The 57,671-nt window shown below is 62.2% G+C and carries 49 protein-coding genes and 1 pseudogene (1 of these 50 running past the window's edge); 22 read left to right on the top strand and 28 right to left on the bottom strand.

Annotated features, from left to right (window positions below):
• The 4 genes from xylA to BT125_RS21440 all read left to right on the top strand — a co-directional run.
• Nucleotides 1-962, top strand: partial view of a xylose isomerase gene (gene xylA, locus BT125_RS21455; protein ID WP_072410078.1) — the 3' portion only. It extends 355 nt beyond the left edge of the window; 962 of the gene's 1,317 nt are visible here — the last part of the coding sequence; its start codon lies beyond the left edge, outside the window; its stop codon occupies nt 960-962.
• Between the two features lie 205 nt (nt 963-1,167).
• Nucleotides 1,168-2,169: a D-xylose ABC transporter substrate-binding protein gene (gene xylF, locus BT125_RS21450; RefSeq protein ID WP_072410076.1), complete on the top strand. Its 1,002-nt coding sequence runs from the start codon at nt 1,168-1,170 to the stop codon at nt 2,167-2,169.
• 193 nt (nt 2,170-2,362) lie between these two features.
• Complete coding sequence (gene xylG, locus BT125_RS21445; RefSeq protein ID WP_072410074.1) at nt 2,363-3,910, top strand: D-xylose ABC transporter ATP-binding protein; 1,548 nt, start codon at nt 2,363-2,365, stop codon at nt 3,908-3,910.
• Complete coding sequence (locus BT125_RS21440) at nt 3,911-5,047, top strand: sugar ABC transporter permease (protein WP_072410072.1); 1,137 nt, start codon at nt 3,911-3,913, stop codon at nt 5,045-5,047. It begins immediately after the preceding gene.
• 29 nt (nt 5,048-5,076) lie between these two features.
• On the opposite strand, the gene BT125_RS21435 is transcribed toward BT125_RS21440, so the two are convergent.
• Nucleotides 5,077-5,382, bottom strand: coding sequence for a hypothetical protein (locus BT125_RS21435; RefSeq protein ID WP_072410070.1), 306 nt, complete (start codon nt 5,380-5,382; stop codon nt 5,077-5,079).
• Nucleotides 5,383-5,509: 127 nt separating this feature from the next.
• Between BT125_RS21435 and BT125_RS21430 the strand changes: the two genes are divergently transcribed.
• The 3 genes from BT125_RS21430 to BT125_RS21420 all read left to right on the top strand — a co-directional run bounded on the left by BT125_RS21430 (nt 5,510) and on the right by BT125_RS21420 (nt 8,151).
• Entirely contained in the window at nt 5,510-5,989 is a 480-nt protein-coding gene (locus BT125_RS21430; RefSeq protein ID WP_072410068.1) for a GNAT family N-acetyltransferase, read from the top strand.
• Between the two features lie 68 nt (nt 5,990-6,057).
• Nucleotides 6,058-7,197, top strand: a complete 1,140-nt coding sequence (locus BT125_RS21425; RefSeq protein WP_072410066.1) for an epoxide hydrolase family protein — start codon at nt 6,058-6,060, stop codon at nt 7,195-7,197.
• Between the two features lie 678 nt (nt 7,198-7,875).
• Complete coding sequence (locus BT125_RS21420) at nt 7,876-8,151, top strand: fructose-bisphosphate aldolase (RefSeq protein WP_072410064.1); 276 nt, start codon at nt 7,876-7,878, stop codon at nt 8,149-8,151.
• Between the two features lie 303 nt (nt 8,152-8,454).
• On the opposite strand, the gene uxuA is transcribed toward BT125_RS21420, so the two are convergent.
• The 6 genes from uxuA to BT125_RS21390 all read right to left on the bottom strand — a co-directional run bounded on the left by uxuA (nt 8,455) and on the right by BT125_RS21390 (nt 15,792).
• The gene (gene uxuA, locus BT125_RS21415; protein WP_072410062.1) at nt 8,455-9,630 is read right to left on the bottom strand and encodes a mannonate dehydratase; all 1,176 of its coding nucleotides are present in this window, start codon (nt 9,628-9,630) and stop codon (nt 8,455-8,457) included.
• A gap of 16 nt (nt 9,631-9,646) precedes the next feature.
• Nucleotides 9,647-11,101 (bottom strand): mannitol dehydrogenase family protein, encoded by a 1,455-nt coding sequence (locus BT125_RS21410; RefSeq protein WP_072410060.1) that lies wholly within the window; start codon nt 11,099-11,101, stop codon nt 9,647-9,649.
• A gap of 17 nt (nt 11,102-11,118) precedes the next feature.
• Complete coding sequence (locus BT125_RS21405) at nt 11,119-12,411, bottom strand: MFS transporter (protein WP_072410059.1); 1,293 nt, start codon at nt 12,409-12,411, stop codon at nt 11,119-11,121.
• Between the two features lie 78 nt (nt 12,412-12,489).
• Nucleotides 12,490-13,521 (bottom strand): Zn-dependent oxidoreductase, encoded by a 1,032-nt coding sequence (locus BT125_RS21400; protein ID WP_072410057.1) that lies wholly within the window; start codon nt 13,519-13,521, stop codon nt 12,490-12,492.
• 53 nt (nt 13,522-13,574) lie between these two features.
• Nucleotides 13,575-14,786: a D-mannonate dehydratase ManD gene (gene manD / locus BT125_RS21395; protein WP_072410055.1), complete on the bottom strand. Its 1,212-nt coding sequence runs from the start codon at nt 14,784-14,786 to the stop codon at nt 13,575-13,577.
• Between the two features lie 4 nt (nt 14,787-14,790).
• Nucleotides 14,791-15,792: a sugar kinase gene (locus BT125_RS21390; protein ID WP_072410170.1), complete on the bottom strand. Its 1,002-nt coding sequence runs from the start codon at nt 15,790-15,792 to the stop codon at nt 14,791-14,793.
• Between the two features lie 153 nt (nt 15,793-15,945).
• Here BT125_RS21390 and kdgR point away from each other — a divergent pair, with 153 nt between their 5' ends.
• Nucleotides 15,946-16,728, top strand: a complete 783-nt coding sequence (gene kdgR / locus BT125_RS21385) for a DNA-binding transcriptional regulator KdgR (protein ID WP_072410053.1) — start codon at nt 15,946-15,948, stop codon at nt 16,726-16,728.
• A 396-nt stretch (nt 16,729-17,124) separates the two neighbouring features.
• On the opposite strand, the gene BT125_RS21380 is transcribed toward kdgR, so the two are convergent.
• A complete protein-coding gene (locus BT125_RS21380) occupies nt 17,125-18,681 on the bottom strand; it encodes a carbohydrate porin (protein ID WP_072410051.1) in 1,557 nt (518 codons plus the stop codon).
• A 169-nt stretch (nt 18,682-18,850) separates the two neighbouring features.
• Here BT125_RS21380 and BT125_RS21375 point away from each other — a divergent pair, with 169 nt between their 5' ends.
• From BT125_RS21375 to BT125_RS21350, 6 genes are all read left to right on the top strand, one after another.
• Nucleotides 18,851-20,125 carry an ABC transporter substrate-binding protein gene (locus BT125_RS21375; protein WP_072410048.1) on the top strand — a complete coding sequence of 425 codons (1,275 nt, stop codon included), beginning with the start codon at nt 18,851-18,853 and terminating at the stop codon, nt 20,123-20,125.
• 21 nt (nt 20,126-20,146) lie between these two features.
• Entirely contained in the window at nt 20,147-21,109 is a 963-nt protein-coding gene (locus BT125_RS21370; RefSeq protein WP_072410045.1) for a carbohydrate ABC transporter permease, read from the top strand.
• Entirely contained in the window at nt 21,106-21,948 is an 843-nt protein-coding gene (locus BT125_RS21365; protein WP_060742699.1) for a carbohydrate ABC transporter permease, read from the top strand. The genes BT125_RS21370 and BT125_RS21365 overlap by 4 nt, the downstream gene beginning before the upstream one ends.
• Before the next feature lie 32 nt (nt 21,949-21,980).
• The gene (locus BT125_RS21360) at nt 21,981-23,120 is read left to right on the top strand and encodes an ABC transporter ATP-binding protein (protein ID WP_072410043.1); all 1,140 of its coding nucleotides are present in this window, start codon (nt 21,981-21,983) and stop codon (nt 23,118-23,120) included.
• Complete coding sequence (locus BT125_RS21355) at nt 23,117-24,619, top strand: glycoside hydrolase family 32 protein (protein WP_072410041.1); 1,503 nt, start codon at nt 23,117-23,119, stop codon at nt 24,617-24,619. The genes BT125_RS21360 and BT125_RS21355 overlap by 4 nt, the downstream gene beginning before the upstream one ends.
• A 75-nt stretch (nt 24,620-24,694) precedes the next feature.
• Nucleotides 24,695-25,687, top strand: a complete 993-nt coding sequence (locus BT125_RS21350) for a LacI family DNA-binding transcriptional regulator (protein ID WP_072410039.1) — start codon at nt 24,695-24,697, stop codon at nt 25,685-25,687.
• 16 nt (nt 25,688-25,703) lie between these two features.
• Here the strand turns inward: BT125_RS21350 and BT125_RS21345 are convergent, their stop codons facing one another.
• The gene (locus tag BT125_RS21345; protein ID WP_072410168.1) at nt 25,704-26,291 is read right to left on the bottom strand and encodes a TetR/AcrR family transcriptional regulator; all 588 of its coding nucleotides are present in this window, start codon (nt 26,289-26,291) and stop codon (nt 25,704-25,706) included.
• A gap of 154 nt (nt 26,292-26,445) precedes the next feature.
• Between BT125_RS21345 and BT125_RS21340 the strand changes: the two genes are divergently transcribed.
• Both BT125_RS21340 and BT125_RS21335 read left to right on the top strand, forming a co-directional pair.
• Complete coding sequence (locus tag BT125_RS21340; RefSeq protein ID WP_072410037.1) at nt 26,446-27,234, top strand: SDR family NAD(P)-dependent oxidoreductase; 789 nt, start codon at nt 26,446-26,448, stop codon at nt 27,232-27,234.
• Nucleotides 27,235-27,333: 99 nt separating this feature from the next.
• Complete coding sequence (locus BT125_RS21335) at nt 27,334-28,350, top strand: NADP-dependent oxidoreductase (protein WP_072410036.1); 1,017 nt, start codon at nt 27,334-27,336, stop codon at nt 28,348-28,350.
• A gap of 20 nt (nt 28,351-28,370) precedes the next feature.
• On the opposite strand, the gene BT125_RS21330 is transcribed toward BT125_RS21335, so the two are convergent.
• The 5 genes from BT125_RS21330 to BT125_RS21310 form a co-directional block, all read right to left on the bottom strand.
• A complete protein-coding gene (locus tag BT125_RS21330) occupies nt 28,371-29,981 on the bottom strand; it encodes a gamma-glutamyltransferase family protein (protein ID WP_072410024.1) in 1,611 nt (536 codons plus the stop codon).
• Nucleotides 29,982-30,044: 63 nt separating this feature from the next.
• Nucleotides 30,045-30,824: an amino acid ABC transporter ATP-binding protein gene (locus BT125_RS21325; protein ID WP_072410022.1), complete on the bottom strand. Its 780-nt coding sequence runs from the start codon at nt 30,822-30,824 to the stop codon at nt 30,045-30,047.
• Nucleotides 30,825-30,826: 2 nt separating this feature from the next.
• Nucleotides 30,827-31,603: an amino acid ABC transporter permease gene (locus tag BT125_RS21320; RefSeq protein WP_060742708.1), complete on the bottom strand. Its 777-nt coding sequence runs from the start codon at nt 31,601-31,603 to the stop codon at nt 30,827-30,829.
• A gap of 12 nt (nt 31,604-31,615) precedes the next feature.
• Complete coding sequence (locus BT125_RS21315; protein WP_072410020.1) at nt 31,616-32,422, bottom strand: ABC transporter substrate-binding protein; 807 nt, start codon at nt 32,420-32,422, stop codon at nt 31,616-31,618.
• A gap of 75 nt (nt 32,423-32,497) precedes the next feature.
• Entirely contained in the window at nt 32,498-33,166 is a 669-nt protein-coding gene (locus BT125_RS21310; protein WP_072410018.1) for a GntR family transcriptional regulator, read from the bottom strand.
• Between BT125_RS21310 and BT125_RS29735 the strand changes: the two genes are divergently transcribed.
• Entirely contained in the window at nt 33,165-33,287 is a 123-nt protein-coding gene (locus BT125_RS29735) for a hypothetical protein (RefSeq protein ID WP_256573817.1), read from the top strand. The genes BT125_RS21310 and BT125_RS29735 overlap by 2 nt on opposite strands.
• A 114-nt stretch (nt 33,288-33,401) precedes the next feature.
• Here BT125_RS29735 and BT125_RS21305 read toward each other — a convergent pair whose 3' ends face one another.
• The 10 genes from BT125_RS21305 to BT125_RS21260 form a co-directional block, all read right to left on the bottom strand.
• A complete protein-coding gene (locus tag BT125_RS21305; protein ID WP_072410016.1) occupies nt 33,402-34,346 on the bottom strand; it encodes a helix-turn-helix domain-containing protein in 945 nt (314 codons plus the stop codon).
• A 179-nt stretch (nt 34,347-34,525) separates the two neighbouring features.
• Nucleotides 34,526-35,290 carry a 2-keto-4-pentenoate hydratase gene (locus tag BT125_RS21300; RefSeq protein WP_072410014.1) on the bottom strand — a complete coding sequence of 255 codons (765 nt, stop codon included), beginning with the start codon at nt 35,288-35,290 and terminating at the stop codon, nt 34,526-34,528.
• Complete coding sequence (locus BT125_RS21295; protein ID WP_072410012.1) at nt 35,287-36,894, bottom strand: bifunctional 3-(3-hydroxy-phenyl)propionate/3-hydroxycinnamic acid hydroxylase; 1,608 nt, start codon at nt 36,892-36,894, stop codon at nt 35,287-35,289. The genes BT125_RS21300 and BT125_RS21295 overlap by 4 nt, the downstream gene beginning before the upstream one ends.
• 2 nt (nt 36,895-36,896) lie before the next feature.
• Entirely contained in the window at nt 36,897-37,760 is an 864-nt protein-coding gene (locus tag BT125_RS21290) for an alpha/beta fold hydrolase (protein WP_072410010.1), read from the bottom strand.
• A gap of 26 nt (nt 37,761-37,786) precedes the next feature.
• Nucleotides 37,787-38,389, bottom strand: coding sequence for an amino acid synthesis family protein (locus BT125_RS21285; protein WP_072410008.1), 603 nt, complete (start codon nt 38,387-38,389; stop codon nt 37,787-37,789).
• Nucleotides 38,390-38,402: 13 nt separating this feature from the next.
• Nucleotides 38,403-38,852: a VOC family protein gene (locus BT125_RS21280; RefSeq protein ID WP_060742716.1), complete on the bottom strand. Its 450-nt coding sequence runs from the start codon at nt 38,850-38,852 to the stop codon at nt 38,403-38,405.
• Nucleotides 38,853-38,863: 11 nt separating this feature from the next.
• Nucleotides 38,864-39,904 carry a WD40/YVTN/BNR-like repeat-containing protein gene (locus BT125_RS21275; RefSeq protein WP_072410006.1) on the bottom strand — a complete coding sequence of 347 codons (1,041 nt, stop codon included), beginning with the start codon at nt 39,902-39,904 and terminating at the stop codon, nt 38,864-38,866.
• A gap of 12 nt (nt 39,905-39,916) precedes the next feature.
• Entirely contained in the window at nt 39,917-40,711 is a 795-nt protein-coding gene (locus tag BT125_RS21270; RefSeq protein WP_060742718.1) for an SDR family NAD(P)-dependent oxidoreductase, read from the bottom strand.
• Nucleotides 40,712-40,737: 26 nt separating this feature from the next.
• Nucleotides 40,738-42,228: an aldehyde dehydrogenase family protein gene (locus BT125_RS21265; RefSeq protein ID WP_072410004.1), complete on the bottom strand. Its 1,491-nt coding sequence runs from the start codon at nt 42,226-42,228 to the stop codon at nt 40,738-40,740.
• Between the two features lie 10 nt (nt 42,229-42,238).
• Nucleotides 42,239-43,780, bottom strand: a complete 1,542-nt coding sequence (locus BT125_RS21260) for an acetolactate synthase large subunit (protein ID WP_072410002.1) — start codon at nt 43,778-43,780, stop codon at nt 42,239-42,241.
• A gap of 274 nt (nt 43,781-44,054) precedes the next feature.
• On the opposite strand from BT125_RS21260, the gene BT125_RS21255 reads away from it, so the two are divergent.
• The gene (locus tag BT125_RS21255; protein WP_072410000.1) at nt 44,055-44,807 is read left to right on the top strand and encodes an IclR family transcriptional regulator; all 753 of its coding nucleotides are present in this window, start codon (nt 44,055-44,057) and stop codon (nt 44,805-44,807) included.
• 155 nt (nt 44,808-44,962) lie between these two features.
• Here BT125_RS21255 and BT125_RS21250 read toward each other — a convergent pair whose 3' ends face one another.
• From BT125_RS21250 to BT125_RS21235, 4 genes are all read right to left on the bottom strand, one after another.
• On the bottom strand, nt 44,963-46,288 hold the full coding sequence (locus BT125_RS21250) for a hypothetical protein (RefSeq protein ID WP_072409998.1): 1,326 nt from the start codon (nt 46,286-46,288) through the stop codon (nt 44,963-44,965).
• An 81-nt stretch (nt 46,289-46,369) separates the two neighbouring features.
• Complete coding sequence (locus BT125_RS21245; protein ID WP_072409996.1) at nt 46,370-47,719, bottom strand: aminotransferase class III-fold pyridoxal phosphate-dependent enzyme; 1,350 nt, start codon at nt 47,717-47,719, stop codon at nt 46,370-46,372.
• A gap of 11 nt (nt 47,720-47,730) precedes the next feature.
• Nucleotides 47,731-49,152: an aldehyde dehydrogenase family protein gene (locus tag BT125_RS21240; RefSeq protein ID WP_072409994.1), complete on the bottom strand. Its 1,422-nt coding sequence runs from the start codon at nt 49,150-49,152 to the stop codon at nt 47,731-47,733.
• Nucleotides 49,153-49,234: 82 nt separating this feature from the next.
• Nucleotides 49,235-50,683, bottom strand: a complete 1,449-nt coding sequence (locus BT125_RS21235; protein ID WP_072409992.1) for an APC family permease — start codon at nt 50,681-50,683, stop codon at nt 49,235-49,237.
• A 479-nt stretch (nt 50,684-51,162) separates the two neighbouring features.
• Between BT125_RS21235 and BT125_RS30075 the strand changes: the two are divergent.
• The 4 genes and pseudogenes from BT125_RS30075 to BT125_RS21220 form a co-directional block, all read left to right on the top strand.
• A pseudogene (locus BT125_RS30075) lies at nt 51,163-52,356 on the top strand (HAMP domain-containing protein); the annotation flags it as partial.
• 102 nt (nt 52,357-52,458) lie between these two features.
• The gene (locus BT125_RS30070) at nt 52,459-53,214 is read left to right on the top strand and encodes a methyl-accepting chemotaxis protein (protein ID WP_371857821.1); all 756 of its coding nucleotides are present in this window, start codon (nt 52,459-52,461) and stop codon (nt 53,212-53,214) included.
• Nucleotides 53,215-53,315: 101 nt separating this feature from the next.
• Nucleotides 53,316-54,485: an efflux RND transporter periplasmic adaptor subunit gene (locus BT125_RS21225; RefSeq protein ID WP_072409988.1), complete on the top strand. Its 1,170-nt coding sequence runs from the start codon at nt 53,316-53,318 to the stop codon at nt 54,483-54,485.
• Nucleotides 54,486-54,488: 3 nt separating this feature from the next.
• Complete coding sequence (locus tag BT125_RS21220) at nt 54,489-57,584, top strand: efflux RND transporter permease subunit (RefSeq protein WP_072409986.1); 3,096 nt, start codon at nt 54,489-54,491, stop codon at nt 57,582-57,584.
• The last annotated feature ends 87 nt before the right edge of the window (nt 57,585-57,671 follow it).

Here is a 57,671-nt window from a genome sequence, read left to right as displayed (position 1 = left end):
CCCAGATGATCGACCACCTGGAACGCCATCAGGAGCAGACCGGGATCAAGTTGCTGTGGGGCACCGCCAACTGCTTCAGCAACCCGCGCTTTGCCGCAGGCGCCGCCAGCAACCCCGATCCGGAAGTGTTCGCCTGCGCCGCCGCCCAAGTGTTCAGCGCCATGAACGCCACCCAACGCCTCAAAGGTTCCAACTACGTATTGTGGGGCGGTCGCGAAGGCTACGAAACCCTGCTCAATACCGATTTGAAACACGAGCGCGAGCAACTGGGCCGGTTCATGCGCATGGTGGTGGAGCACAAGCACAAGATCGGCTTCAAAGGCGACCTGCTGATCGAACCCAAGCCCCAGGAGCCGACCAAGCACCAGTACGATTACGACAGCGCCACGGTGTTCGGCTTCCTGCAGCAGTTCGGCCTGGAAAACGAGATCAAGGTCAACATCGAAGCCAACCACGCCACCCTCGCCGGGCACAGCTTCCACCACGAGATCGCCACAGCCGTCTCCCTGGGGATCTTCGGCAGCATCGACGCCAACCGCGGCGATCCGCAAAACGGCTGGGACACCGACCAGTTCCCCAACAGCGTCGAAGAAATGACCCTGGCCACCTACGAAATCCTCAAGGCTGGCGGGTTCGGCAATGGCGGGTTCAACTTCGATTCCAAGGTCCGGCGCCAGAGCTTGGACGAGATCGACCTGTTCCACGGCCATGTCGCCGCCATGGACGTCCTCGCCCTCGCCCTGGAGCGCGCGGCAGCCATGGTACAGAACGATCAGTTGCAACAGTTCAAGGACCAGCGCTACGCCGGCTGGCAGCAACCGTTTGGCAAGGCGGTGCTGGCCGGCGACTTCAGCCTGGAATCGCTGGCCGAGCACGCCTTTACCAACGAGCTCAATCCCCAGGCGGTCAGCGGTCGCCAGGAAATGCTCGAGAACGTGGTCAATCGGTTTATCTACCCCTGACAAATGTGGCGAGGGGATTTATCCCCGCTGGGCTGCGAAGCAGCCCGCCGGAAGAACAATCTGATTTGTCTGCCCAACCAAAGAGGCCGTTACATTCTCGCGACAAATCTGTGCCCACGGCGCCTCGCAACGCTCTACAGTTCTACCCGGTATCACGCTCATCGTCAGGCAGTGTCTTTCAAACAACAATAAAAGGACGCACTACATGAAAACATTCAAACGTACCCTGCTCGCCGGCGCCCTCGCCCTGCTCTCGCTTCCGGTCATGGCCGATGCGGCCCATCCGAAAATCGGTTTCTCCATCGATGACCTGCGCCTGGAGCGCTGGTCGCGGGACCGTGACTATTTCGTCGCGGCGGCGGAAAAACTCGACGCCAAGGTCTTCGTCCAGTCCGCCGATGCCAACGAGCAGAAGCAGATCTCGCAGATTGAAAACCTGATCTCCCGTGGCGTCGATGTAATCGTCATCGTGCCGTTCAACGCCACCGTGCTGACCAACGCCGTCGCCGAAGCCAAGAAGGCCGGGATCAAGGTCGTGTCCTACGATCGACTGATCCTCAATGCCGATATCGACGCCTACATTTCCTTCGATAACGAAAAGGTCGGCGAGATGCAGGCCAGTGGCGTGCTGAAAGCCGCGCCCAAGGGTAATTATTTCCTGCTCGGTGGCGCGCCCACGGACAACAACGCCAAGGTCTTGCGCGAAGGCCAGATGAAGGTGCTGCAACCGGCCATCGACAAGGGTGATATCAAAATTGTCGGCCAGCAGTGGGTGAAGGAATGGAACCCCACCGAAGCCTTGAGCATCGTGGAAAACGCCCTGACCCGGAACAACAACAAGATTGATGGCATCGTCGCCTCCAACGACGCCACCGCCGGCGGCGCCATCCAGGCCCTGGCCGCACAGAAACTGGCCGGCAAGGTGCCGATCTCGGGCCAGGATGCCGACCTCGCGGCGGTCAAGCGCGTGATCGATGGCACCCAGACCATGACCGTCTACAAGCCGCTGAAACTGATCGCTTCCGAAGCCGCCAAGCTTTCGGTGCAACTGGCGCGTAACGAGAAACCGGCCTTCAGCTCGCAATATGACAATGGCAGCAAGAAAGTCGACACCATCCTGCTCACCCCCACGCCGTTGACCAAGGACAACATCGACCTGCTGGAAAAGGACGGGTTCTATACCAAGGCGCAGATCGCCGGGCAGTGACCTGGGTGCAGATCCTGGGTTAGGCAAAGTCCCTGTGGGAGCGAGCTCGCTCGCGATGGCGGCAACACATCCAATATGGGTGCAAGCCGGACCACCGCTATCGCGAGCAAGCTCGCTCCCGCAGGGGGCTGTCTGACACCAGGAAATATTTGCCCCCTGCGTATGTGTGAGCCCTTTTTCATGAGTCCTTGCCATGTCCGACTACCTGCTGCAAATGAACGGCATCGTCAAAACCTTTGGCGGTGTCAAAGCCCTGAACGGCATCGACATCAAGGTCAGGCCCGGGGAGTGCGTCGGCCTGTGCGGTGAAAACGGCGCGGGCAAATCCACGTTGATGAAAGTGTTGTCGGCGGTCTACCCCTACGGCACCTGGGAAGGCGAGATCATTTGGGACGGCCAGCCGCTCAAGGCGCAGTCCATCAGCGAAACCGAAGCCGCCGGGATCGTCATCATCCACCAGGAACTGACCCTCGTCCCCGACCTGTCAGTGGCGGAAAACATCTTCATGGGCCACGAGCTGACGTTGCCCGGCGGGCGCATGAACTACCCGGCGATGATCCACCGTGCCGAAGCCCTGATGCGGGAACTCAAGGTCCCGGACATGAACGTGTCGCTGCCGGTTTCCCAGTACGGCGGTGGCTACCAGCAATTGGTGGAAATCGCCAAGGCACTGAACAAGCAAGCACGGCTGCTGATCCTCGACGAGCCCTCCTCCGCCCTGACCCGCTCGGAAATCGAGGTGCTGCTGGACATCATCCGCGACCTCAAGGCCAAGGGCGTTGCCTGCGTGTACATCTCCCACAAACTCGATGAAGTGGCCGCCGTGTGCGACACCATTTCGGTGATCCGCGACGGCAAGCACATCGCCACCACCGCCATGGACATCCCGAAGATCATCACCCAGATGGTCGGACGGGAAATGAGCAACCTCTACCCCACCGAACCCCATGACATCGGCGAGGTGATTTTCGAAGCGCGCCACGTCACCTGCTACGACGTCGACAACCCCAAGCGCAAACGGGTCGACGATATTTCCTTTGTTCTCAAGCGCGGGGAAATCCTTGGCATCGCCGGGCTGGTCGGCGCCGGTCGTACGGAACTGGTCTCGGCGCTGTTCGGCGCCTACCCCGGTCGCTACGAGGGCGAAGTCTGGCTGGAAGGCAAGCAGATCGACACGCGCACGCCCCTCAAGTCGATCCGCGCCGGCCTGTGCATGGTCCCCGAAGACCGCAAGCGCCAAGGCATCATCCCGGACCTGGGCGTGGGCCAGAACATCACCCTGGCGGTGCTGGACAACTATTCGAAAATGACCCGCATCGACGCCGAAGCCGAACTGGGCAGCATCGACAAGGAAATCGCGCGCATGCACCTCAAGACCGCGAGCCCGTTCCTGCCGATCACCAGCCTGTCCGGTGGCAACCAGCAAAAGGCCGTACTGGCGAAGATGCTGCTGACCAAACCCCGCGTGTTGATTCTCGACGAGCCGACCCGCGGCGTGGATGTCGGCGCCAAGTATGAAATCTACAAGCTGATGGGCGCGCTGGCGGCCGAAGGCGTGTCGATCATCATGGTTTCGTCGGAGCTGGCCGAGGTGCTGGGGGTCTCCGACCGCGTCCTGGTGATCGGCGACGGCCAGTTGCGCGGCGACTTCATCAACCACGAACTCACCCAGGAACAAGTACTCGCCGCCGCACTCAGCCATCCCGACGGCCATAACAATAATGATCGGAAGTCCGCGTAGATGAATCAGGTCAAACAGCTGTTTTCCCGCTACAAAATGCTCGCGCTGGTGATTGCCGTGGCGATCATCTGGCTGTTCTTCAGTTGGCAGACCGACGGCGGGTTCGTGACCCCGCGCAACCTCTCCAACCTGCTGCGGCAGATGTCCATCACCGGGATTCTTGCCTGCGGCATGGTGCTGGTGATCATCAGCGGCGAGATCGACCTGTCGGTGGGCTCGCTACTTGGACTGCTAGGGGGCCTGGCGGCGATCCTCGATGTGATTTATCACATCCCGCTGCTGGCGAACTTGAGCCTGGTGGCCTTGTGCGGTTTGGTGATCGGCTTGGGCAACGGCTACATGACCGCCTACCTGCGCATTCCGTCGTTCATTGTCGGACTGGGTGGCATGCTCGCGTTTCGCGGCATCCTGCTGGGAGTGACCGGCGGCACCACCATAGCCCCGGTGTCACCGGAACTGGTCTACGTCGGCCAAGGTTATTTGCCGCACACGGTCGGGACCGGGCTTGGCATCCTGCTGTTCGCCCTGACCCTGTTCCTGACCTGGAAACAGCGGCGCAACCGCGCCCTCCATGGCCTGACGGCCCACTCATTGGTGCGTGACGTGTTGCGCGTGGTGGTGATCGGCGCGGTGCTGGCCGGCTTCGTCTATACCCTCAACAGCTACGACGGCATCCCGGTGCCGGTGCTGCTCCTGCTGATCCTGCTGGGAGTGTTCAGCTACGTCACCAGCCAGACCGTGTTCGGCCGACGCGTCTACTCGGTGGGCAGCAACATGGAAGCCACGCGCCTGTCCGGCATCAACGTGCAAGCGGTGAAACTGTGGATCTTCGGCATCATGGGCGTGATGTGCGCCCTCGCCGGCGTGGTCAACACCGCACGCCTGGCCGCCGGCTCACCCTCGGCCGGCAACATGGGCGAACTCGACGCCATCGCCGCCTGCTTCATCGGCGGCACCTCCATGCGCGGCGGTTCCGGCACCGTCTACGGCGCCCTCCTCGGCGCGCTGGTGATCACCAGCCTGGACAACGGCATGTCGATGCTCGATGTCGACAGTTATTGGCAGATGATCGTCAAAGGCAGCATTTTGGTGCTGGCGGTGTGGGTGGATGTGAGTACGCGGACGGGGCGGCGTTGAGGGGGCCTTCATTTTCTGGCAAACGCCATTTAATGCGCCGCAGTCTCAACCGTTTTCGGATCAGCGACCTCAATCCAGCCCTTGCGCAAGTAATCCTGCGCGACAATATTGCGGATCATGAAACAGTAAACGACATGCAGCAGCGCCGTAGCCCCAGCCATCCATTGCGGTCCCGCCACAAGCCCGATCGCCACGATGCCGAGCCAGATCGACAAGTGTCGCCAGAGCCCTGCGAAAAAGAGATAGATCACGCCCAAGAACAGAATCGCCAACACCTGGAACGCGTCCACTTCTTCAACTTGATCAGTGTCCGGGCTCTTGAAATAGCGTGCCATGTACCACTCCTTCGTTAGAAACTTCCGTTTTCAAGCTGCTTTACTCACTCAGTTTCTAGCACGGCCAGCGGGACTACACTAGCTGCGCGCGGGCCATGCCGACAACTAAGCAATACAGGGATTACCAGTGATTAAATCAGCGCAAGAACTGACGGTGCGGCAACTTTCAGAGCTTCCGCCAGGAATCCTGCAGCTGGAAGCAGAGTCAGTTACAGAAGGTTTTAGGTTTCTTACTCGCTTGATCAGCGATTGGAAAAACGGGGCCAATCGATTCGATCAACCAGGGGAGTGCTTTCTAGGCGTCTTCCGCCACGGGCATCTGATTGCCGTTGGCGGACTTTCATATGATCCCTATGCAGGTCCGGGTGTCGGAAGATTACGCAGGGTATATGTCAGGCGTGCCTCAAGGCGCCTGGAGGTGGGTAGATTCCTGGTGGAACATCTCTTGAAACATGCCGCGCCACGATTCCGAGCAGTGCGCCTCTCTACAGACACCCCGGAGGGCGCAACATTTTACCTTCGCTGTGGATTCGAACCGATACAGGATGACTTCGCCACTCATGTGAAGTTATTTGAACGGACGATGAAGCCAGCGCCTTACCTCTGATGATCGGCCTCATCCACGATGTTTAACGTCATGATAAAAATCGAGAGTCTAGCGAGGTCGGACGAAACATGCTCATCGAACCTTTCGTTATCAACATCCCGGAACACGCCCTGGAAGACCTGCGGCACCGTCTGAAGTACACCCGGTTACCAGAACCGCTGGCCGGGCAAGGTTGGCGCGAAGGCATGGACATGGAGGTGCTGCGGGAACTGCTCGCCTATTGGTCGGACACGTTCGATTGGCGCGCTCAGGAAATGGCGCTCAATCGCTTGCCACAATTTGTCGCCAACATCGACGGGCAAAGGGTGCACTTCATTCACCAACGAGGCGTCGGGCCGAGTCCGAGACCGCTGATCCTTACCCATGGCTGGCCCGGCTCGTTCATCGAAATGCAGCGCATCATCCCGCTGCTGACGGACCCGGCCCGCCATGGCGGTGATCCTGCGGACGCTTTCGATGTGGTGGTGCCGTCGCTGCCCGGCTACACCTTTTCCGCACCGTTCCAGCAATCCGGCATGGGGCCCTATGAAGTGGCGGGCTTGTGGAGTGAGTTGATGAGCGGGCTGGGCTACGAGCGGTTCGGCGCCCAGGGCGGGGACATTGGCGCTGGCGTTTCGATGTGGTTGGGCGTGCGTTTTCCCGAGCGGGTGACGGGCATTCACCTCAACTACATCCCGGGCTCCTATCGCCCTCCCCTGGGCGAAACCGAGCCTCCGCCGACAGAAGCGGAATCGGCCTTCCTCCAACGCGCGGCGGCATTTGCCGATGCCGAAGGCGCCTACGGGCACATTCAACGAACCAAACCCCAGAGCCTGGCGGTGGGCCTTAATGACTCCCCGGCTGGGCTATTGGCGTGGATGGGGGAAAAGATCCTGTCCTGGTGTGATGACAGCCCCGCTATTGACCGAGATTGGTTACTGACCAATGTGACGCTGTACTGGCTGACGCACTGTATCGGCTCTTCGTTTCGCCAATACGTGGAGGGCAGCAAGCGGCCATTGCAGTTCAACAGCGACGAACGTTTGAAGCCGCCGGTTGGAGTGGCGCTGTTTCCTAGGGAGCTGCCCATGCCACCACAGAGCTGGGTTGAGCGTTGCTGCGAGGTGAAGCGCTGGACCGAGATGCCTCGGGGTGGTCACTTTGCTGCGTTGGAACAGCCGGAGTTGTTGGCAGAGGATATCAGGGCGTTTTTCCGGGATTACCGCTGAATCTCGCCATAGAGATCAGGTGCAGGACGTGTCTAGCATGATCTGGCGCTGAGCCATTGTGGGAGCGAGCTTGCTCGCGATGGCGGAGGCACAGTCAATATCCTTGCAGGCTGAAATACCGCTTCGCGAGCAAGCTCGCTCCCACAGGAGACTTGAGTCAGCAGGGAGGCGGGTTATAGGGGCGTTTTGTAGCGTGGCCAATAGCGATCCGAAAATCTCGTAGGAATTTACACCCTGTGGCGAGGGAGCTTGCTCCCGCTGGGCTGCGAAGCGGCCCCAAACCGGCCGCCGCGTTTCGCCAGACAGACCGCCGGCACTGGTTTTACGGCGGCTGCGCCACCGAGCGGGAGCAAGCTCCCTCGCCACGGGGGGCGGGGGCGTCCTACAGGCCGGTTGTGGGTACCGGGATCGACTTCTATAGTTGGGTTCGTCGCTGGCTTTGGTCAGTGGCTGGGTTTCGCAGCCCGACAGATACGGTAGCAACCAAGCATCATAAAAGTGACAATGAGCGCCTTTGGCGTTCGACGTCATTTTATGGTGGCTGTGTGTGGGAGATCTTCGGGTCTGCCGGGTTCCTTCGTATCCTCGGTCTGCGAACCCACGCGCAGCTACCACCCATTCGTTTCGCAGCGGATCGAAGTAGCTTTTTCTTGATACGAAGAATGAGTAACTATTGCCATGAATCAACGCGATCAACGCTTCACACCTCTCACCCAAACCGCCACCACCCACCCCGTCCTGCTGATCGACACCCACGCCCCACTGCCCGAACTCCATGCCTGTGCCAGCGAACGCCTGCACGCCACGCTCGACTACCTCACCTTGGTGGCCTGCGGCAGCCTGCGTGACTCGGCAGCGAGCGACATCAACACCCTCACCAATGTCGCCCGGATCCTGGTGCAGGATGTCGCGGATGTGTTCGGCGTGATCGAGCGCCGCGGGCTCGAAGGCTGAACCATTGTGGGAGCGGGCTTGCTCGCGAAAGCGGAGAGCCAGTCAACTTAACTGCTGAATGTTAAACCGTCTCGCGAGCAAGCTCGCTCCCACAGGGGAATGGCGTTAGCCCGAGAATTTCTCAGGCGTTTACCTTCCGTGGCGAGGGAGCTTGCTCCCGCTGGGTTGCGTAGCGACCCCACGCTGATTGAATGGGATCAATCTGATGCACCGAGGTGTCGGGTTTTAGGGCTGCTGCGCAGCCCAGCGGGAGCAAGCTCCCTCGCCACAGCTGTTAACCGCCCTCACCCAAACAGAGCTCATCTAGCCCAGTTGTCGGCGCACGGCCAGTTCCACGCCGCGGATTTCCGCAAGGCCCTTGAGGCGGCCGATCAGTGAGTAGCCGGGATTGCTCTTGCGATGCTGATCGTCCAGCAGTTGATGCCCATGGTCTGGACGCAGCGGCAAGCGCGGGCCGCCTTCGCGTTCACGTCGGCGTTCTTCAGCCACCAAAGCGCCGATGACGCCGACCATGTCGACGTCGCCGTCCAGGTGATGGGCTTCATGAAAGCTGCGTGGGTCGGTTTCCCGGCGGGTTGAACGCAGGTGAGTGAAGTAGATGAACGGGGCAAAGCGCTTGGCCATCGCCACCAGGTCGTTGTCTTCGCGCACACCATAAGAACCCGTGCAGAACGTCAGGCCATTGGCCGGGCTTGGCGCGGCATCCAGCAGCCATTGGGCGTCTTCGGCGGTGGACAGGATGCGTGGCAAGCCGAGCAGTGCCCGGGGCGGGTCGTCCGGGTGGATTGCCATGCGCACACCCACCGCCTCGGCAACCGGGATCACCGCACGCAGGAAATACCCCAGGTGTTCGCGCAACTTGGCCTCGTCGATGTCGGCGTAGGTGCGCAGCAAGTCACGGAAGTCGTCCAGGCTGTAATGTTCCTCGGCACCGGGCAAGCCCGCAATCAGGGTATTGACCAGGGTTTCGCGCCGGGCCGGCGTCAGTTGTTCGAAGTAGGCCTTGGCCTGCTGGATGTCCTCGACGCTGTATTCAGCCTGCGCGCCCGGGCGCTGAAGGATGAACAGGTCGAAGGCGGCGAACGCGGTTTGATCGAAACGCAAGGCCCAGCCGCCATCCGCCAGTTCGAAAGACAAATCGGTTCGGGTCCAGTCCAGCACCGGCATGAAGTTGTAGCAAACGATATCGATACCGCAGCTCGCCAGGTTGCGCACGCTTTGCTGGTAGTTGGCGATGTACTCGTCACGCCGCCCGCAACCGCGCTTGATGTCTTCGTGCACCGGAATGCTTTCCACCACCGACCAGCTCAGGCCGGCCGCTTCGATCATCTGTTTGCGCGCCGCGATGGCGTCCACCGGCCATACTTCGCCATTGGGAATTTCGTGCAACGCGGTAACGATACCGGTCGCACCGGTCTGGCGGATGTCCGCCAGGGAGATCGGGTCTTTGGGGCCGAACCAACGCCATGTCTGTTCCATGTTCTTCTCCTTGTGATCAGTTGGGTGCGGCAAAAGTGGGTAGAAGGCTGCCGATGCCATCGCGGACCAGGGCGTCATAGGCGCCTTGCACTGCATCGCGAAACGCCGCGCGAGTCGACAACTCAGGGGGGAAGACTTCATCCAGATCCAGAAAAGCCTTCACCAGCGACGGGCCTTCGAATCGTCCCGCAAGATCGGCGAAGGTGGCGCTCAACGGGTCATCGATCACCTGCGCCGAATCGGCGGACAGCGGCTGCGTGCAGTAGCGAATCCAGGCGGCGATGCCCAATGCGATGCAGGCGATGCCACGTCCCTGGTCAAGCAATTGCTGCGCACCCAGCAACCAGCGTTGCGGCAGTTTCTGCGAACCGTCCATGGCGATCTGCCGCAGCCGATGTTGCAGACTGTCATTGGCAAAACGTGCCTTTAGATCGTGGGCATAGACCGCAAGGTCGATACCCGCAGGCATGTCCAGCGTGGGCGCCGCCTCGTCGGCCATGTAACGCCCGATCAGGTGCAGCAGGTTCACGTCACTGACGGCCTCGAACACCGTTTCGTGACCGACCAGCAGCCCCACATAGGCCAGCAACGAATGGCTGCCATTGAGCATGCGCAACTTCATTGTTTCGAACGGGCGCACGTCGTCCACCATCTGCACCCCTTCCACTTCCCAGTCCGGACGGCCAAGGGGGAAGTGATCCTCGATCACCCACTGGCTGAAGCTTTCACAGACCACTGCCGCCGGGTCGTGACAGTCCAGTTGCTCCAGCCGGCGGAAGGACTCGCCGTCCATCGCAGGCACAATGCGGTCGACCATGCAGCTGGGGAATGCCACCTGTTGCTCGACCCACTGTGCCAGTGCCTTATCCTGCAACGCCGCCAATGCGCTGACCGCCTGACGGGTGCGCTGGCCGTTGTCGGGCATGTTGTCACAGCACAACACAGTGAAGGCCGGAATACCCGCAGCGCGGCGCCGGCGCAGGGCTTCAAGGACGATGCCGGGGGCCGAGCGCGGCGCTTGCGGATGAGCGAGGTCATGGGCAATCGCCGGGTCTTCGCTGCGCAGTTGCCCCGAAGACGGACTCAGGCAATAACCCTTTTCAGTGACCGTGAGCGTGACGATCCGCGTTTGCGGCGCGGCCATGCAGTGCAACAGTTGCTCCAGGTCGGGACCGCCCTCGCCCGCATACAAGGCCTGGCGCAGCACCCCGATCTCGCGCAGCGTCACTTGCTCGCGGTCGCGGTATTCGGCCACATGGTAGCGACCGTCCTGCTCGCGCAACTGCTCGACCAAGGTGCGATTGGAACGCAGGTTGGCGCTGCACACGCCCCAATCGCTTTCACCGTGGCGATTGAGATGGCGTTGCAGGTAGACCGCCTGGTGCGCGCGATGAAACGCACCCAGGCCCAGGTGCACGATACCGATCTGCGCTGCAGTGCCGGTGCAAGGTACACGTTTCACAACAGGCATCGACTCACTCCTTCTGTTCAGGAACGGCCCAGGGCCGAAACGGGCTGCGGGCTTTGTGCCGCCGCGTTACCGGTATCCGCCACCGACAGCGGTTTAACGTAGCGCGCGACACACACGGCACCGATCACGGTCAGCAGCCCCGCCAGCAGGAACGCACTGGTGAACGAACCGGTGAACTGCACCAAAAAGCCCGTCAGGGTCGGGCCGACAATGCCCGAGGTGTTCGCCAGAAAGTGCATGAAACCACTGACGCCACCCACCCGCGCAGCCGGAACGGTGTCCTGGATGATCGCCCAATAGATGGCGCCGGTGAGGTAAAGGAAGAACACCGCCAAGGCGACGAGAATCACCGCTGGATACAAGGTAGTCACCATCCCGGCACAGGCGATGCAGGCAGCGCAGGCCAGCAGGCACGTCACCAGCACCACTTTGCGCGAGAACATTATCCGCCCGGTTTTCTTGAACACGAAGTCAGAGATGAAGCCGCCCAGGGCCAAACCGAGGAAACCCAGAACCCAGGGAATGACCGTGGCGATGCTCATGTCCTTGACGTTCAAGCCGTGGGCCATGGTCAGGTAGCTGGGGAACCAGGTCAGGAAGAAGAACAAGGTGTAGTTATAGGAGAAGAACGCCAGGGAGGTGAACAGCACCGTCGGCTGCTTGAGGTAGAACCGCAAAGGGAACACCGGTTGTGCCGCCAGTTCGCTCTGCCCCTCGGCTCGGAGAATATCCTCGGCGCCCTCGCCTTCGGGCCGTTCCTTGACGAACTTGAACCACACCGCCGCCCAGATCAGGCCGATCAGCATGATGATAATGAACGAGATTTTCCAACCGTAGGTGACGGCGATAAAGCCCACCACCGGACCGGAAATCGCCCCGCCCAGCGGCGTGCCGGACATCGACGTACCCAGCGCCCGCGCCCTGTGCTTGGGGGCGTACCAGTTGTTCACCATTTTACTGGTGGTGACGCTCAGTGGTCCTTCGCCCATGCCGAACAGGATCCGGATGAGCACCAGCGAAGCGAAGCCCACCGTCAGCACCGTGAGGCCGCTGAACAATGACCACAAGACCATAGCCAGCAGCAAGGTGGTCTTGGCGCCGTAACGGTCGGCGGCCCAGCCACCGATGAAGTTGAAGGCCGCATAGCCGACGAAAAAACTGCTGAAGATCATGCCCATCTCACCCGTACTCAGACCGTAGTCCTTCTGGATGAAAGGTGCCGCCACAGACAATGCCGACCGGTCGAGGTAATTGATGACCCCAGCCAGGAACAGCATGATGATGATTAAGCTACGTCCTTGACCAAACATGGTGGAACCTCCCGCTTGTTGTGTTTATTCGGTGAGGGTGCCCATGACAGGCACGGTGAAACCGGTGGTGCCGACGGCTCAGTGATGGGCGTTCGTCAGCTCCACCAGCACTTTTCGGGTTTGCTCGGGGTGCTTTTCGATCAGGTCGATGGCGCCGGGCATTTCGTCGAAGGTGACGCGATGACTGATCAGGTCCTGGACTTGCAACTTGCCACTGGCGATCAATTCGATCACCCGGGGGAACTTGCGGTTGTTGAGCCGCGATCCCACCAGGGTCAGTTCCTTCTTGATCATTTCCAGTTGCACCAGATCACTGGGCGTGGCATTGAAGCCCAGCAACCCGATACGCCCGGCCGGCGAGGCCAGGCGCACCATCTGCGGCATCAGTGCCGGAATGCAGGCGGCATCGACAATCAACGGCACGCCCTCGCCTTGGGTCAGCTCGCGCATGACGGCTTCGACATCGACTTGCTGGCCGTTGAGGGTCCGGCTGGCGCCCAGCGCCCGTGCCGTCTCCAGGCGGCTGTCGATGACATCGGTAACGGTAATGTCGGTCAATCCCAACGCCCGGGCCATTTGCACCAGGGTCAGGCCGATCACCCCGGCGCCATAGATCAACACGCTGTCGCCAGGGTGCGGCTGCATGCGATCGAGCACGTTCAGGGCAATGGAATAAGGCTCGACCAGGGCGCCGTGGCTGAGGGACATCGCATCGGGCAGGCGGTGGGCGTTTTCGGCCGGTACGCAGACCTGCTCGCTGAAGCCACCGTCGCGGTGCACGCCGATCACTTGCAGCCGCGTGCAGACATTGGGCCGGCCAATGCGGCAGGGATAGCAAGTGCCGCAACTGATCACCGGATCGATGCACACCCGGTCGCCCACCTGCAGGTGCTCGACGCCTTCACCGACTTGCCGGATCACCCCGGAAAACTCATGGCCGGTGACACGGGGGAACCGCACGAATGCGTTCTGCCCATGAATGATGTGCATGTCCGAGCCACAGATGCCGGCATACGCCACATCGACCTGGACCTCGCCGTGGGCGACCTGGGGTTGGTCGACCTGGGCCAGCCCGAACTCGAAGGGTGCTCTTACCTGGAACGCTTTCATCAGTCACTCCTGACGGGGCATTCGCCCCGTTTCCTCAAAGGGTTGAAACCGCTTCACCAATGCCAGAGCGTGCCGTCTTCGAGACGGTTGACCGGCAGGCTGGCGCGCTTGTAGGGGTATTGGCGGGCAAGGTCTTCATCGATGTCGACGCCATGCCCCGGGGTTTCGCCCGGCGTGAAGTGGCCGTCCTCGAACCGATAGGCATGGGGGAAGACTTCATCGATGCGGTCTTCGTGAGGCATGTGTTCCTGGATGCCGAAGTTGGGCACCCACGTATCGAAATGCAGGGCCGCGCCCATGCACACCGGCGACAGGTCGGTGGCGCCGTGAAAACCCGTGCGCACCTGGAACAGCGCGGCGAAATCGGCAATGCGCCGCACATGGGTAATACCGCCGGCATGCACCAGCGTCGTGCGGATGTAGTCGATCAACTGTTCCTGGATCAACTCGCGGCAATCATGGATGGAGTTGAACACCTCGCCCACGGCCAACGGCGTGGTGGTGTGCTGGCGAATCAGACGGAAGCTCTGCTGGTTTTCCGCCGGCGTGCAGTCTTCCAGCCAGAACAGGTTGTACGGTTCCACGGCCTTGCCCAGGCGCCCGGCTTCGATGGGCGTCAGGCGATGGTGCACGTCGTGGAGGATATGCAGGTCATCACCAAAACGTTCGCGCACGGCGGCGAACAGCTTGGGGACGTAGTTGAGGTATTTGGCGGTGTCCCAGACGTGTTCGGCGGGCAGGTCGCTGTCGGCCGGTTCATAGCGCTCACCGCTGCGCTTGGCGACACCGTAGGTGGTGGCAATGCCGGGCACGCCGCATTGCACACGCACGGCTTTATAGCCCAGCTCGACGTGACGGGCGACTTCGTCCAGGCACCCTTCGATGTCCTTGCCGGTGGCATGCCCATAGACCATCACCCGCTCGCGGCTCTTGCCGCCGAGCAATTGGTACAAGGGCATGTTCGCGGCCTTGGCCTTGATGTCCCACAGCGCCACGTCGACGGCGGCGATGGCCGTCATGGTCACCGGTCCCCGGCGCCAGTACGCGCCGCGATACAGGTACTGCCAGATGTCCTCGATGCGGTGGGCATCGCGGCCGATCAGCGCGGGCAGGACGTGCTCCTCCAGGTAGGCGACGACCGCCAGTTCGCGGCCATTCAAGGTTGCATCGCCAATGCCGTAGAGGCCGTCATCGGTGACGATTTTCAACGTGACCAGGTTGCGACCCGGACAGGTGACGATGACGCGCGCTTCAACGATTTTCATAAAGTCAGACCTGTGCAACAGAAGGAAGTGAGGATGCGGCCATGTCCTGCATGGCCGCATGGGGAATCAGCGCGCCCCGATATCGGACGACCTGGGCCGCCAGGCGATGCCCCCAGCGGGCGGCCTGCTCTGGAGCGCCGCCGCGCAGGCGACAGGCCAGGTAGGCGGCGCTGAACGAATCACCGGCAGCGGTGGTGTCGACGACATCGGAAACGGTTTGCGCGGGCACCTCGAAACGCCCTGTCGGGCACTGGATCAAGCAGCTGGCGGCGCCACGCTTGAGGGCGACTTCGCGTACTCCCACCTGGGCGTAGGCACTGAACAAGGCGTCCGGGTCGCGATAGCCGAACAGGGTCGCGTCATCTTCCCAGGTGATCAGGGCCAGGTCGGTCAGGTGCAACAGGGCGCGGTAGGCCTGCCGGGCCGATTCAGGATCGGGCCAGAGATGGGGGCGGTAGTTGTTGTCGAAGACGATGCGTGCGCCCGCTCGACGAGCCCTGGGCAGAGCCTGGATCAAGCGTTGGCGGCCTTCTGGCGTGAGGATCGCCAGGCTGATGCCGCTCAGGTAGACGTAGTCGTAATCGGCCAATGCAGCGAGCATGGCGTCGGCCTCGGGGCCCTCGAACATGCGCCGCGCCGCCGCTTCCCCGCGCCAGTAGAGGAAACGCCGCTCGCCGTGTGGATCGGTCTGGATGAAATACAGCCCCGGCAGCGCGCCTTCGATCACGCGGACATGAGCATCACCGATCCCCTCGTCCAGCCAGGACCGGCGCATGGCGATGCTGAACGCATCGCTGCCCACGGCCGTCATGTAGTCCACGGCCACCGCGCCATGGGGATTCAATCGGGCCAGATAGACCGCGGTGTTGAGCGTATCGCCACCGAAAGTCTGCGTGATCGCGGCACCCGGCTCACCGCGCATCTCGATCATGCACTCCCCCACCAACGCCACTTTCAGCGGGCGGGCGAAGCGGGTCTGCGGGCCATGGTCAAGCGTTAAGTCCATAATCAACGCGCCTTTCTTGTTTTTAAAACGGCGTTTCATTTTTATCTCAAGGCCCGAGTCTAGTCAGATTTCCGGCCTCGTCAAGCAAAAATGAAACAGCGTTTTGTTCTGCTTGCGTATATCCTTGGGTTTTACTTTCACGTTGGAGCCTTCATGGACAACAGCGTCATTCCCAACAACGATCTGGTGTCGGCGGTGGGCCGGACCATGGCCGTGCTCGAGGCACTGGCCGAGCATCCGGAAGAAAGCGGCGTGTCGGAAATCGCCACCAAACTGGACATGTCCAAGGCCACGGTTTATCGCTTCCTGCAGTCGCTCAAGGCCCGTGGGTATGTGGTGCAGGACGCCGAGGATCGCTATCGCCTCAGTGTCCGGCTGTTCGAACTGGGCGCCCAGGCCCTGCCCCATCTGGACATCGTCCGGGAAGCGGAGCCCGGGATGCGCAGGATCAACGAGCTGACCGGCGAGACCGTCCACCTGGGGATTCTCGACGAAGGCAGCATCGTCTACGTGCACAAGATCGACTCCAAGTACAACCTGCGCATGTACTCGCGGATCGGTCGACGGGCGCCGTTGTACTGCACCGGCATCGGCAAGGTATTGATGGCCTGGCTCGAAGAAGATGAGCTGCTCGCCCACCTGGCACAGGAAAGCTTCGAGCGCCGCACGGCCAATACCCTGACCAGCGTCGAGGCGTATCTGCAGGAACTGGGGACCGTTCGCCAGCAAGGCTATGCCGAGGACCATGAAGAGTTCGAAGACAACATGCGTTGCCTGGCGGCCCCGATCCGCGACCGTTTTGGCCATGTGATCGGCGGGATGAGTGTTTCATTCCCGTGCTTTCGCTTCAGGGAAGAGTTGAAGCAGGACTACGTCAAGCAACTGATGCAAGCCACCCAACAGATCTCAAGCCAGTTGGGCTGGCATACACGTTAATCGCAAAAGCCGTGGCAAGGCTGTGGGAGCGAGCTTGCTCGCGAAGGCGTCAGCACATCCAACATCGCCGCAACTGATCCTCCGCTTTCGCGAGCAAGCCCGCTCCCACAGAGGATGGGTGGTGACTGCGAAGTCTGTGAACGACGCGGCAAACCTGTGGGAGCGAGCTTGCTCGCGAAGGCGTCAGCATATCCAGCATCGCCGCAACTGATCCTCCGCTTTCGCGAGCAAGCTCGCTCCCACAGAGGATGGTGTTGACTGCGAAGTCTGTAAACGACTCGGCATAACTGTGGGAGCGAGCTTGCTCGCGAAGGCGTCAGCACATCCAGCATCACCGCAAACTGATCCTCCGCTTTCGCGAGCAAGCCCGCTCCCACAGGTCTCGACTGGCGGGTATCAGAACCAGGTTTCCATCTGGAGGCCGTACTGCCAGGTGCCGCCGGCGTTGAAGTCCGTCTTGCCGAAGGCGTCTGTGGCGCTGTACCTGTCCAGGTCCGACGACCAATTCATGACGCTGGCGAACAGACGCAGCTCAGGGCGCGTAAGCAGATCGCCCAAGTCGGGCTTGAAGGTCGGGGCCACCGTGAACTTCCAGAAGTTGCCGTCAACCGCATTGCGTTGCAGGTAGCCCTTGGGGTCGAGCTGCATGGTTTGCCAACTCATCTCGTAGGCCATCTCGAAATTGCTGTTGATTTCGTTGGCCAAGCGCACGTTCAGGGTCATCCAACGGTAGTCGTCGCCCTTGACGTAGCGATCCTTGCTTCGCTCGGCCAGCAGGCTCGGGCCGATGCGCCAGTCGGAGGCCAGGGGCGTTTCGCCGTACAGCGCCACACGCAGAGCCCGGGCATCGTCGATCAATTCGCCATCGGCGCCGACGTTCTTGACCTCAGCCCCCAACCCCTGCCCATAGAGCAGCGCTGTCTTGAAGAAGCCTTCGCGACCGAAGAAGGTTTTCTGGTGATTGGCGACCATGCTGTGCAAACCGGAGTCGGCCGGCGCCAGGCCCACTTCATTGGTGCGAGTGCCGAAGTCGTTTTTCTTCGAGCCTATGGCGTTGAACATCCACTGCCACTGCCCGCCGTCGAAAAACTGGTTGGACGTCAGGATGTAGCTTTCCACATCGGCATTGACCCCGCCCTCGCTGAAGTCCCCGTAGTTACGCCCGATCAACGAGTAGTTCGAGCGCCAGTCCTTGGTCATCTGCACGTCGTAGATGCCACCCCCGGTGCCGGCCAGATAGACCACGTCAGAGTCCAGCCAGTGGATGTCGAAATTGTCCCTGTCAAAGCGCTTGCCGGCCCACAAGGTGGAATGCTCGAACATCGAGTTGCCCTTGAATGCCGCGAGGTGATCGAGTTCCGTGAACACTTGGCGCACGTTCAGATTGCTTTCCTCGGCAGTCCAGTCGTTGGAGCTCTCTACGCCATCGGCAATGGACACCGTGAATTTGGAGCGGGTGCCGTTCTGCGCGTACAGCTCTTTCGACAGGTCGATGCGCATGTAAGTATCGTCCTCGTTTCCGAGTCGCCCCACGGCACCGCCGACAGAACCGGCCGGGGTGGTGTACGGACCGCCACGCCCGCCTCCCAACCCATCGTTGATCAGCAACCCGGAGCGGGCGTAGCCCTTGAAGCTGAAGCCGTCAGTGAGGTGAGCGCTACCGCCCTGCTTTTCCGTACTTTGCTGGCGGGCTTCGAGTTTTGCCAGGCGGGCATCGAGCGTGGGTGTCACAACGGCGGACATGGTCGGTTGTGGGGCGGGTGTGGCGAGTTTGATTTGCTGCAGTTCCCTGGCGAGTGCCTGGGTTTGTTGTTCGGCGGCGGCTGCACGCTTTTCCGCTGCGCTGGCACGGGCTTCGAACGCCGCCATGCGCTCTTCCAGCGTCGCGGCCTGAGAGGTGGCCGCCGAGGCGCCGAGCACGCTTGCGAGTAGCCAGCTTGATGCTTTCTGCATGTGGATTTTCCTGTTTTGTTTTTATTGTTCTGTTGCCGCGACCGACCTTTTCCGCCCAGGTTCTGAATTGTCAAATCAGAGGAAAAAAAGGATGCCTCATCGCAAATACGCTGCTACATTTGGCGATGTTAACGTTAACTTTTCTAAAAACAAAAATAAAGAGGGCTTTATGAAACAGCTCAAATCGCTCCTTCCAGTGGCGCTGCTCGGCCTTTGCGTCGGGTTTCCAGCCCTGTCGACTGCCGCCAACCTGACGATTTCCTGTGGTGCCGTGGGTGCCGAATTGCAACTGTGCAAGGAAGCCGTCGAGGCGTGGTCGAAGCAGACCGGCAACAGCGTCGAAGTGGTTTCCACGCCTAACTCGGCGACCGAGCGGTTGTCGTTCTACCAACAGATCCTCAGTGCGCAATCCAGCGACATCGACATCATCCAGATCGACATGGTGTGGCCAGGAATGTTGGCCAAACACTTGATGGACTTGCGCGAGGTGCTTGCGGCCGACGCCACCCAGGGGTATTTCCAGGCCCAGGTGGATAACGCCACGGTGAACGGGCGCCTGGTGACCATGCCGTGGTTCACCGATTCGGGGTTGCTGTATTACCGCAAGGACTTGCTCGATAAATACAACAAGCCCGTGCCCCAGACCTGGGAAGAAATGACATCCACCGCCAGGACTGTCCAGCAGGCGGAGCGCGCTGCCGGGAACGCCAATGCCTGGGGTTATGTATTCCAAGGGCGCGCCTACGAAGGCCTGACGTGCAATGCCCTGGAGTGGATCAGCAGCCAACCGCAAGGTGGGCTGGTCAACGCCCAAGGCGACATCGTGGTCAACAGCCAGGCCTCACGGGCGGCGTTGACCCTGGCCAAAAGCTGGGTCGGAGACATCGCCCCCCGTGGCGTGCTCAATTACACCGAGGAAGAAGGACGCGGCGTCTTCCAGTCCGGCAATGCGCTGTTCATGCGTAACTGGCCTTATGTCTGGGCACTGGTGCAAAGCCAGGACAGCGCCGTCAAAGACAAGGTCGGCGTCGCGCCCCTGCCTCGCGGCGGCGCGACGGGCACTCATGCGTCCACCCTCGGCGGCTGGGGCCTGGCGGTGTCGCGCTATAGCGCCAACCCCAAGCTCGCCGCGGAACTGGTGAGTTACCTGAGCAGCGCCCAACAACAGAAACACCGCGCCCTGGTTGGCGCCTATAACCCGGTGATCGAGTCGCTCTACCAGGATCCCGAGTTGCTCGCGGCCATGCCTTACTACAGCCAACTGCACAGCATTCTCAACGATGGGGTCATGCGCCCCGCCTCGATCACCGCCGACCGCTATCCACGGGTCTCCAATGCCTTCTTCGATCAAGTGCACGGCGTGCTGGCGGGCGAGCAACCGGTGGATCAGGCCCTGGCCGAGCTGGAAAGCGAACTCACGCGGATCAAACGCCGGAACTGGTAAGCCACAAGGAAGGAAATCACCATGTCTGTCTCCACCACACTCGCCCCCGACGACGAGTACCTGCTCCCCCGGGAAACGCCGGTACAACGCCGTCGCGTTCGCGCCGCCTGGCTGTTCCTGACCCCGATGCTGCTGTGCCTGGCGCTGGTGGCGGCCTGGCCGCTGCTGCGTACCTTCTGGTTCAGCCTGACCGACGCCAGCCTCGCCGATACGGGGGATGCAACCTTTGTCGGTTTGAGCAATTATCTGTTTCACAGCAGTGCCGGTTGGTCAGGCCTGCTCGTCGATCCACAGTGGTGGAATGCGGTGCGCAACACCTTGCATTTCACCGTGGTGTCGGTGGGGCTGGAAATCGTCCTTGGGCTGCTGGTGGCGTTGCTGCTCAACGTCCGGTTCAGCGGACGCGCCCTGGTGCGGGCGTTGATCCTGATCCCCTGGGCGATCCCGACCATCGTCTCCGCAAAGATCTGGTCATGGATGCTCAACGACCAGTTCGGCATCATCAATCACCTGATGCTCGGCCTGGGCCTGATCGACGCGCCGCTGGCCTGGACCGCCGACGCGGACCTGTCGATGTGGGCGGTGATCATCGTCGACGTCTGGAAGACCGTGCCTTTCGTCACCCTGCTGATGCTGGCGGCCTTGCAGATGCTGCCCAGCGACTGCTACGAAGCTGCCAGGGTGGACGGCATCCACCCGGTGAAAGTGTTCTGGCGGGTCACCCTGCCGCTGCTGATGCCGGCCTTGCTGGTGGCGGCGATCTTCCGGATCCTCGACTCCCTGCGGGTCTTCGACGTGATCTATGTGTTGACCTCGAACTCGTCGAGCACCATGAGCATGTCGGTCTATGCCCGCCAGCACTTGGTGGAATTCCAGGACGTCGGTTATGGCAGCGCTGCCTCGACCTTGCTGTTCCTGGTCGTCGCGGCGATCGCCATGGTTTATCTGTACCTCGGACGCCGTCAGCTGGAGGTCCGCTCATGAGCCCGCGTCTGCTGAAGAAAGCCCTGTTGCGCCTCGGGTTCTGGTGCCTGATCGCAATCTTGCTGGTGTATGCGGTCTTCCCTTTCTACTACGCCATCGTAACGTCGCTGAAACCGTCCAGCGCCTTGTTCCAGGTGAGCTACTGGATCGACCAGCCCGACTTCTCCAACTACGCCGCCGTGCTCAACCAGGCCTCGTTCCTGCGGGCTATCGGCAACTCGTTGGTGGTTGCCCTGTGCGTGGTCGCGCTGGCGCTGTTCCTCAGCCTGACCGCCGCCTATGCCTTGGGCCGGGTGAAATTTCGCGGGCGCGGTCCGGTGTTGATGATGGTCCTGGGCGTCTCGATGTTTCCCCAAGTCGCGGTGCTGTCGGGGTTGTTCGAAGTGATCCGTGCCCTGGGCCTGTACAACACCTCCTGGGCGTTGATCCTGAGCTACACGATTTTCACCCTGCCCTTCACCGTCTGGGTGCTGACCACCTTCATGGGGCAACTGCCTCATGAGCTGGAAGAGGCCGCCATCATGGACGGTGCGTCACCTTGGGTCACGCTGACCCGCGTGCTGTTGCCGCTGCTCTGGCCGGCACTGGTCACCACCGGCCTTCTGGCCTTCATCGCCGCATGGAACGAGTTCCTCTTTGCCCTGACCTTCACCCTGACCGACTCGCAACGCACGGTCCCAGTCGCCATCGCGCTGATTTCCGGCGGCAGTCCCCATGAGCTGCCTTGGGGCCTGTTGATGGCGGCGTCGGTGCTGGTCACGGTGCCCTTGGTGATTCTGGTGCTGATCTTCCAGCGCCGCATTGTTTCCGGCCTCACTGCCGGTGCGTTAAAGGGTTGAGGCCCAACACAGACAAAAAAAGGAACAGCATCGTGATCAAGTTGAAGCTGGACAACGTGAACAAACAATTGGGCGGCGCACGCATTCTTCGCGACGTCAGCCTGGAAATCTCGGCAGGCGAATTCGTGGTCTTCGTCGGCCCTTCGGGCTGTGGAAAGTCGACCCTGCTGCGGCTGATCGCCGGGCTGGATTCGATCTGTGGCGGCGACCTGCTGATCGACGGACGCCGGGTCAACGACCTGGAGCCGCGCGAGCGTGGCGTCGGCATGGTGTTCCAGTCCTATGCGCTGTACCCGCACATGAGCGTCTACGACAACATCAGCTTTGGCCTCAAGCTGGCCAAGACCGAAAAGACCAGCCTGCGCGAGCGGGTGCTGAAAACCGCGCAGATCCTGCAATTGGACAAACTGCTGCAACGCAAGCCACGGGAACTGTCGGGCGGCCAGCGCCAGCGCGTGGCCATGGGCCGGGCCATGGCGCGGGAGCCGGACATTCTGTTGTTCGACGAGCCACTGTCCAACCTCGACGCGTCCCTGCGCGTGCAGATGCGCAACGAAATCGCCCGGCTGCATGGGCGCTTGGGCTCGACCATGATCTACGTGACCCACGACCAGGTTGAAGCGATGACTCTGGCCGACAAGATTGTCGTGCTCAATGGCGGCCGTATCGAGCAGGTCGGCTCGCCACGGGAACTCTATGAGCGTCCGGCCAGCCGCTTTGTCGCCGGTTTCCTGGGCTCACCCAGGATGAATTTCCTTGCCGCGTTCCTGCATGCGCCAGGCGAAACCAGCCAGGTTGAAAGCCTGGTGCTGGGCATGACGTCCCTGCCCTTCGACAGCTCGGGGCTGGCTGCGAATACGCAACTGAGCCTGGGGATTCGTCCGGAACATATCGCCCTCAAGGCGGCCCAGGGAACGGCCGGCATCGTGGTGAGCGGGGTCGAATACCTGGGAAGTGAAACCTATGTGCACCTCGACACCGGCCAGGACGACCCCATGGTCTGTCGTTGTGAGGTCAACGCCGGATGGCGAGTGGGCGATCGGGTCGAACTGCAACTGGATATCGACAATCTGCATGTGTTCGACACACACGGCACGGCGTTGAAACGCCACGCCATCGACCGCCTGCCCGATGACGTCGCCCTGCGCCCGGCCCATGCGGGCGCCCTATGACTTTATCCTTGAATAGCCTGAGCAAACCGATGCCCGCCTCTCTCGAACATGCGCAACAGGCCCTGCGTGATGGCCTGTCTCGCCTGATCCACGACTATCGACCCGACTATCATCTGGCCCCGCCAACGGGCTGGATGAACGACCCTAACGGAGTGGTGTTTTTCCAGGGCGAGTACCACGTGTTCTACCAACACCACCCCTTCGACGCCAAATGGGGCCCGATGTACTGGGGCCACGCCAAGAGCGCCGATCTGGTTCATTGGCAACATCTGCCCATTGCCCTGGCGCCGGGTGACGACTTCGACCGCGACGGCTGTTTTTCCGGTAGCGCGGTGGTGTGTGGCGACACCCTGGCGCTGATCTACACCGGGCACACCTGGCTGGGAGAGGTGGGTGACGAACGCCTGATCCGCCAGGTCCAGTGCCTGGCCACCAGTGTCGACGGCGTCCGCTTCGTCAAGCATGGCGCCGTTATCGAGGACGCGCCGCAAGCGGCGATCATGCACTTTCGTGACCCCAAGGTCTGGCAGGAGGATGGTTATTGGTACCTGATTGCCGGGGCTCGCCTGGGCGACACGCCGCTGCTGCCGCTATACCGCTCCACGGACCTGCGCGCCTGGGAATTTCTCGATTATGTGTCCAGGGGCACTGAGGGCGACGGCTACATGTGGGAATGCCCGGACCTGTTTCGCCTCGACGGGTGCGACGTACTGCTGTACTCCCCCCAAGGCATGCCAGCGGCGGGTTACGAACGGCTCAACAAGTATCAGACCGGTTATCGCATTGGCCACCTCGACAGCCAATGGCACTTCAGCGGCGGGCCGTTCATCGAGCTGGATAACGGCCACGATTTCTATGCCGCGCAAACCTTGGTGGCCGCTGATGGTCGGCGCCTGGTGTGGGCCTGGCTGGACATGTGGGAAAGCCCGATGCCGAGCCAGGCCCATCACTGGTGCGGCATGCTCGGTTTGCCACGGGAACTGGAACTGCAGGGCGATCGCCTCGGCGTTTTTCCGGCGCGGGAACTGGTTGCGCTGCGCCAGGCGCCGTTGCCGAGCATTGCGCCGTGGGGCGAGTCGGGCAGCCGCTGGGTGCCGCAAGTGAGTGGCGACCGACTGGAGATCCATGTGCATCTGGACCTGCTCGATTGCACCGAAGGTCAGTTGGGCATTGCCTTGCGCTGCAGTGCCGATGAGCAGGAACAGACACTGCTGTATTACGACGCGTCACTGCGACGCCTGGTGCTCGATCGCAGCCGCTCGGGTGCGCAAGTGAGCGGCCAGCGCAGCGTGCCGATAGAACAGGCGCAAACGCAACTGCATCTGCGGGTGTTTCTCGATCGTTCATCCATCGAGGTGTTTGAGCAAAGCGGCCGCTTCAGCCTCAGTAGTCGTCTCTATCCGCGGCCCGACAGCCTCGGGGTGAAGCTGTTGGCGAGCGGGAGTGGCGGACGCGTCGCCATTTCCAACGCCTGGCCCCTGGCCTCGGGTTGGCTGTGAGTCGCGTCATTCGAGTCGCGAGAAGCCCGGGCGCTGTGTCATGATTCTGCGTCAACCTGACTGGCCGCACTTCGCATGACTTCCGTGAAAGACGTTGCACAGCTGGCCGGCGTATCCCTGATGACGGTTTCGCGCGCGCTCAACACGCCGGAAAAACTGAGCCCCGAGACCCTTCAGCGGGTACGCCGCGCCATCGATGAACTGCAATTCGTACCGAGCCTGTCGGCGCGCAGGATGCGCGGCGACAACTTGCAGGCGCGCACCATCGGTGTGTTCGCACTGGACACCGCGACCACGCCGTTCGCCGTCGAGTTGCTGCTGTCCATCGAACAGACCGCGCAGCAAGCCGGCTGGAACGTCTTCATCCTCAACCTGCTGAGCAACCCGCCCACCGACCAGAACATCGACCTGATGCTCTCGCATCGCCCCGACGGGTTGATCTTCAGTGCCATGGGGTTGCGCCAGGTGAGCATTCCCGAGCGACTCAAGAGCAAGCCGCTGGTACTTGCCAATTGCCTGGCCGATGACAGCCAATTGGTCAGCTACGTGCCGGATGATGAAGCCGGGCAGCACCGCGCCTTGCATCATGCCTTGAGCCAAGGCTATCGGCGCCCGCTGTGTATCAACTTGCCCAGGAAGAGTGTTGCCTGGAATCTGCGGCAACAAGGGCTGCAACGCGCCTGCCAGGCATTCGGGCTGGCGCCTGAAGCACTCCTGCAATACGACCTTTCCGATCACGATGCCTACGGTGAAACCGCCGCCATTCTCGACCGGCATATCGTCGACGGCCGTCCGCAATTCGACATCCTGGTCTGCGGCAACGACCGCATCGCCTTCTGCGCCTATCAACTGCTGTTGGGCCGCGGCTTGAAAATCCCTGATGATGTCGCTGTGCTGGGCTATGACAACATGATCGGCATCGCCGAATTGTTCATGCCGCCGCTGACCACGGTCCAACTGCCGTACTACGAGATCGGTCGCCAGGCCGCCCGGCACCTGATCGAGACCCTCGAACTGAAGGGCGCCCAGCCGGTGGATTGCCCACTGGTGGTCAGGGCGTCGCTGTAAGGCCAATCGGTATCCGTCAAGGCTGCTGCGCGGGCGACGACGGTAGTGATGCGATGATCCGGGTGCGGCAGACCTCAAGGATTTCATCAGCCAGCGCGGAGTCGTCCGGGCAGGCCCGCGACAACATGATCGCGCCGACGACATGGGCCAACATGTCGAGCATTTTCGCCCTGACCTCTGCCTGCGGCGCGTCTTGCCCGGTCTCGTACCGGCTCTCGAGCGCCGCCAGCATATCTTCGATGCCGCTGGAAAAAGTCGCCTTCAGCTCGGGCGATTGACGGGCAGCGTCCCCGCACAGTGCCGCCATGGTGCAACCGCCACCCGGGGCGTCACGGTGATTGCGGGATACGTAAAGATTGACGAACCCAGGCACATCGAGACCCGCGTTGTTGGTCAGCGATTGCGCAAGGCTGCGCGCGGCCGCTTCGACCATCAGGTCGGCCTTGGAGCCGAAATGTTTGTAGAAACCGCCATGGGTGAACCCGGCAGCCGCCATCAGATCCGCAACACCCACGCCGTCAAAGCCTCGCTCGCGAAACAAGACAGACGCCGTCTCGACGATGTGCTCCCGATTTGCCTGGGCCTGGGCTTTGGTTACCCGCATTTTCCACTCCTCGTGCTGCTCGAAAATCACTCTCACATCATACATAGATGTCGAGCATAATCAAATTCGTTGACAGTTTAGATTTCGATCATCATCCTAATGGAAAGCCGCGCTCATCAGGCGACGGTTCATACCCTTGAAGAAGAGAAACTCCATGGACACTCGCACAACCGTTCTCATCACTGGCGCTTCCACCGGTATCGGCGCAGCCTACGCCCAGCGCTTTGCGCAACGCGGCCACAATCTCGTCCTGGTGGCCCGCGACAACGGGCGCCTGCAGGACCTGGCCGCCAAGCTGCGCAGCGAACACAATGTTGCCATCGACATTCTCCAGGCCGACCTGACCCAGATCAGCGACCTGACGAGCGTCGAAGCCCGACTGCGGGAAGACGCCAGCATCGGTATCCTGGTCAATAACGCCGGCGCCGCCCAGTCCGGCACGTTCATCGAACAGTCGACCGACAGCGTCGCGAACCTCGTGTCGCTCAATACCACCGCGCTGGTCCGATTGGCCAGCGCCATCGCCCCACGCCTGGTCAAGGCGGGTGACGGTGCGATCATCAACATCGGCTCCGTGGTCGGCCTGGCACCGGAATTCGGCATGTCGGTCTATGGCGCGACCAAGGCGTTCGTGTTGTTCCTCTCTCAGGGACTCAGCCTGGAACTGTCGCCCAAAGGCGTCTACGTGCAAGCCGTCCTGCCGGCCGCGACCCGTACCGAGATCTGGGAGCGCGCGGGCATCGATATCAACACCTTGAATGAAGTCATGGAAGTCGGTGACTTGGTCGACGCCGCGCTGGTCGGTTTTGACCGTCGCGAACCTGTGACCATCCCGCCGCTGCAGGAAGAAGCACGCTGGGATGCCTTGCAGGCGGCGCGCCAAGGTCTGCTCGGGCAAATCAAGCAGTCCCTCGTTGCCGAGCGCTATCAAGACCTGGCGTAACCATCGTTCAGCGGGTGCCGGTGCGAAGGACAGCGCTGGCATTTCCGGATGCCTGGCCGGGTGATCCGTCGACTGCATCCCTTATAAGAGCAAAGCACCATGAAGGCATTTTTAATCGACCGCTACGCCAAGCACAGTGGCCGTATTGGCGACATACCCGCCCCAGAAGTGGCTGACCACGACGTTCTGGTCCGCGTGCATGCCGCCGGCGTCAACGTCCTGGACTCAAAGATCCGCAAAGGCGAATTCAAACTGATCCTGCCCTACTCGTTTCCCTTGATATTGGGCCATGACGTGGCCGGGGTCGTGATGCGGGTGGGATCCCGTGTCAAGCATTTCAAACCGGGGGATGAAGTCTATGCCCGCGTCCCGGATGGGCACATCGGCACCTTCGCCGAGCAGATTGCAGTGAACGAAAATGCCCTGGCCCTGAAACCCACGAACGTCAACCAGGAGGAAGCCGCCGCCCTGCCCTTGGTCGCCCTGACGGCCTGGCAGGTGCTGGTTGAAACCGCCCAGGTAAAGAAAGGTCAAAAGGTGTTCATCCACGCCGGTTCAGGTGGCGTCGGCACCCTCGCCATCCAGCTGGCCAAACACCTCGGCGCCTTCGTTGCGACCACCACCAGCACCGCCAATGTGCCCTGGGTCAAGGCACTGGGGGCGGACGTTGTCATCGATTACAAACAGCAGGATTTCTCAAGCGTGCTGCAGGACTATGACGTCGTGTTGAACAGCTTGGGGGCCGATGAACTGGAGAAGTCGCTGAAGATCCTCAAACCCGGCGGCCAGCTCATTTCCATCTCGGGACCACCTACCCCACAGTTCGCCCAGGCCCAGGGGTTGTCCTGGCCGCTGCGGCTGATCATGGGGCTGCTGAGCAGTGGCATACGCCGCAAGGCCCGCCGAAAGGGTGTTAGCTACGCCTTCGTGTTCATGCGCGCCAGTGGTCCTCAACTGCGTGAGATCACCACGCTCGTCGAGTCCGGCAGCATCAAGCCGGTGGTTGACCGATCCTTCGCCTTCGACGCGACGGCCGATGCCCTGGATTATGTCGAGCAAGGACGGTCCAAGGGCAAGGTCGTCATCAAGATCCACTCGGGAATGGCCGATGAGTGAACCCCATTTGTCTGCGCTCATCACCAAACGGCAATATGCGAATCCGCCCGGGGTTCGGTCCCGCCGCACAGCACACCACTGACCGGGTCGCGCAGGATGATCTGGCCGCGCCCATAGTCGGTCAGGTCGCTGGCGATCTGCACCTCATGCCCCCGTCGCGCCAGGGCATTGGCCAGGTCCCGTGAAGCCCCGTGCTCGATCCCGACCTTCATGTCTCCCAGCCATTGCCAACGCGGTGCGTCCAAGGCCGCTTGCGGGTTGAGGCCGAAATCCACCAGGTTCATGACCATCTGCACATGCCCCTGGGGCTGCATGTAGCCGCCCATCACGCCGAAGGGGCCGAGGGCCTCGCCATTACGGGTAAGGAACCCGGGAATGATGGTGTGGAAGGTTTTCTTGCCCGGGGCCAGGCAGTTGGCGTGGCTCGGATCGAGGCTGAACTCCTGCCCGCGATTCTGCAGGGCGATTCCGCTGTCGGGCAACACCACGCCTGAGCCGAACCCGTGGTAGTTGCTCTGGATGAACGAGACCATGTTGCCCTCCTCATCCGCGGTGGCCAGGTACACCGTGCCGCTGGCGTGGGGGTCGCCGGGCTTGGGCGGTTGGGCCTGTTCGCCGATCTGCCCGCGCCGACGGGCGCTGTAGTCATCGCTGAGCAGGTCAGCCACTGCCACGCGCATGTGCAGGGGGTCGGTGATGTAGTGCAGGCCGTCGCTGTAGGCCAACTTCATCGCTTCCAGTTGACGATGCCAGGTCTGCTGGCTGTCACGCTGATCGAAGTCAAACCCTTCCAGAATCTTCAGCGCCATCAAGGCCACCAGACCCTGCCCGCTCGGCGGGATTTCCCAGACATCCACGCCTCGGTAATTGACGTGGATGGGGTCGACCCACTGGGCGCGATAATCCCTGAGGTCCGAGGCGCGCAGATAGCCGCCGCTGGCCCGGGAGTGGGCGTCCAGGCGCTCGGCCAACGCCCCGCGATAGAGGCTTTCGCAGCCGGTGTCGGCCAGTTCCTGGAGCGTGCGCGCCTGGGCCGGGTTGCGAAAAATCTCCCCGGCCCGGGGCGCCCGGCCTTCGATCAGGAACGTCTCGAACCAGACCTCCAGGACGGCATCGCGATGGGGCGTGAACTCGTTCAGCGCGATCTGCCATTGATGGGCAACCACCGGCGACAGCGCAAAGCCGTCCCGGGCCAGACTGATGGCCGGTTGCAGCAGCTCGGCAAAGGGCAGTTTGCCAAAGCGCTGCGACAACTGCGCCCAAGCCGATGGGCAGCCCGGAACGGTCACCGGTGTCCAGCCGTAGATCGGCATCTGCTCATGACCGGCGGCCTTGACCGCCTCGATGCTCAAGGCCGCCGGCGCATGACCGTTGCCGTTGAGGCCGTGTAGCTGGCCCTTGCACCAGACCAGGGCGAAGGCGTCACCGCCGATGCCGCAGCCAGTGGGCTCCACCACCGTCAGCGCCGCTGCCGTGGCGATGGCGGCGTCGATGGCATTGCCGCCTTTTTGCATGATCTCGATGCCCGCCTGGGCCGCCAGGGGCTGGGACGCGGCGACCATGCCCCGACGGGCGAAAACGCTCTGGCGCTGGGATGGATAAGGGTATTCGTGGGCAGAAAATGTCAGCATGGCGAAAGCTCTTCAATACAGGAATTGATTGACCGGACTCGGGGGTAGACAACCTTGCAAGGGTCATAGCACCCGGCTGAGGAAAGCCCGGGTCCGCGGGTGAATGGGGTGACAGAAGATCTGCTCCGGCGGCCCTTGCTCGATAAGCTCGCCCTGGTCCAGGACCACCACACGGTCGGCCACTTCCCGGGCGAAGCCCATCTCGTGGGTCACCACGACCATGGTCATGCCCTCCTCGGCCAACTCCTTCATCACTTGCAGCACCTCGCCGACGGTCTCCGGGTCGAGGGCGCTGGTGGGTTCGTCGAATAGCATGGCCTGGGGTTTCATGGCCAGGGCCCGGGCAATCGCCACCCGCTGTTGCTGGCCGCCGGAGAGCATCGATGGGTAGTGATCGGCTTTTTCCGCCAGGCCGACCCGCTCCAGCAACCCGCGGGCCTGTTCCAACGCAGCGGCGCGCGGCACACCGAGCACCTGGATGGGCGCCTCGATGATGTTCTCCAGGGCAGTCATGTGGGGGAACAGGTTGAAGCGTTGGAACACCATGCCGATGTCCCGCCGCTGACGGGCGATGTTGCGCTCCGACTCACGCACCAGGCTGCCGTCGGCCCGCTCGCGGTACCCCATGGCCCGGCCATTGACGCGGATGCGTCCGCCCTGGATGTCTTCCAACAGATTGATGCAACGAATGAAGGTAGTCTTGCCGGAGCCCGACGCACCGATCAGCACCACCACTTCGCCACGCCGCACTTGCAGGGAAATGCCCTTGAGAATCTGCAGCTCGCCGAAGGACTTGTGAACGTCCAGCGCCTCGATGATCAGCTCTTCGCTTTTATGCGCCATGGTTAACGTGCCCTCAGCAGGTTCAAGGTGCTGCGACCGAACATTCGCGTCGACGCCGGCGGTGGCGACGAAGGCCGATCCGACTGGCCGAAACGGGTCTCCAGCCAGCGCTGGAAAAAGCCCCACAACGTGGTCAGCAACAGGAAGTAGATCGCCACCACCAGGTACAGCTCGAACACCCGGAACGTCGCCGACGTGACCATCTGGGTACTGAGCAACAGTTCCTGGACGCCGATCACACTGACCAGCGTGGTGTTCTTGAGCATCACGTTGAACTCGTTGCCCAGCGGCGGAACGATGACCCGGAACGCCTGGGGCAGGACAATGCGGCGCATCAATTTGGCGAAGGTCATGCCCAGGGAGCGTCCGGCCTCGTATTGGCCCTTGTCCACCGCGCCGATGCCGGCGCGGATGATCTCGGCCATGTAGGCCCCCTCGTTGAGGCCCAGGGCAATGATCGCCGCCTGGATATTGCCGGGGATCACCAGGCCGAACAGGTCGATGTCTTCGAAGCGAAAAATCCCACCGGCGGCCAGCGCGGTGTAGAGAAAGACGATTTGCACCAGCAACGGCGTGCCGCGCATCAGCCACACGTAAAAGCGCACCGGCAAATGCAGCAAGGGGTTGCTCGACAACCGCAGCAACGCGGCGGCCAGCCCCAGGGCACAGCCCAGCAGCATCGCCAGCACACTGATCAGGCAGGTCAGCCAGAGCCCGGTGAGATACACCCCACTGGGCTGCAGCAGGTACTGCCAGAACACATCCCAATTGAAATTCATCGATGGTTCACCTCAATCAAGTGTGTCACTGGCGACATGCCATTTGCCGAGCAACTGGGTATAGCTGCCGTCGCTGCGCATATCGTTGATCACCCGCTGCACGGCGGCGGTCAGTTGCGGATCGTCCTTGCGAATGCCCAGGCCGGTAAGAATTCGGCTGAAGGCCGGCACCCCTTCCTCGAACAGGTCGGGCGCCATGGTCGCGTAGTAACCGGCGGTTTCCACAGTGGTGCCGTAGGCGTCGACCTGACTGATGCGCAGGGCCTGGAAGGCATCGGTGTCGGTGTTGTAGACCACCAGCTTCATCGCCGGCTTGCCGGCCTTGGCCAGGGATTCGTTCTCGGCGTCGAGCAGGGTCTTGATGGTGGAACCGTTGAGCACCGCGACCTTGTGCCCGGAGAGATCCGGCAGTGTCTTGAGGCCCTTCGGATTGCCCTTGGGCACCACCACCGCCTGGCTGGAATACATGTAGTTGACGATGTCGATCACCTCGCGGCGCTCGGGCTTGTCAAACAGCTGATCGACAATCATGTCGCACTGGCGGGCCAGCAATGCGGGGAGCAATCCGGAAAAGGGAATGACCCGCCACTCCACCTTTTTGTCACCCAGGCGCTTGGCGATTTCCAGCCCCAGGTCCACGGTCAATCCCTTGGGTTTCTGCGCCTCATCAAAAGACACCAGCGGCGGCGAATCCATGCCTGAGCAGTAGACGAGTTTGTCGACCTTGAGCAAACGCTCCGGGACAACGGGCGCGGCAACCGCCCACTGCGCACAGAAACCCAAGGATAAAGCGGCAACCAACAGGCGAGGCTTATGCATGACCAGACACTCCAGTTCAGTAGGTAACGGGCAGTACTCAAAGTCAGAACACGGGCAGGCTCGGGCCTGCTCTCGTTATTTTTTCGATTGCAGGAACTCGATCAATTCAGGAACGGTGCCTTCGATGTGCGCACGCACCACCGCCTCGGCCTTCTCGGCATCGCCCGCACGCAGGGCATCGAGGATCAGCATGTGCTCCTGACGCGCACTCAGGGGCTTTTCCACATGCTGCAGCCATAGACGCATGGGCGCTTCGATCAGGGAATAAAGCGCGCTGATCTGCTTGAGCAATCGCGGACGTCCGCTGAGGCTGCACAGGTATTCATGGAAGGCGCGATGGCGGCTGACCCACTCGGCGCTCTCCTCGCGGTAGTCGTCCATCTCGTCCAGCAAGCGTTCCAAGGCGGCCAACTGGCGCTCGCCAATGCGTGCTGTCGCGACACGGACCGCCAAGCCTTCCAGGGCGCTGCGCATTTCGAAGACTTCGTGCAGCTCATCGATGTCCAGGCCGCTGACAACCGCCCCGCGATTGGGCCGCAGGGTCACCAGGCCCTGGGCATCCAGACGGCGAAAGGCTTCGCGCACCGGCATCCGGCTCATGCCGATCTCGTTGGCAATGTCCTCGGCAATCAGCCGGTCGCCCTTGCGTAACCGACCGCCACAAATGGCATCGAGCAGGAAGTTGTACGCCTCCTCCTCGGCAGTCATGGGCGGGCGTTCAGCGTACGTCGGAGCAAATTGCATGGCAGCACCTTCTGCATTTTTGTATCCAATTATCCATGAATTCAAAAAAGCAGAATGCGTGCCAACTTCTCACGCAATCGTGCAAGCGTTTGATTTGAAGGAATTTGCCGAGGAAAAATGACTGGCTACCGTGCGTCCTGCCTCAGGCTGGACTGCAGCCGTATGCTACCAAACCGCTCAGCGGCTGCCCTTTATGGGTGCAGGATGGCGCTTCGGTAACACTGTAAACGGCGGCTCATCCTGCCGGCGCCCTGGGCGTATCCGAGGGTGACTCGCCAAACAGCGCTCGGTAATGGACCGCAAAATGGCTCAGGTGGAAAAACCCCATGGCCACGGCGATCTCACTGACGTTCAGCGCGGCCGCACGGGTCGTGATCAGTCGGCGGCGCACGGCATTGAGCCGCAGGTTGCGCAGGTACTCCACCGGGCGCATCCCGGTCACCGCCTGGAAACTGTTCTGCAGGGTCCTGCGGCTGACCCGCAATTGCTCGCACAAGTCGAGAATGCTCAAGGGTACATCGGCACTGGCGACCACCAACTCCTGGCAACGCTTGACTAGGTACGCACTGACGGCAAAATTGCCGCGCCGGCCGCGCACCTCGTCCGAGGCATGGCTGAACAGGTCGAGAAAGGCATTGAGCAGAACGTCTTCAAGGATTTTTTCCGAGGCGGGATTGACGGCGTCCGCCTGTTCCAATAGGTGACGAAACAGTGGGTGGATGCGTTGTTGCACACGGCGCAGTACCACCTCATCCACACTGACCTGGGACACGTTCTTCAAACGCTTGAGCTGCTCGCTCGACAGTTCGTAGGCTGCCAGCTTGGCGAAGCGCACCGTGTCGACATTGGCCGCGAAGAAATGCGTACCCTCCGGGGCGTGCAAGACGAAGTCTTCGCCATCGCGCAACAACACCACGCTATGGGCGCCCACCTGATGCCCCTGGACCACCGGCGCACCACCCAGCGACATGGCAATGCACAAGCGCCCTTTTGGCGCGCAACCGTGCTGCACCACCCGTTTATCCAGCACCTCCTGGAAGATCTGGAAACGTTCGGCGCATACCTGGCGCAGCTCGCTGGAAAGACATCCACGCCCGAGCTGATCATAGACTTGTTGCCAGCCCAGGATCGAACCGGCGTGTTGCTGAGGATCATTGAAGGTACGGACTTCGGCGAACATGATCATTGTTCCTCGGTGGCGCTGCGTTTATTGCCTGGTACGGTTGCTCAAGGATCTCTAAAACCCGTGGCGAGGGAGCTTGCTCCCGCTTGAGTGCGAAGCGCTCACAAAAATGGGTCTGCTGCGCAGCCCAGCGGGAGCAAGCTCCCTCGCCACGGGCTCCTTTGGGTGAACAGTGCTTACTGCTGGAAAACCAAAGCCAGTTCCATGCCAAGCATGTACAACCGGTACTCGGCGGCCTTGATCTCCAACGGTGCCAACAAAGAGCCGGACAGCACCACCTGGCCCGCTTCAACGCACTGCCCGTCAGCCAGCAAACGCCGCACCAGCCAGCACAGGTTGGCCTGGGGCGTGTCCTCGCGCGCCTGGGCATTGCCCTCGCCACAGGGCACCCCATCGCACGCCAGGCGATAGTTCAGGTGGGCCAATTGCTCGGGATGGAACCTGACCCGCGCCCCCAGGCAATACAGCCCCGCAGCGGCATTGTCGGCAAGAAACGCACCGACGCCGAAACGCCAGCCCTGCCAGCGGCAATCGGCAATTTCGAACGCCGGCGCGACCTCGCAGATGGCGGCGAGGATGTCCTCGTCGCTGTAGAAACCGGGCACCAGCGTACGCCCTAGGACAAACGCCAGCTCGATTTCCAACTTCGGCTGGATCAGCCGTGCGAGCGACACCCCACGGCCGGGTTCCACGACCATGGCATCGGTCAGTGCGCCCAATACCGGCTCGTCAATACCGAAACGGTCCTGGGCGGCGCGGCCGGCGAAGGCCACTTTCCACCCGGTCAAGCGCTCACCGCCGGCCTGGCGTCGGCGTAGCGCCTCGCGCTGCAAGGTGTAGCCCGTCGACAGGTCGACGGCCTCTGGTTCCAACGAAGGCAAGGCGTGCACGGCCTGCGCGGCATCGTGAAGCCGGACCAACAGATGATCTTCACGGCTCATGAGAGTTGCCCCGCCAGTTTGCGCAACACGCCTTCGAGCCGCTCGGGTGTGGTGATCGCGGCCACGAACCGATCCGGCCGCACCACCACGACACAATCACGGACCTTGGCAAACCATTCGCCGAGGCGGTTATCGACGTCCTCGACACAAATGGCCCCGCTGGCAGACAAGGGTTGGTTACGCCCCACGCCACTGCGCGAGCGATTGATCTGGATGAAGCGCGTCTCCCAGCGCGCCCACCAGGCGGCGGTTTCTTCGCTGAGCGGTTCGCTCGGGTCGACCCGATACCCCAGCACCGCATAGGAATGCCCCAGCACCTCATCCAGGCGTCGGCGCTGCCCCTGGGCATCTTCGATGGACGGTTGGATGAACAACTGCCCGACCAGATCATCCTCATGCAGCTCGGCGCGTTCGTGATACACCAGGCCTTTGGTGATGGTCGCCTTGGGCTTGAACTTGAACTCCAGCAAGTGCGAACGCAGGTTGTCGACGCTGTTGACGGCCTGGAACAACCAGTCCCGCACACCCGCCATCAACGGATTGGTCAGCCCCAGGACGGCGCCCATGTTATCGGCCAACGCAATGAGATCGGTCGCATGCCCACGGCGCTCCTGGTCGTAACTGGCCAGAATCGCTGGCGACGCCCGCCCTTGGAGAATCGCGGCGAGCTTCCAGCTGACGTTGGCGACATCACGCAAGCCCGAATTGAGTCCCTGCCCGGCCCAGGGCGGGGAAATATGCGCCGCATCCCCCACCAATGCCACACGGCCCTGAACAAAGCGCGCCGCGACCCGGGAGTTATGGGTGTAGGCGCGGATCCGGATGATTTCCAGTTGGTCGACCGCATCGCCGATATGCCCACGGATCAAGTCCCGGATCGTCGCCTCCTCGCACATCCGGGCTTCGTCTTCGCCCTCCAGGAGCATGAACTCCCAGCGCCGTTGCTGATACGGCAGGTAGATGCAGACGAAAGGTCTCTGAGGGTCGGCATGCAAGGCGGTATACGGTGCGTCGAGGGTGTCGTTGGCCGTATCGATCACCACCCATTTGCGCGGATGGGTCAGCCCCAGCAGTTCGATGCCGAGTTTCTTGCGCACGCTGGAGCGTCCGCCATCGGCACCGATCACGTACTGCGCCTGCAATTGATAGAGCTCCCCCTGGGCATCGCGCACCTGCAAGGTCACACCCTCGGCATCCTGCTCCAGATCGAGCATTTCATGGCCCTGGCGCAACGCGACGGTGGTGTGTTTGCCCAACTGCTCGCGCAATGTCGTTTCAAGCAACTGTTGCATGAAGATGTTGCGCATCGGCCAACCATATTTCGCCGTGCTCGGCTTGACCTCGGCAAAACAGACGCCTCGCGCATTGTAGTAACGCAGGGGTACGTTGCAGATCATGTCGCGCGCGGCCAGTTCGGCGATGCCGATGCCCTGCAACACCCGCAGCGCCTCGTCATCCATGCCCACCGCGCGGGGATACGGCAGGACGCCGTCAGCCAATTCAAGGACGATGCAGTCGATACCGTACAGCCCCATGTAATGAGCGGCCGTGATCCCGTTCGGGCCGCCGCCCACGATGACAACCTGGGTTTTCTCCTGCTTCATCGCTATTCACCGCTTTGTTGTTGTGGTTGTAGGCATTGGTCGTGCAAGTAGTCCATGACGACACGGTTGAACGTGTCCTCCTGATCGTCATGGACATAATGGCTGGCATCGGCGATTTGCGCTGTATGCACGTGCGGATTGGCCTCTTTCATCGCTGCCAGGGTCGCCTCGGGCAGAAAATCGGAACGCGCCCCCCGAATGAACAGCGTCGGGCAATACAGCGCCCGGACCGCCGGCCACAGATCGGTCGGGGTGATGCTCAGGCGCGCCTGGGCAATTCCGGCCTGATCATGGCGCCAGCCGATACCTGCCGGGGTTTCCTTCATCGAATGGGTCAACCTGGACGCCAGCCCCTGGGCGGACAGACCGGGACGTGAGCGGCGCCAGAATTGCGCGGCACTTTCCCAGTCGGGAAACGACAGGGGCGTCTGGTTCATCTCGCGACGGATGCGCTCGGCACCGTCGCCGCTGATCGACGAGCCGGGGCCGATGTCTTCGATCACCAGGGCTTGCAGGCGTCCAGGATTGAGCCGGGCATACTCCAGCGCATTGGTGCCGCCGAGGGAATGCCCCACCAGCACGAAACGCTCCAGCCCAAGGTGCGTGACCCAATCTTCCAGATCGCTGACATAGGCTTCGGTCCGGTAGCTGGAAGCCTCTGCCCAGTCGCTGTCGCCACGACCGCGCTGGTCCAGGGCATGGCAACAGAATTGCTCGCCCAACGCATTGGCCAGGGACGCCCAGGTCTGGGCATAGGCCCGCAGCCCATGCAGCAACAGCACGGGAATGCCTGACGCGTTGCCCCACGACAAGTAGTGCAGGCGCATCCCCGAACGATTGGTGAAGAACTGGCTGTTTGCAGACATTCGTTGGCTTCCCACGTCAGCGCACCTCAATACAGGCCGTCATTGCCCTTGACGTCAGCGGCCTGTAGGCCGCCCAGACGTGCATGCAAACGCCCGCGCGTGGCGAAGGCCCAGATGATGATCAACTCGTCGGCCGAGGGACCATCGCCGAACGACAGGGAAATGCTGTCGTAATGGGAGCGCACATACAGCGCGTCCTTGTGGGCCAGCGGCACGTCGATGGTCACGCCAGGCGCGCCGCGCTTGCCGGTGGAGGGCACCCAGGACTTGCCACCGCCCAATGCGACACGGATCGGATCCGCCGCCGGATTGGTCAGCAACGCATTGCCGTGCTCGTACTCGCCCTGGCTGCCCACCAGGCACGCCTTGCCGTAACTGACAATCTCATGCTCGCCGGCCAGGGCCTGGATACGCCGACCAAACTCCTGGCCCAGCAAGGGTGACGGCTCTATCAACTCGGCCAGGCTTTCGCTGAAACGTCCCGCGTATGGGTTGGCGATCACTGCCCCAATGGCGTACTTGAACAGCGGCTCGCCATCGGCCAACTGGCCGGTTTCGTTGGCCAGGGTTTCCTCGACGAAGCTGTACCATTTGCGGATGTGGTAACTGGCGAAATTCGCGGTTTTCATCAGACTTGCCTCTTTAAAGTGGGTCGAGATCGAAATGCCGGCTGGGAGCCCCAGCGGCCTTGAAGCGGGCCTTGCCGCGCTCGTCGTCGTGTTCGGACTCGAGGAAAAACTCCATGCGATTGCCATCGGGGTCGTTGAAGTACACGCCGTTGCCAATCTCGTGGTCAGTGATCTTCACCACCTCGACGCCCTTGTTCAGCAACATGCCGTAGAGCTTGCGCAGGGTGGTCATGTCGCCCGCGATCTCCAGCCCGTAGTGCTGCAACCCCAGGCCGCCCTGGTGGGCGCCGGGCTCTGCGCGGAGCAACGCGATGTCGTGATGCTTGGCACCAAACGCCATCATGATCCAGCTTTCACCCCGGGCGCTTTCATGCATGCCCAGCACATCGGCGTACCAACGGGCCGACACTTCCGGGTCGCTCACGAACAACGACAGGTGAGTACGAACGACTTCGACTTTCATCGCGCGATACCTCAGTTCTTCTTGATGATGGATTGATGCCCGGACTTGATTTGCGCCACGGCGGGCGTCCAGAGCACATCAGCGATTTCACTGAATTCACGCCACTGCTTCTGCCAGCCGTCACCGCCATTCTCGGAAGTGAACAGATGCCCGTACTTGGTGCCGGCGACGATCTGGCGAGGGTCGGCAGGGTTCAAGGCAATCGCCCAGACACAGGAGTTGGGTTGTTGTGGCAGCGGCAGCACTTCCCAGCTAAGGGCGGCATTCCGGGAAACCAGCACCTTGCTGGTGGTGCCCGGGGTGCCGTCGGAGATGCTCAGGTAGAGCGTATCCTCACCACCCAACGGTGCATTCATGGCGCGCACGTAATACAGGCCGAATGCTTCCCGGGCGACGATGCCGGTCCAGGTCTGCCCCTCGTCGAAGCTGCGGTAAACGGCGTTGACGCACACCACGACGATGACCTTTTGCCCATGGTTGGGCAGGACCACAATGTTGTGCACGTCCGAGTTGAAGTCCCACAACAAGCGATCATCGACACGGGTCCAGCTCTCGCCACCGTCACGGCTGTGGAACAGCCCGCCCTCTTCCAGGCCGAACCAGAGCTGGTTGCGGTCCGTCGGGTCGTAGGCGAAAGCCAGCAGGCGTGGACGACTGACGCCGTCGCAGAACTCCGGGATCTCCACGGGGGCACGATCCCAGTGCTGACCACCGTCGAGGGTGCGCCACAGTACGGCGCGCGAAGGCGCACCGGTGCCCACGAAAATACGCTGTGCATCCTGGGGATCCACCGCGACCTTCCAGACGGTCTGCCCGTTGAACGGCGAATCCACCCGCTGCCAATGGCCGCCGGTATCGCGGCTGATGCACAGGCCGACGTCGGTGCCGGCGTAGATCACCTCGGGCGTACCCGGATGGAAACTCAGGGATCGGGTGATCGCATCGAATTCCAGGTCCTGGCCCAGGCCCAGGCGATGCCAGGTACGGCCATCGTCGGCGCTGCGGATCACCGCTTGCCCTACGGTGGCGACCAAAAGGGTTCCGTTACTCATCAGTGCTGCTCCTCAAATGAAGATGCCACGGGTCAAGCCGCCGTCGATGCCAATGGATTCCCCAGTCACGGCGCCCGCCTTGGGGGATGCGAGGAAACCAATCAGCCAGCCCATTTCGATGGGCGCCAGGGTGCGCCGGATCGGCGTCGCGTCGATGTAGCCCTGCTCCACCTGCTCAGGCGTCTTGCCCTGCTTGACCCCTTCGCGCTCGTACAGCTCCTGGATGTGCGGGGTGTCGACCACACCGGGGTGGATCAGGTTGACGGTGATGCCGGAGGGGCCCAATTGGTCGGAGAGCGTCTTGGTCATGTGGGCGATGGCCAGGTTGCGCATGCCCGAGAGGACCTTGCTGCCACGCCCGGTCAAGCCACCGATGTTGATGATGCGACCGAAGCCACCGGCCTTCATGTGCGGGGTTACCGCCTTGGCGCAACGGAAATAGCCGATCACCTTGGTGTTGAGGTCCGAGAGCAATTCGTCGTCGCCGGCATGTTCGATGTCGTTGCGCACCACGCCGGACGGAGCCGCGGCGCCGTTGACCAGGATGTCGATGCGGCCAAAGTGCTTGTGGGCCGCCTCGACCATGTCGGACACCGCCGACATCTGGTTGGTGTCACAGTACAGCGGCAGCACTTCGTTGCCGGTCTCGGCGGTAATTTCCTCGGCGGCTTGCTGGAGAAACTCCATGCGTCGCGCACAGATCACTACCTTGCAACCTTCCTGGGACAAAAAGCGCGCGACTTCCTTGCCGATGCCCATACCGCCGCCGGTGACGATCGCCACGCGGCCTTGCAATTCCAGATCCATAGCAGTTCCTCTTGTGATTATTCGGTTCAGGCCAGATCGACGAAGACACTTTTGGTTTCGGTGTAGGCATCGATCACGTTCTTACCCATTTCCCGACCCCAGCCGGATTGCTTGTAGCCGCCAAATGGCGAGGCCGGGTCGACGACGTTCCAGCAGTTGATCCACACCGAGCCGGCCTTCAACTGCGCCGCCACGCGATGGGCGGAGCGCAAGTCACGGGTCCAGAGACCTGCCGCCAGACCGTAAGGCGAGTCGTTGGCGCGCAGCACCAGTTCATCGATGTCGGTCCAGCTCATGACGGTCAGTACCGGGCCGAAGATTTCTTCCCGGGCGACACAGGCGCGCTCGGCGCGGTCGAGAAACACGCTGGGGCGGATGAAGTGGCCGCGCTCCAGGTGGGCCGGCCGATCACCGCCGCAGATCAGTTCGGCGCCCTCTTCCTGGCCCCGTTGCAGGTAGCCACGCACCGTGCCCAATTGCCGGGCCGAAACCAGCGGGCCCATGCTGCTGGCCGGATCCAGGCCTGGCCCCAACACATGGGCGGCCGCGTGGCGCTGGAGTTCTTCAAGCACCTGGTCGAGGACGCTGGCGTGCACGTACAGACGCGATCCGGCGGTGCAAACCTGGCCCTGGTTGTAGAAAATGCCATCGGCGGCGCCTTTGGCGGCCCGGACAATGTCGGCGTCCGGCAGGATGATGTTGGGGGACTTGCCCCCCAGTTCCAGGGAGACCTTCTTCATGTTGCCAGTGGCCGCCTGGGCGATCAGTCGTCCCACCTGGGTCGAGCCGGTGAAGGCGATCTTGTCCACGTCCGGGTGTTGGGCCAGCGGTGCACCGGTTTGCGTACCCAGGCCAGTGAGCAAGTTGACCACCCCGGCCGGGAAACCGGCGGCCTCGATCAACTGCACCAGGCGAATGGCAACCAGGGGCGTCTGCTCGGCGGGCTTGAGCACCGCGACACAACCGGTCGCCAGCACCGGACCGAGTTTCCACACGCACATGGTCAGCGGGAAGTTCCACGGCACGATCAGCGCGCAGACGCCCACCGGCTCGCGCAAGGTGTAATTGAGCATCGGCGCGCCACTGGAGGGCGACACCGGCAGCGTGCTGCCTTCGATCTTGGTCGGCCAACCGGCGAAGTAACGAATGATGTTGGCCGCGCTGGCCGCTTCACCCCGGGCCGCGCCGATTGGCTTGCCGTTTTCCAGGGTGATCAGTTGCGCCAGCTCTTCGCGATGCTGGTCGAGCAGTTCCGCCAGGTGAAACAGCAGCAACCCGCGCTGGGCCGGGGACTGCTGTGCCCAGGTCCCCGTGAAGGCCGCGCGGGCGGCAGCGACGGCGGCATCCACGTCGCGCTCGCCACCTTCGGCGACTTCAGCCAGGGTGTGTTCAGTGGCCGGGTTTTCCACGGCAAACCGGCGGCCATTGGCGGCGTCCTGCCAAGTGCCGCCAATAAACAGACGCCCCGGTTGCGACAGGAACTTCTCGACCGCAGGTAACAATTGAATCGGGTTCATATCCGCTCCTTCACAGCGCCATTTCAATCAGGCAAGGACCACCGTCGGCCTTGGCGTTGGCCAAGGCGCATTGCAGCTCACCGTTGGTGTGCACGGTGCTGGCCGGCAAGCCGTAGCCCTTGGCCAGGGCCTTCCAATCGATGCGTGGGCGGTCCAGTACCGTCAGGCTCAGAGCCTCGGGGCCCAGCTCGGTCATGCCGAAGCGGCGCAGCTCGTTCTGCAGGATGGCGTAACGGTGGTTGGCCGCGATCAGGATCACCACCGGCAGTTGCTCGCGGGCGATGCTCCATAAGGTCTGGATGGTGTACTGGGCACTGCCGTCCGATTGCAGGCAGAACACCTTGTTGCCACGCTCGGCCATGGCGGCGCCAAAGCCCACCGGGATGCCCTGGCCGATGGCCCCACCGGTGTTGGTCAAGACCCGATGCCGTGCGGCGTGGGCCGAGGCGGTGAAGAACGGATAGCCGCACGTGCCGCCTTCCACCGAAACGATGCAATCGTCCGGCAACGATGCGGCCAGCACCTGGCCCACCGACTGCGGTGTCAACGTGGCTTCGCCGGGCGGCAGCTCGATACCGGTTGGCGTGGGCACATAAGCCGGCGCCTCGAGCGCATCGGCCAGCGCAGTGAGCGCCCCGGCAACGTCGTCCCCCACCTCGGCCAGACACAGCAGGCGTTCACGCTCTGCCAGCCGGGAGGCAATGCCTTCGTAGCCGAAGTAGCTGATGGGCTCGGGGACGCCGGCGCAGACCACTGCGTCGTATTGGTCAAGAATCTCGATGGCCACTTCGGGGAAGTAAGGCAGGCGATCCAGGTCTGGCAGGCCACCGCCGCGATAACTCAGGCGCGGAAAGGTCTCGGCGAACAGGCGCACGCCCGGCAGTTGCGCCAAGCGCCCCGCCGCTTCCAGGCCGGCGACGGACAAGCCTTGGTCGCCGACGATAAACACCAGGCGCCGACCATCGCGCAATGCCTGGGCGACCGCCTCGACCCGGTCACCGGCAAAACGCCGGACCGGAACCTGCAATGCCGTGAAGGCTTTCTCGTGCTGCACGGTGTTGGCTTGCAGATCCATCGGCAGAATCAGGCTGGCGATCTGGCCGTTGGCTTGCCAGGCGGCACGCACCGCCTCCTGGAAGTCTTCACCAACGCCCGACGCCGTGCGCGAGGTACGTACCCACTTGGAAACGCTGCCGGCCAAGGCCTGGATGTCACTGGCCAGCGGCGGATCGTAATTGACGTGCCAGGACGCGTGATCGCCAATGACGTTGACAATCGGGGTGTTGGCGCGACGGGCGTTGTGCAGGTTGGCAATGCCATTGGCAAAGCCTGGGCCGAGGTGAGTCAGGGTCATCGCCGGCTTGCCGGCAATCCGGCCGTAGCCGTCCGCCGCACCGGTGCATACCCCTTCGAACAAGGACAACACCGGTTTGAGGGCTGGCGCGCTGGCCATGGCTGCCACCAGGGGAATTTCAGTCGTTCCGGGATTGGCGAAGCAGTATTCGATACCGCTTGCCACCGCCGCCTTCACTATCAGTTGCGCACCATTCATTTCCAGCCCTCTTCATCGAGCGTTTGCAGTGGCTGAGATTTATCACACAGCACAATCGACAAAACAAGCTATTTTTCTGCATTAAAATCATATTTTGAGATTAATGCATATTTTATGAGAGCAAACTACTGTAAATCCGCTTGTATTTCTCAAGCATTGAGTTACCGTGATAACGCGCGCCTGAGCGAGCACCCGGGCTTTTCATCAGCGCCGCGGCTACCTATAGTGCTCACCCAACGCCCCCCTACGCGCCATTCCCCCCTTTAGGAGCGAAATGAGCAGTCTGAGCAAAATGCTGAGTGTGCTGGACCTTTTCGGCCCGGCCACATTGAAGATCGACCCCGAGACCATCGCCGAGCGCATGGGCCTCTCACGGGCGACCGTGTACCGCTACGTCAAGGACTTGTGCGATGCCGGCCTGCTGGTACGGGTGGATGCCGGCAGCTACGGCCTGGGGCCACGCATCATTGAGCTGGACTGGATGATGCGGCAGTACGACCCGATCCTCGTGGCAGGCCGCGAGTTGATGCACGAGCTGTCCGATGCCACTGGCCTGGCGGTGTTCGCCAGCGTTTTCTACGACGGCCGCATCATCAACACCTACATCGCCGAACCCAGTGACACCTACCAGTTCTCATTCGGCCGCGGCCAACCACTGCCGTTTTTTCGCGGCGCGCAATCCAAGGTATTGATCGCCTTCCAAAAGGGTCGGCGCCTGCAACGCCTGTTCGAAGAACACCTGGCCAACGACCCCGACAGCGGCCATGACTGGGCAAGCTTTTCCAAGGCCACGAAAAAAATCCGCAAGGATGGCTATTGCATGACCCACGATGAACTCAACCTGGGCCTCACCGGTATCGCGGCGCCGATCGTCAACCCGGAGCTCGACGAGGTGGTGGGCAGCCTTTCGGCCGTGGGCAGCACCCACAGCTTCAAACTGCTGCGCCAGGAAACCGTGGTTGAAATGGTGATGGACACCACTCGGCGGATTGCCGAGCGGATGCAACATCCGCCTGCTGTCAGCTAGACAACAGAGACACTGCTCATTCAAGAAAAACGCCCCCCTGTGGCGAGGGAGCTTGCTCCCGCTGGGCTGCGCAGCAGGCCCAAAGAGAGGGGCCGCTGCGCGACCCAGCGGGAGCAAGCTCCCTCGCCACAAGGTTTTATCGAACAACTCCTGCCTCAGAACGGCACGGCCACCGTCACCTGGCTGTACACGTTGGTGCCATTGCCCGTCACTTGATTGCCCCCCGTCGTTGCATCCCGATCCGGCTTGTAGAGGCCGATCAGCGGGGTGACGATCAAATGCTCGTTGACGGCCCACTCGACATACACATCCAGCTCACGGGCATCCAGGTTCAGGGCGTTCTCTTTACGTACGGTGTTGTAATCGAAGTACAACGCACCGAGGGTCAGGTTTTCCATCGGCTTGGCGGTCAAGCCGACATGATGAATGCCCGTGTTGCTGTTGAAGGGCCCGGCATAATTGCCCGCGACTTCACCCTGGAACCACGTGCCATAACCCGTGCTCTGCCCGGTGAACAGCGAATCCCACTTTTGCGAATAGCGGGTATAGCGGTACGTCAGCTTGGGTGCCCAGGCGAGATTGGCAAAGGTGTAGCCGGCCTCGGCGTACCAGGCGTTCTGCGGGCCGGCGTCCTTGTCCTGCCAGGCGTATTCGAATGCCAGGCTGGCGTTCTCGATGCCCGCATCGCCTTCACCACGAATGCTGTAGACGTCCATGCCCTTGCGTTGCTTCTGGAAATCGCTGGCCCACTGGTCGCTCACATCAAGGCCATGGATCCAGGTCAAGCCCAATGTCCCGGCCTTGGCGGTGTAGTCCAGCGTGCCAGCGGCCAGTTCGGTTTCGGCCTGGGCACGGTTGTCGGACTTGAGCCAGACCACACTGCCATGCAGCCCCTCCTGCCCGCCCAGACGCAATACGGCGGTCTGATCGAAGGCGTGCCGGGCGGCCAGGTAATAGGCACCTCCGCGATTCAAGCGACCATCGGCAGGCCCTTTGCCCAGGTTCGGCCCGTCATCGTTGATCAAGAACCCCCTGCCCAGCTTGACCACCTGCCGGCCGCCGGAAATATCGACACCGTCCTGTCCCAGCACGGGGAACAGACCGGCGGAGCGCCAGCCCAGGTAAGCGTCTTCGATCTTCGTCGTGCGCTCGCTGCCCAGCGTATTGCCGGCCGCGTCGCCATCGCCCCAGGTGGCGGAACTGACCAGGCTGAACGCCCCGTAGGCGGTGCCATGGCCGGCCAGGCCCTGGTCGCCGCTGACGCCATACTTGATGAAGCCTTCGCGCCAGGTTGAACCGCCGGGCCTGCCGTCATAGTTCTTGCGGCTGTTGAAATGGCCGAACACCGCCAGCATGTCGGCGTTGATGTGAGTGTCGTCATCGGCATACAACGCATAGGCCTGGACCTGACTCGCGGCGCAAAAGGCCAGCGTACAGGCAAGGCCACCGCCGAAAAATTCCATACGTGATAGGTTCCGCATGGCGGGAGCTCCTTGTGGTGCGCCTTTGAAGGCTGTCTTTATATTCAGGAGCCGGCGCAGCACACTGCGCCGGCCTACAGGCTAGTGGCAGTCAGCGAGCGCGCCGTCCAACGCAGCGACCATCATGGCGGCCTCGTCGGAGGTGAGGGTCAGCGGTGGCGACATCACGATTTTGTTGCCTATCGGACGCACCAGTACGCCGGCGCGGCGCGCGTGCTCGGCAATGCGTGAAGCCAGGCCGTTGGCCGGGTCAAGCGGCTCGCGGGTGACCTTGTCCGCCACCAGGTCCACGGCGATCATCAAACCCTTGCCGCGCACTTCGCCCACCACGGCATAACGTTCGGTCAGCGGCTGCAGGTGCTCCAGCAATTGGGCACCGACTTTCCCGGCATTGGCCGGCAAGTCCTCGGCTTCGACAATGTCCAGCACCGCCAAGGCCGCCGCACACGCCGTCGGGTGTCCGCTGTAGGTGTAGCCATGCATGATCACGCTGCTGAAACCCGGTCCGTTCTCGATGGCATCGGCGATGCGCTGGTTGAACACCGTGGCGCCCATGGGGATGTAGCCGGCGGTGATGCCCTTGGCCAGGCACAGCACGTCGGGCGCAACGCCCCAGCCTCGACTGCCGAGCATGCAGCCGGTGCGACCGAACCCCGTGACCACTTCATCGGCGATCAACAAGATGCCGTAGCGATCACAGACTTCACGCAGCCTCTTCCAGTAATGCGCCGGCGGCACGATCACGCCACCGGCACCCTGCACTGGCTCGGCGACCAATGCGGCAATGGTCTGCGGACCCAGCAGCGCGATCTGGTCTTCCAACTGGCGAATGCAGTGAGCGGTCAATTCTTCTGGATCGCGGCAGTCCCAGGGGTTGCGGTATAGCCACGGCGTATCGAGCAGATGACATCCCGCCAACAGCGGCCCGTGGTTGTAGTGATAGACCCCATTACCACCCACGGAGGTGCCGCCCACGTGCACGCCATGGTAGCCATTGCGCAACGACAAGAAACGCGTGCGCCCTGGCTCGCCGCTGGCGATCCAGTATTGGCGGGCCATTTTCAGGGCCGTCTCGACCGCATCGGAACCGCCGGAACTGAACAGCACCCGCGCCATGTTTTCCTGGGCGAACATCGACGTCAGCCGCTCGGCCAGGTCGAACACCCGCGGATGGGCAATGCCGTCGAAGGTCTGGTAATAGGCCAGTTCGTCCAGTTGCGCGGCGATGGCCGCTTTCACCGAAGGCCGGTTATGGCCCACGTTCACGTTCCAGAGGCCGCCTACACCATCGAGCATGCGATGGCCCTCGATATCGGTGATGTAGTTGCCGTCGCCACGGGCAATGATCAACGTCTTGGAGCGGTTGGCTGGTGCCGAAGAACTCATTGGATGCCAGAACTTCTTCTGTGCTGTCTTGTAGTGCTCGTACATGGTTGCAGTCCTCACTCTGTTTCACGCTTGCGTACGTACAACAGCTGTTGGCCGGTAAACTCCAGCAGCCCTTCAAGGCCGAACTCGACGCCGAACCCGGACATCTTGCTGCCACCAAACGGCGTATTCGGCTGGATCTGCGCATGGCAATTGACCCAGGCCATGCCGCATTCCAAGCGACTGGCCAATGCCTGTGCCTGCTCGCTGTCGCTGCCCCAGACCGACCCTCCCAGGCCCATGTCGCCGGCATTGGCGCGGCGCAGGACATCCTCGACATCCTGATAGGCAATCAGGGGCAACACCGGACCGAACTGTTCCTCGTCCACCAGGCGCTGTCCGTCGGTCACATCGGCCACCAGCGTCGGCGGATAGAAAAAGCCCGGGCGGTCCAGTCGGGCACCGCCGCACAACACCCGCGCCCCCTGGGCACGAGCGTCCGCCACCAGTTCCTCAACCAGCATCAGTTGTTCGAGGTTCTGCACCGGGCCAAACGTGACCCCAGGCGCCAGGCCGTCACCCACCACCTGACGCCTGGCGATAACGGCCAGGGCCTCGGCGAAGGCCTCGTACTGGGATTGGTGGATGTACAAACGCTTGAGGGCAGCGCAGGTCTGCCCCATGTTCAGGAAGGCCGCTTGGAAAATGTCTTCGGCCACCGCCTCGACCGGCGTGCCGGGCAGCACGATGGCGGCATCGTTACCGCCCAGCTCCAGGGTCAGGCGCTTGAGGTTGCCAGCGGCGCCGCGCATCACGCTTTGGCCGGTGGCGGTCGAGCCGGTGAAGACGATCTTCTGGATGCCGGCATGGGCAGTGATCGCACTGCCAAAACCTTGTTCACCGGTCACGCTATTGATCACGCCCCGAGGGACATGGCGCGCGATGATCTCCACCAGGCGCAAAGTGCTCAGGGGGGTCAGGCTCGACGGCTTGCTGATCACGCAGTTGCCGGCCCGCAACGCCGGCATGATGTGCCAGACGGCGATCATGAATGGCCAGTTCCAGGGTGTGATCGATGCGACGACGCCCAACGGCTTTCGGTGCAGTTCAATACGCTGGCTCGGGGTCTCCTCCACCAACTCTACGGGGATCTGTTGTTCGGCGGCGTAACGCGTCCAGGCCACCGCGCCCATGACTTCGGAGAACGCCAGTTCCAGTGGCTTGCCCTGCTCCAGGACAATCAGCCGGGCCAACGACTCGGCGTCCTGCTCGATGTCCGCCGCGATGCTCAGCAGGCGCTGGCGGCGATCTTCATGGCTGCTGTATCGCCACTCGATAAAGGCCGACTGCGCCGCTTCGACGGCAAGGTCCAACTGGGTCAGAGAACCGGCCGCGCAACGGGCGAACACGGTGCCGGTCGCCGGATTGACCACATCGAAGTGGCCGTTTTCGCCGTCGACCGGGGCTCCATTGATGAGCATTTGATAATCGTGCATAGCATCTTCCTTTCACGCGCTGCCGGACCGTCCCGAACGACAGCGCAGTTTTTTGTGTGGTTTGACGTGGTCGCGTGGCGCCCTAGAGCTTGTGGCTGCCCAACGCCATGAACCGCTCGGGTGAGGACTTGCGCAATCGGGCGGCGAGGAACACGCCGACAATCAGCGCGACGGGAATGACGGCGCAAAGGCCGTAGGACAACAGCTGGCTGGCGCCGGTCAGCACGTCGAAATGAATCACTGCAAGGACCAGGACCGCCAGCAATGCCAGGCACGAAAAGCCCGGAAGAATCCGACCGCGCCAGAGCCCCAGCTTCAACTCCGGGTGCGAACGGAAATAGACCCATACCGCCGCCGAGGTCAGGGCCATGAGCAGGATCACGCACAACGTGGCCAGGTTGGAGAACCAGGCGAACAATTGCAGGATCGGGTCGGCGTCCAGCGCGGCGAAGATCAGCACCACCACCGCTGCGATCAGGCTCTGCAAGACCGAGCCCATGTGCGGACTCTGGTGCACGCGGTGGGTGGTGCCCAACCGACTGTGCAGCAAACCGTCACGCCCGATGGCGTAGAAATAACGCGCCGCGGCGTTGTGGAACGCCAGCAGCCCAGCGTAAATGCTGACCATGAACAACACACGGATGATTTGGGTCAGGTGCGGGCCGACAAAGTGGTCGGACATGCCGTAGATGAACGTGGTGGGATCCTGGAGCGCCTGCAAGGTCGGTACGATCTTGTCCGCGCCGACGCCAACCACCATCGCCCAGACCGACAGGGCATAGAAACCGCCGATCAACAGCACCGAGCTGTAGGTGGCGATGGGAATCGTACGGTGTGGGTTCCTGGCCTCCTCGCCGTAGATGGTGGTGGCCTCGAAGCCGATGAACGCCGCGAAGCAGAACAGCAAGCCGATGGACGGCGTGCCGCTGAACACATGGCTGCGATCGAACGAATCGAGATTGATACCGCTGTCGCCACCGGTCTTGAGGATGGCGAAATCCAGCGTCAGGATCGCCAGGTACTCGGCAATGACCACCACCGACAGCACCCGGGCCGACAGGTCGATCTTGCGATAACCGAGAATCGCGATACTCGCCATCGCCAGGAGCGAATATGTCCACCAAGGCAAATCCAGGCCAAAGACACTGGCCATCGTGCCGCTGACCACGCCGCCGAACATGCCGTACAGCCCGACCTGGAGAATGTTGTAGGCGAACATCGCCAGCACCCCCGCCGCGCCGCCGGCCAGGCCACCCAAACCGCGAGAGGTGAAGGCATAGAAACCACCGGCATTGGTCAGGTGCCGGGACATGGCCGTGTAGCCGGCCGAGAAGGCCAGCAACACCAACAGCGCCAGGAGCAGCAACGCCGGCGTACCAGCGCCGTTGCCCAGCATGATGCCGATGGGGAAGCCGCCGGCGATGACGCTCAAGGGGCTCGCCGCCGAAATCACAAAGAAGATGATGAAGCCGACGCCCAGGGCACCGCGCTTCAACTCCGTCGAGTCGCTGATCGGGAAAGATACGCTCATTGTTCTTGACCTTATTGTATGAGGCAGTTGTTGCTGGATCGGAGACGGCCGGTTTCGCCGACGTCCAAAAGCTTATTGTTCTGCTTGTACGCTGGATTCGATGCTAGGCCCTTGCCAAAACCCTTCGCTATCCCAAAACGGCAGCATCCGAGGCGGCGCCCCAAAACAGGTCAGCCCAATGCTGTAACGCTGACCATGTCCCTGGACCAAACAACAAACTGTGGCGAGGGAGCTTGCTCCCGCTGGGCCGCGAAGCGCCCCCTCTTTTCTGGGCCTGCTGCGCAGTCCAGCGGGAGCAAGCTCCCTCGCCACAGGTTTTGTGTTTTCTTGGCGGAACCGCATTGCCCAACGCCTGGGCATAAAGGCTGCCGATTCGGGATAACCGGCAGGCGCTTCCTGCCGCAAGATAGCCTCGCCCGTCGTTCAAGCAGTGCTGGGCACAGAACAATAAAAACCCCTAAGCGCAGGAAAATCTCAGCATGTTCTTCGCTCGTCTCTCTATCCAATGGCGGATCACGCTCCTGAGTGGGCTGTGCCTGCTGGCCGTCGTCGGAGCATTGACCGGTGCCTCCCTGTATCAGAACCAGCAAGGCGCAACACTGCTCAAGCAGCAAAGCAGCCAACTGCTCGGGCGCTCGGCCCTGGAAGGCCTGCAGGCACAGGCCCTGGCACACGGTCAGCGAGTGGAGCGCTTTTTCAGCGAAACCGCGATCTATGGGGAAGGTTTTGCCCAACAGGTCCTGCAACTGCGCGCCCAGGCGTGGAACGGGCGACTGACGCCAGGGCAACTGCGCCGGGACCTGATTGCTGCAACCCGCCAAGCGCTCCAGAACCGCGAAAAAATCCTTGGCTTCTACGTGGTGCTGTTTCCCGACGCGCTGGTTGGTGAAGACGCCGGTTTCATTGGCCAACGCGATCTGGCCGGCAATGAAAAAGGTCGCTTCGCCTTGTACTGGTCGCAAAGCCAACCCGGCCACTTGGTGCAGGAGGTGCTCAGCGAAGCCCAGATCAGCGCCAACACCGCACCACCGGGCAGCGAGCCGGCCAACGCCTGGTACGTCTGTCCGCAGACCCTGGGGCGCACCTGCGTGACAGAGCCCTACGCAATCGAGGTCGAAGGCCAGAAGACATTGATGAGCAGCATCTCCATACCGCTGCTGGACCAGGGCAACGTCATCGGCGTGGTGGGCATGGACATCAGCCTCGATACTCTCCAGCAACTGGCCGCCAGCCTGGCCAACGACCTGTATCCCGGCCACAGCGAGATCAATATTCTTTCCCCGTCAGGGCAAGTTGCCGGCCATAGCGGCACGGTTGACGGCACCTCGGTCGACGTTCGGCAAGCCGTGCAAACCGTTGCCGCCAATAGCCCCTGGCAATTGCAGATACGCGTACCTGAAGCCCTTGTGCAAGCACCAGCCCTGCACATGCAGGCGCAACTGGACGACAAGCATCGCCAGGCCAACTGGTTCAACCTCAGCCTGGGCTTGCTGGCTGCCGGCTTGGGACTGTTGCTCATCTGGCTCACCGCTTACGGCGTGACCCGGCCGCTGCTGAGGGTGGCGCATATGCTCGATGCGATTGTCGAAGGCGACGGCGACCTCACCCCACGCCTGCCCAACGACCGCCACGATGAATTGGGCCATCTGGCCAGAGGGTTCAACCGCTTCCTCGACAAGTTGCAGCCCATTATCCGCGATATCCAGCAAGCCTCCCTGGACACCCGCAACACCGCCGATACGTCAGCACAGGTGGCCCGGGAAGTCAGCGCCGGCATGCAAACGCAGTACCGGGAAGTCGAGCTGGCAGCGACCGCCTTGCATGAAATGAGCACCAGCGCCCAAGAGGTGGCTCGCCATTCCCACCAGGCGGCCGATGCCGCCACCGTCGCCGAAAGCGCCAGCCGATCGGGGCGGGAGTTGTTCGCCAACGCGGTCACCAGCATCGACAGCCTCGACCGGCGCCTGGCAACCACGCTCGAGCAAGTGCAGGCGCTGGCCGGCAACAGTCAACACATCGGCCAGGTGCTGGACGTGATTTGTGCCATTGCCCAGCAGACCAACCTGCTGGCCTTGAATGCCGCCATCGAAGCGGCCAGGGCCGGTGAACAGGGGCGCGGCTTCGCCGTGGTGGCCGACGAAGTTCGCCATCTGGCCAGCAACACCCAGAACTCGGTCGAGCAGATACGCACGGTGATCGAAGCGTTGCAACAGTTGAGCCAGGAGGTCGTGCACAGCACCCAACTGAGCCGCGAACAGGCCAGGGACAGTGTCGCTCAAGTCGAAAAGACCCATGTGGCGCTGCAACACATCACCGACGCCGTGGAAGTGATCGAACACATGAACCAACAGATCGCCAGCGCCGCCCTGGAGCAAAGCGCTGTCGTGGAAGACATCAGCCATCGCGTCAGCGACATTCGCGCAATCAGCGAAACCTTGACCAGCCGGATGGAAGAAGCGTCGCAGGCGAGCCACTCGTTGCATGCCATGGCCAACCATCAACAGCAGTTGGTGGGGCATTTTCGGATCTAGCGGCCTGTGCGCTTACACAATTTCACAGAGCGCCTACAAAGCTTCACCCCTGGCATTGGCCTCGATCCCTACCATGGGCGGCTCAATATTGGGGAAGCACCATGTCCAAGATTCCTTTCGTCACACTGGGTCTGTTGATCGGCGCGCTGCTGCTCAGTGGCTGTGATAGCGCTTCGAACCCGCAAGCCTCCGCCCCGCTGGCAAGCGTGCGTGTCGAAACGGTCCAGGCCCGGCCACTGTCGATCAGTAACGAGCTGAGCGGCCGGATCGCCGCGCCACGGGTCGCCGAAGTCCGGGCGCGGGTCGCCGGCGTGGTCTTGCAGCGGGTGTTTCACGAAGGCCGGGACGTCAAACAGGGCGAGGTGCTGTTTCGCATCGATCCGGCGCCGTTCAAGGCCGACCTGGACAGTGCCGAGGCGGCGTTGCGCAAGGCCGAGGCCAATGCGTTCCAGGCCCGCTTGCAGGCACAACGTTACGCCCAGTTGATCGACGACAAGGCGATCAGTGGCCAGGACTACGACAACGCCAGGGCCAACGTGCGCCAGACGGCCGCGGACGTCTCCGCCAGCAAGGCCGCGGTGGAACGGGCGAAACTGAACCTGGGGTATGCCACGGTGACCGCGCCGATATCCGGGCGCATCGGCCGAGCGCTGGTGACGGAAGGAGCCTTGGTCGGGCAGAACGAAAGCACGCCGTTGGCGTTGATCCAGCAACTGGACCCGATCCACGCCGACCTCACGCAATCGACCCGCGAACTCAATGACTTGCGCCGCGCCTTTCGCGCAGGGCAACTGCAAGCGGTCGGCCAGGGCCAGGCCAAGGCCACCTTGATCCAGGACGACGGCAGCCCTTATCCACTGCCCGGCAAGTTGCTGTTCACCGACCTCAGCGTCGACCCGAGCACCGGCCAGATCACCCTGCGCAGCGAGTTCCCCAACCCCGACCTGGACCTGCTGCCGGGCAGTTTCATCCGCGTGCGCCTGGAACAGGCGGTCAACAGCCAGGGCATCACCGTGCCGCAACGGGCCATCTTGCGCGACAGCGCCGGCATCGCCCAGGTGTTGCTGCTGGACGCCGAGCAAAAGGTCAGCCAGCAACCGGTGCAACTGGGCGCCGCACAAAACGATCGCTGGGTCGTCACCCACGGTTTGAAACCCGGCGACCGCATCGTCATCGAAGGCCTGCAACACGCCCGTCCCGGCGAGCACGTCCGGATCGACGACTCTCCACTTCCCCTCGCCCAGGTTCCCGGGCCACAGGCAGGACACTAAGCCATGCCGCAATTTTTCATCGACCGTCCGGTATTCGCCTGGGTCGTCGCGTTGTTCATCCTGTTGTCCGGTGTCCTGGCCATCCCACAACTGCCGGTGGCGCAATACCCGGTGGTGGCCCCGCCACAAATCGAGATCTACACCGTCTACCCAGGCGCCTCGGCGCAGACCGTGGACGAAAGCGTAGTCAGCCTGATCGAGGAAGAACTCAACGGCGCCGACAACCTGCTGTATTTCGAATCCCAAAGCAGCCTGGGCAGCGCCACCATCACCGCGACCTTCCAACCCGGGACCAACCCGGAACTGGCCCAGGTCGACGTGCAGAACCGCCTCAAGGCGGTGGAGTCGCGCCTGCCGCAAGCGGTCACGCAGCAGGGCCTGCAAGTGGACAAAGTCTCCGCCGGCTTCCTGTTGCTGATTACCCTCACCTCCAGCGACGGCAAGCTCGACGACGTGGCCCTAAGCGATTACCTGGCACGCAACGTGATGAACGAGATCAAGCGCCTGGACGGTGTCGGCAAGGCTCAACTGTACGGGGCCGAGCGCGCCATGCGGATCTGGATCGATCCGCAGAAACTCGTCGGTTTCAACCTGACCCCGGCCGATGTCAATGCCGCCATCGCGGCGCAGAACGCCCAGGTGTCGGCTGGCAGCCTGGGGGAGTTGCCGAGCCGCAGCACCCAGGAAATCACCGCGACCATCATCGTCAAAGGCCAGCTCAACACGCCGCAAGAGTTCGCCGACATTGTGCTCAAAGCCAATCCCGATGGCTCGACGGTACGCATCGCCGACGTGGCACGGGTGGAGATCGGCAGTCAGGAATACCAGTTTTCCACGCGCCTGAACGGCAAGCCGTCCACCGCGGTGGCGGTGCAACTGTCGCCGGGTGCCAATGCCCTGAACACCGCGACCCTGGTGCGCAACAAGATGGACGAGCTGTCGCGCTACTTCCCGGCCGGCGTGGAATACAAGATTCCCTACGACACCTCGCCGTTCGTCAAGGTCTCGATCACCAAGGTGATCTACACCCTCGGCGAGGCGATGTTGCTGGTGTTTGCGGTGATGTTCCTGTTCCTGCAGAACATCCGCTACACCCTGATCCCGACCCTGGTGGTGCCGGTAGCGCTGATGGGCACCTTCGCGACGATGCTCGCGCTGGGGTTCTCGATCAACGTGCTGACCATGTTCGGCATGGTGCTGGCCATCGGTATCCTGGTGGACGATGCCATCGTTGTGGTGGAGAACGTCGAGCGGATCATGGCCCAGGAAGGCTTGTCGCCCAAGGAGGCCTCGCGCAAGGCCATGGAGCAGATCACCGGTGCGATCATTGGCATCACGCTGGTGCTGGTGGCGGTGTTCATTCCGATGGCGTTCATGCAGGGCTCGGTGGGGGTGATCTACCAACAATTCTCGCTGTCGATGGCGACGTCGATCCTGTTCTCGGCCTTTCTCGCCCTGACCTTGACCCCGGCGCTTTGCGCGACCTTGCTCAAACCGGTCGCCCAAGGTGATCACCACGCCAAAAGCGGTTTCTTCGGCTGGTTCAACCGTGGCTTCGACCGCTTCGGCGACCGCTATCAGGGGTGGGTGGCCTATGCGGTGAAACGCAGCGGCCGTTATCTGCTGATCTACGGCGTGCTGCTGGTGGGCATGGGCCTGTTGTTCAGCCGCCTGCCCTCCTCGTTCCTGCCGGTGGAAGACCAGGGCTACACCATCACCGACATCCAGCTGCCACCGGGTGCGAGCAAAAACCGGACGGTGCAAGTGGTGGAGCAGATCGAAGCTCACAACGCTGGCGAGCCGGGGGTCGGCGACAGCACGATCATTCTCGGTTTCAGTTTTTCCGGCAGTGGACAGAACGCAGCCCTGGCCTTCACCACCCTCAAGGACTGGTCGCAACGTGGCGCCGAGGACTCGGCGGCGTCGATTGCCGACCGAGCCAACCTGGCCCTGGGTCAAATCAAGGACGCCATGGCGTTCTCGGTGCTGCCGCCGCCCGTGGATGGCCTGGGCACCTCCAGCGGTTTCGAGTTCCGTTTGCAGGACCGTGGCGGACTCGGCCACGCCACTTTGATGCAGGCCCGCAGCGAACTGCTCGCCGCCGCCGAAAAAAGCCCGATGCTGATGAATGTGCGAGAAAGCGCCCTGGCGGAGGCGCCGCAGGTGCAACTGGAGGTCGACCGCAAGCAGGCCAATGCCCTGGGCATTTCCTTTGCCAATGTCGGCAGCGTGTTGTCCACGGCGGTGGGTTCAGCCTACATCAACGACTTCCCCAACCAGGGACGGATGCAGCGGGTGGTGGTCCAGGCCGAGGGCGACCAGCGCAGCCAGGTCGAGGACCTGCTGAAGATCCACGTGCGCAACAACAGCGGGAAAATGGTCCCGTTGTCGGCATTCGTCCAGGCCCGCTGGACCCAGGGGCCGGCGCAATTGACCCGCTATAACGGTTATCCGGCGGTGAGCATTTCCGGCGAACCGGCACCGGGCTACAGCACCGGGCAAGCCATGGCCGAAATCGAACGGCTGGTGGCCCTGGGGCCGACGGGCCTGGGCCAGGAATGGACCGGGTTGTCCTTGCAGGAACGCTTGTCCGGCAGCCAGGCGCCGATCCTGTTGGGCCTGTCGCTGCTCGTGGTGTTCCTGTGCCTGGCGGCGCTGTACGAAAGCTGGTCGATCCCGACCTCGGTGCTGCTGGTGGTGCCACTGGGTGTGCTTGGCGCGGTATTGGCCGTGTCGTTGCGCGGCATGCCCAACGATGTGTTCTTCAAGATCGGGTTGATTACCATCATCGGCCTGTCGGCGAAGAACGCGATCCTGATCATCGAGTTCGCCAAGAGCCTGTACGACGAAGGCCACGACCTGATCGACGCCACGCTCCAGGCCGCACGCCTGCGCCTGCGACCGATCATCATGACCTCGCTGGCGTTCATCCTCGGTGTGGTACCGCTGGCGATTGCCACCGGTGCCAGCTCGGCGAGCCAGCAGGCCATCGGCACCGGGGTGATCGGCGGGATGATCACCGCCACGCTGGCGGTGGTGTTCGTGCCGGTGTTTTTCGTGGTGGTGATGAAGCGTGTCAGGCATGTTGATCCGAAATGAGGTCAGGCCGGGCCACCGCTATCGCGAGCAAGCCCACTCCTACATTGGATCTTCAGCGGACACACTGTCCGCGTGCATCCGCAATCC

The sequence above is a fragment of the Pseudomonas sp. NFACC04-2 genome (assembly GCF_900119265.1).
In the GTDB taxonomy this organism is placed as follows: Bacteria; Pseudomonadota; Gammaproteobacteria; order Pseudomonadales; family Pseudomonadaceae; genus Aquipseudomonas; species Aquipseudomonas fluorescens_AA.
Note: the sequence above shows the minus strand (reverse complement) of the source record. Positions and strands in the feature narration are given on the sequence as shown.

What these genes read in the sequence shown, in the direction of transcription:
- xylF (WP_072410076.1), top strand. Translation starts at nt 1,168, where the DNA reads ATGAAAACATTCAAACGTACCCTGCTCGCCGGCGCCCTCGCCCTGCTC.
- xylG (WP_072410074.1), top strand. Translation starts at nt 2,363, where the DNA reads ATGTCCGACTACCTGCTGCAAATGAACGGCATCGTCAAAACCTTTGGC.
- BT125_RS21440 (WP_072410072.1), top strand. Translation starts at nt 3,911, where the DNA reads ATGAATCAGGTCAAACAGCTGTTTTCCCGCTACAAAATGCTCGCGCTG.
- BT125_RS21435 (WP_072410070.1), bottom strand. Translation starts at nt 5,382, where the DNA reads ATGGCACGCTATTTCAAGAGCCCGGACACTGATCAAGTTGAAGAAGTG.
- BT125_RS21425 (WP_072410066.1), top strand. Translation starts at nt 6,058, where the DNA reads ATGCTCATCGAACCTTTCGTTATCAACATCCCGGAACACGCCCTGGAA.
- BT125_RS21420 (WP_072410064.1), top strand. Translation starts at nt 7,876, where the DNA reads ATGAATCAACGCGATCAACGCTTCACACCTCTCACCCAAACCGCCACC.
- uxuA (WP_072410062.1), bottom strand. Translation starts at nt 9,630, where the DNA reads ATGGAACAGACATGGCGTTGGTTCGGCCCCAAAGACCCGATCTCCCTG.
- BT125_RS21410 (WP_072410060.1), bottom strand. Translation starts at nt 11,101, where the DNA reads ATGCCTGTTGTGAAACGTGTACCTTGCACCGGCACTGCAGCGCAGATC.
- BT125_RS21405 (WP_072410059.1), bottom strand. Translation starts at nt 12,411, where the DNA reads ATGTTTGGTCAAGGACGTAGCTTAATCATCATCATGCTGTTCCTGGCT.
- BT125_RS21400 (WP_072410057.1), bottom strand. Translation starts at nt 13,521, where the DNA reads ATGAAAGCGTTCCAGGTAAGAGCACCCTTCGAGTTCGGGCTGGCCCAG.
- manD (WP_072410055.1), bottom strand. Translation starts at nt 14,786, where the DNA reads ATGAAAATCGTTGAAGCGCGCGTCATCGTCACCTGTCCGGGTCGCAAC.
- BT125_RS21390 (WP_072410170.1), bottom strand. Translation starts at nt 15,792, where the DNA reads ATGGACTTAACGCTTGACCATGGCCCGCAGACCCGCTTCGCCCGCCCG.
- kdgR (WP_072410053.1), top strand. Translation starts at nt 15,946, where the DNA reads ATGGACAACAGCGTCATTCCCAACAACGATCTGGTGTCGGCGGTGGGC.
- BT125_RS21380 (WP_072410051.1), bottom strand. Translation starts at nt 18,681, where the DNA reads ATGCAGAAAGCATCAAGCTGGCTACTCGCAAGCGTGCTCGGCGCCTCG.
- BT125_RS21375 (WP_072410048.1), top strand. Translation starts at nt 18,851, where the DNA reads ATGAAACAGCTCAAATCGCTCCTTCCAGTGGCGCTGCTCGGCCTTTGC.
- BT125_RS21370 (WP_072410045.1), top strand. Translation starts at nt 20,147, where the DNA reads ATGTCTGTCTCCACCACACTCGCCCCCGACGACGAGTACCTGCTCCCC.
- BT125_RS21365 (WP_060742699.1), top strand. Translation starts at nt 21,106, where the DNA reads ATGAGCCCGCGTCTGCTGAAGAAAGCCCTGTTGCGCCTCGGGTTCTGG.
- BT125_RS21355 (WP_072410041.1), top strand. Translation starts at nt 23,117, where the DNA reads ATGACTTTATCCTTGAATAGCCTGAGCAAACCGATGCCCGCCTCTCTC.
- BT125_RS21350 (WP_072410039.1), top strand. Translation starts at nt 24,695, where the DNA reads ATGACTTCCGTGAAAGACGTTGCACAGCTGGCCGGCGTATCCCTGATG.
- BT125_RS21345 (WP_072410168.1), bottom strand. Translation starts at nt 26,291, where the DNA reads ATGCGGGTAACCAAAGCCCAGGCCCAGGCAAATCGGGAGCACATCGTC.
- BT125_RS21340 (WP_072410037.1), top strand. Translation starts at nt 26,446, where the DNA reads ATGGACACTCGCACAACCGTTCTCATCACTGGCGCTTCCACCGGTATC.
- BT125_RS21335 (WP_072410036.1), top strand. Translation starts at nt 27,334, where the DNA reads ATGAAGGCATTTTTAATCGACCGCTACGCCAAGCACAGTGGCCGTATT.
- BT125_RS21330 (WP_072410024.1), bottom strand. Translation starts at nt 29,981, where the DNA reads ATGCTGACATTTTCTGCCCACGAATACCCTTATCCATCCCAGCGCCAG.
- BT125_RS21325 (WP_072410022.1), bottom strand. Translation starts at nt 30,824, where the DNA reads ATGGCGCATAAAAGCGAAGAGCTGATCATCGAGGCGCTGGACGTTCAC.
- BT125_RS21320 (WP_060742708.1), bottom strand. Translation starts at nt 31,603, where the DNA reads ATGAATTTCAATTGGGATGTGTTCTGGCAGTACCTGCTGCAGCCCAGT.
- BT125_RS21315 (WP_072410020.1), bottom strand. Translation starts at nt 32,422, where the DNA reads ATGCATAAGCCTCGCCTGTTGGTTGCCGCTTTATCCTTGGGTTTCTGT.
- BT125_RS29735 (WP_256573817.1), top strand. Translation starts at nt 33,165, where the DNA reads ATGGCAGCACCTTCTGCATTTTTGTATCCAATTATCCATGAATTCAAA.
- BT125_RS21310 (WP_072410018.1), bottom strand. Translation starts at nt 33,166, where the DNA reads ATGCAATTTGCTCCGACGTACGCTGAACGCCCGCCCATGACTGCCGAG.
- BT125_RS21305 (WP_072410016.1), bottom strand. Translation starts at nt 34,346, where the DNA reads ATGTTCGCCGAAGTCCGTACCTTCAATGATCCTCAGCAACACGCCGGT.
- BT125_RS21300 (WP_072410014.1), bottom strand. Translation starts at nt 35,290, where the DNA reads ATGAGCCGTGAAGATCATCTGTTGGTCCGGCTTCACGATGCCGCGCAG.
- BT125_RS21295 (WP_072410012.1), bottom strand. Translation starts at nt 36,894, where the DNA reads ATGAAGCAGGAGAAAACCCAGGTTGTCATCGTGGGCGGCGGCCCGAAC.
- BT125_RS21290 (WP_072410010.1), bottom strand. Translation starts at nt 37,760, where the DNA reads ATGTCTGCAAACAGCCAGTTCTTCACCAATCGTTCGGGGATGCGCCTG.
- BT125_RS21285 (WP_072410008.1), bottom strand. Translation starts at nt 38,389, where the DNA reads ATGAAAACCGCGAATTTCGCCAGTTACCACATCCGCAAATGGTACAGC.
- BT125_RS21280 (WP_060742716.1), bottom strand. Translation starts at nt 38,852, where the DNA reads ATGAAAGTCGAAGTCGTTCGTACTCACCTGTCGTTGTTCGTGAGCGAC.
- BT125_RS21275 (WP_072410006.1), bottom strand. Translation starts at nt 39,904, where the DNA reads ATGAGTAACGGAACCCTTTTGGTCGCCACCGTAGGGCAAGCGGTGATC.
- BT125_RS21270 (WP_060742718.1), bottom strand. Translation starts at nt 40,711, where the DNA reads ATGGATCTGGAATTGCAAGGCCGCGTGGCGATCGTCACCGGCGGCGGT.
- BT125_RS21265 (WP_072410004.1), bottom strand. Translation starts at nt 42,228, where the DNA reads ATGAACCCGATTCAATTGTTACCTGCGGTCGAGAAGTTCCTGTCGCAA.
- BT125_RS21260 (WP_072410002.1), bottom strand. Translation starts at nt 43,780, where the DNA reads ATGAATGGTGCGCAACTGATAGTGAAGGCGGCGGTGGCAAGCGGTATC.
- BT125_RS21255 (WP_072410000.1), top strand. Translation starts at nt 44,055, where the DNA reads ATGAGCAGTCTGAGCAAAATGCTGAGTGTGCTGGACCTTTTCGGCCCG.
- BT125_RS21250 (WP_072409998.1), bottom strand. Translation starts at nt 46,288, where the DNA reads ATGCGGAACCTATCACGTATGGAATTTTTCGGCGGTGGCCTTGCCTGT.
- BT125_RS21245 (WP_072409996.1), bottom strand. Translation starts at nt 47,719, where the DNA reads ATGTACGAGCACTACAAGACAGCACAGAAGAAGTTCTGGCATCCAATG.
- BT125_RS21240 (WP_072409994.1), bottom strand. Translation starts at nt 49,152, where the DNA reads ATGCACGATTATCAAATGCTCATCAATGGAGCCCCGGTCGACGGCGAA.
- BT125_RS21235 (WP_072409992.1), bottom strand. Translation starts at nt 50,683, where the DNA reads ATGAGCGTATCTTTCCCGATCAGCGACTCGACGGAGTTGAAGCGCGGT.
- BT125_RS30070 (WP_371857821.1), top strand. Translation starts at nt 52,459, where the DNA reads ATGCAAACGCAGTACCGGGAAGTCGAGCTGGCAGCGACCGCCTTGCAT.
- BT125_RS21225 (WP_072409988.1), top strand. Translation starts at nt 53,316, where the DNA reads ATGTCCAAGATTCCTTTCGTCACACTGGGTCTGTTGATCGGCGCGCTG.
- BT125_RS21220 (WP_072409986.1), top strand. Translation starts at nt 54,489, where the DNA reads ATGCCGCAATTTTTCATCGACCGTCCGGTATTCGCCTGGGTCGTCGCG.